Source organism: Variovorax boronicumulans (genome assembly GCF_030812215.1).
In the GTDB taxonomy this organism is placed as follows: Bacteria; Pseudomonadota; Gammaproteobacteria; order Burkholderiales; family Burkholderiaceae_C; genus Variovorax; species Variovorax boronicumulans_C.
The window spans coordinates 1-56,698 of sequence record NZ_JAUSSG010000008.1 but is presented as its reverse complement, the minus strand read 5'-3'; the positions used below and the strand labels follow the sequence as shown (position 1 = coordinate 56,698).

The window sequence follows — 56,698 nt, the reverse complement described above, 5'->3', positions numbered from 1 at the left end:
ACGCGCGCTGCCGCATGCGGGCCTGGGCGTGAAGAGCTATGCGTGGAGCACCTCGCCGCTGCGCCGCTACACCGACCTCGTGAACCAGTGGCAGATCATCGCGGCCGCGCGCCACGGCAAGACCGCCGCGCTGGCCGCGCCCTTCAAGCCGAAAGACGCCGACCTGTTTTCGATCCTCTCTGGCTTCGATGCCGCCTATGCCACGTACAACGGCTACCAGGGCGGCATGGAACGCTTCTGGACGCTCAAGTACCTGCAGCAGCAAGGCATCACCGAGCTCGAGGCCACGGTCATCAAGGACATTCCCAACGGCGCGCTGGTGCGTGCCGATGCGCTGCCGCTGGTGTTCCCGGTGGCAGGCCAGCAGGAACGCGGTGCGCGCCTGCGCGTGAAGCTCGGCGAGATCGACGAGATCGCACTCGACGTGAGCGGCACCGTGCTCGAACGCCTCGACGCGCCGAAGGCGGATGCGTCGGTGGAAGACGAGAGCGGGGAGGACGAAGAAGAAGTTGCCGGCCCGATCGCCATTGCCGTCGACCTGAGCGACAGCGAGGCCGCGCCGGAAAACACACCTGCATGAGCCGCCGGGCCGTTCCCAAGGCGAATACCGAAGCGTGCAGCGCGGAGGTTTGTTTAGTGCTCTCTGGCGAGACGTCCGGAGAAGTGCGCCCCCTGGAGGAGTTTCGAGAATGAACTTCAAGGACCTCAGCACGCTGCAGATTGCCCTGGGCGTGTCGGTCATTGCGCATGCCGCGCTGCTGGCGGTGCGCTTCGTCGATCCCGAATCATTCAACCGCGCGTTCACCGACACGCCGCTGGAAGTGATCCTGGTCAACAGCAAGACCAAGGAGCGGCCCGACGCCAACGCCAAGCTGATGGCGCAGACCTCGCTCGCGGGCGGCGGCGACCTCGACAAGGGCCGGGCGACCAGCCCGCTGCCGCCGTCCAGCTTCACCGCGGTGGGCGACTCGTTCGAGGACGCACGCAAGCAGGTCGATGCCCTGCAGGCCGAGCAGATGCAGATGATCACGCAGCTCAAGCGCGACATCGCCGCGATGCCGGTGCGCGATCCGCGCAATGCGGGCGACCCGACCGAAGCTGCCGCGCAGGAAGAAAAGCGCCGCCAGATGGTCGAGCTGCTGGCCCAGATCGAGCGCCGGGTGAACGAGGAGAACTCGCGTCCCAAGAAACGCTACATCAGCCCTTCCACGCGCGAAGCGGCCTTCGCGGTGTACGTGGACACCATGCTGCGACGCGTCGAGGCGCGCGCCGCCGAAAACTTCCCCGAGCTGGCCGGCAAGAAGCTGTACGGCGAACTCAAGATGACGATGACCGTCAACTTCGACGGCAACGTGCTCGCCACCGTGGTCGACCAGAGCTCGGGCAACATCGCGCTCGACCGCCGGGCGCAGGCGATCGTTCGCAGCACCGGCAACTTCGGCAAGTTCACGACCGCGATGCGCCAGGAGCAGGCCGACCAGATGGTGATCCAGGGCACGTTCCGTTTCGCGCGGGACGGCACGATGGAAATCTCCCAATAAGCATTGATCGAGGCCGCAGCGATGGACCTGTACTGCGTCATGGGCAATCCCGTCGAGCACAGCCGCTCGCCGCGCATCCATGCCCGCTTTGCCGAACTCTGCGGCCAGCAGATGGACTACGGCCGCCGGTTGATTCCGCTCGGCGCCTTCGCCGAGGGCATCGCCGCATTCCGCCGTGAAGCCGCCGAACGCGGCGACAGCGCGCGCGGCTGCAACATCACCGTTCCCTTCAAGTTCGAAGCCGCCGCACTGGCGCAGCACACCAGCGAGCGCGCCCTGCTCGCGCAAGCGGTCAACACGCTGCGCTTCGAGGCCGACGGCAGCATCCACGCGGACAACACCGACGGCATCGGCCTCGTCAACGACATCGCTCAGAACGCGGGCGTGCCGCTGGCGGGCAAGGAACTGCTGCTGATCGGTGCCGGCGGTGCGGCAGCCGGTGTGCTCGGTCCGCTGCTCGACGCAGGCGCCTCGCGCATCGTGGTGGCCAATCGCACCGTCGACAAGGCGGTCGCGGCGGTCCGGCGCCATGCCGCGCTCGCGCTGGGCCACGGCGCCACGCTCGAAGCCTGGGCGCTCGATGAAGTGCCCGGCAGCTTCGACGTGGTGGTGAATGCCACCGCCTCCAGCCTCGCCGGTGACGCGGTGCCGGTGAGCGCGCAGGTGCTGCGCCCCGGTGCGCTTGCGGTCGACATGATGTACGGCCCCGCGGCCGCGGGCTTCATGGCCTGGGCCGAAGCGCATGGCGCCGTGCCGCGCGACGGGCTCGGCATGCTGGTCGAGCAGGCGGCCGAATCGTTCGAAATCTGGCGCGGCGTGCGCCCGCCGTCGGCACAGGTGCTGGGCGAATTGCGCGCATCGCTCGCCGCCGGTCACTGAACCCATGAAGGCCGTGCTGCGCCTCATTGCCTGCCTCGCGGTGGCGGGCCTCGCGCTCGAACTCTTCTTCGTGGTGCGCATCGCGGCCATGGCGGTGATCGATCCGCAAAGCACCGCGTTCCAGCGCTCCGAGGCCTGGCAGGTCGCCATCCACAAGGGCAGCGAAGGCGGATGGCGGCAGGAATGGGTGCCGTATGCGCAGATCAACGACGCGCTCAAGCGCGCCGTGATCGCGAGTGAAGACGCCGGCTTCGTCGATCACAACGGCGTGGAATGGGAGGCCATCGAGCGCGCGCGCCAACGCAACGCCAAGGCCGAAGAGCTGGCCGCCAAACGCGCCGCCCGTGCCGCAGCGCGCGGCAAGCCGCTGCAGCCGGTGCGCCTGCGCGGCGGCTCCACCATCACGCAGCAGCTCGCAAAGAACCTGCTGCTGTCGGGCGAGCGCACGATGCTGCGCAAGGGCCAGGAGCTGGTGCTCGCGACGCTGCTGGAAGTGTTTCTCGACAAGCGCCGCATCCTCGAGCTCTACCTGAACAACGTCGAATGGGGCGAAGGCGTGTTCGGCGCCGAGGCCGCGTCGCAGTACTACTTCCGAAAGCCTGCCTCGCGCCTGAGCGCCAATGAAGCCGCACGGCTCGCGGTGATGCTGCCGAGCCCGAAGTTCTTCGAGCGCCGGCCCGGCTCGCCATACCTCAGCGGACGGGCGTCGACGGTCGTGGCGCGGATGTCGTCGGCCGAGCTGCCCTGACGCCCCTGGCGCGCACTGCTTCGAGCGCCAGCACGGCCGCGAAGCCGATGGTGTAGGCCACCACGTCCCACCAATCAGCGGTGCTTCCGAGCACGATGCGCAAGGCCCGGTTCGGAATGTGCAGGTGCAAGGCCGACGCAATGAACTGGCCCAACTCGACCGCATAACCAACGCCGAGTGCGGCCAGCGCCAATGGCAGCACGCGCGCGGCAACGAAGGTCTTGAAGACGAAGTACACCCACACCACGGCCAGCACGTCGCCGAAGAAACTGCGCAGCCAGCCCCAGCGCGCGCCCACGGTGGCCAGCAGTGCCAGAAGAATGAACAGGGCCACCGCCCAAGCCAGTGAAAGAGGATCGAATCGCCATCGCATGGCCCGTATCATCGCGCCCATATGCTGGCAAAGCTCACAGGTTGGTTGTTGTTGGGGATCGTCCGGTTGCTCACCGGCGCGCAGGCGCGCTGGTACGGCTGTCCACCGAAGGCCGAGCAGCGCATCTATTTCGCCAACCACCAGAGCCACGCCGACCTCGTGATGATCTGGGCGGCGCTGCCCGAGGAACTGCGCAGCATCACGCGGCCGATCGCGGCGCGCGACTACTGGGCCAACACGCCGGTCAAGCGCTGGATCACGACGGAGGTGTTCAACGCGGTGTATGTGGAGCGCGCGGCCACGGCGCCTGTTGCCGCAGCCGCAGCACCCGAACCGGTGCAGGCCGGGCCGGCGCCTGAGCCTGTCGTCGTTGCACCGCCCGCCGAGCGCATCGAGCCATCGATGGAGCCGCTGCTGCCCGCCACGCCGCCCGTTGCCGACGCCGTGAATGAACTGCAGGGTGAACTCGATCTTCCGCCGCCGCCACCGCCACCTCCACCCGTCGCACCTGCGCCGTTCGTTGCGGAACCGGCACCACCGGCCGAACCCGCGCCGCCGCCCGCCGATCCTCTTGCGCCACTCGTCGAGGCCTTGCGCAGCGGCGACTCGATCATCATCTTTCCCGAGGGCACGCGCGGCCACACGGGCGAGCCGCAGAAGTTCAAGTCGGGCCTCTACACGCTCGCAACGATGTTCCCCGACGTGGTGCTCGTGCCGGCCTGGATCGACAACGTGCAGCGCGTCATGCCCAAGGGCGAGATCGTGCCGGTGCCCATTCTTTGCTCGGTCACCTTCGGCGCGCCGATTCGTGTCGAAGCGGGCGAGGAGCGCCGTCCCTTCCTCGATCGCGCGCGTGCCGCGGTGATTGCATTGCGCGATATCTGACATGAACCAGTTCCTGCGCAGCCTCAGCCCGACCCAGCAGGTCGCGGCGCTTTTTCTCATCATCTTCGGCCTGCTGGTGATCATCAGCACCACCGCCTTCTTCCTGAGCTTCCGGGAAAAGCGCAATCCGGTGCACGACGCCACCTGGCAGGCCGAGCTCGCGCATTTCCGCGCGCTGCTGGGCACCACCTGGTTCATGGTGGTGATCTTCTGGATCGGCTGGGCGCTCGGCGAAACGGTGGCCACCGTGCTCTTCGCGCTGATCTCGTTCTTCGCGCTACGCGAGTTCATCACGCTCTCGCCCACGCGGCGCGGCGACCACCGCAGCCTGATCCTCGCGTTCTTCGTTGTGCTGCCGATCCAGTTCTGGCTGGTGGCGACGGCGCGCTTCGATCTCTTCACCGTGTTCATTCCGGTCTATGTGTTCCTCGCGATCCCGGTGGCGAGCGCGCTGGCCAACGACCCGAGCCATTTCCTCGAGCGCAACGCCAAGCTGCAGTGGGGGATCATGGTCTGCGTCTACGGCATGAGCCATGTGCCGGCGCTGTTGCTGCTGAGCTTTCCGGGCTACGAGGGCAAGAGCGCGTTCCTCGTGTTCTTCCTGGTGTTCGTGGTGCAGACCTCGGTGCTGGTGCAGCACCTCATCTCGCGCCGCACACAGCGCGCGCCGTTCGCACCCAACGTGAGCCGCAGCTTCAACTGGACCAGCTGGGGCATCGGCATCGTGGTGGCGAGCCTGGTGGGTGCGCTGTTCTCATTCATCACCCCGTTCAAGTTCGGGCAGGCGCTCGCGGTGTCCGTCATCGCATGCATCGCGGGCTCGATGGGCCACTTGGTGATGAAGGCGCTCAAGCGCGACCGCGGTATTCCGAACTGGGGCAAGAAGGGCGTGGGCGTGACCGGCGCGAACGGCCTCCTGGACCGCGTCGATGCGCTGTGCTTCGCGGCGCCGATCTTCTTCCACTCGATCCGCTGGTACTTCAACGCCTGACAGACAGACATGCGGATTCTCGGCATTGACCCCGGCCTCCTCACCACCGGCTTCGGCGTGGTGGACGCGGACGGCCATGCGCTGCGCTATGTGGCAAGCGGCACCATCAGCACGCGGCACCTGGGCAGCGGCAACCTGCCGGCGCGGCTCAAGGTGCTGTTCGACGGCATCGCCGAGATCACGGCGCGCTACCAGCCCGATGCGTCGGCGGTGGAAATCATCTTCGTCAACGTCAACCCACAGTCGACGCTGCTGCTGGGACAGGCCCGTGGCGCTTGCGTGACCTCGCTGGTGAACAGCAACCTCACGGTGGCCGAGTACACCGCGCTGCAGATGAAGAAGGCGGTCGCGGGCCACGGCCAGGCCGCCAAAGCACAGGTGCAGGAGATGGTGAAGCGCCTGCTCGACCTGCCCGGGTTGCCCGGCGCCGACGCGGCCGACGCACTGGGCATCGCGATCACGCATGCGCAGGTGGGGCGGTCGATGGCGCGGCTGGCCGAGGCGGCGGAGCTGTCGAAATCCCACGCCGGCACGTACCGGCAGGGGCGTTCGCGCTGACCCAGCGGAAGAAGAAAACCCGCTACGCGACGCGCTCCGCGATCAGCACCGCGAAGAAGCCGAAGGCCGCGAGCAGCGTCCACTTGAGCACGATCCAGCCGACACGCCGGTACTTGGCCTGCCCGGTGCCCGCATAGAACGCGAAAGACACGCCGGCCACCAGCAAGAGCAGCAGGATGGCCCAGCGAAAGAGGAGCATCGTCCGGAGCGCGGCAACCTACCAGGCCCGCGCCACTTCGCCGAAGCCGCGCGGTGCGCGCTTCTCGTCGTCGAAGGTCACGACCTCGTAGGCATCGCTGTTCGCGAGCAGTTCGCGCAGCAGCTTGTTGTTGAGCGCATGGCCCGAGCGGAACGCGGTGTAGGCCGCGAGCAGCGGCTTGCCGATGATGTACAGGTCGCCCATCGCATCGAGGATCTTGTGCTTCACGAACTCGTCGTCGTAGCGCAGGCCACCGGCATTGAGCACCTTGGTGTCGTCCATCACGATGGCGTTGTCCAGCCCGCCGCCGAGTGCGAGGCCCTTGCTGCGCATGTACTCGACCTCTTTCGTGAAACCGAAGGTACGCGCACGCGCGATGTCGCGACTGTACGAATCGGTGCCGAGGTCGAACTCCACGCGCTGGCCGGTGGAATTGACCACGCGGTGATCGAAGTCGATCTCGAAGCTCAGCTTGTAGCCGTGGTACGGCTCCAGGCTCGCCCACTTCTCGTTGGCGCCCTCGCCTTCGCGCACCTCGACCTTGCGGGTCACGCGGATGAAGCGGCGCGGCGCCTTCTGCAGCTCGATGCCCGCGCTTTGCAGCAGGAACACGAAGGACGAAGCCGAGCCGTCGAGGATCGGCACTTCGTCGGCCGTGATGTCGATGTAGAGGTTGTCGATGCCAAGGCCCGCGCAGGCCGACATCAAGTGCTCGACCGTCTGCACCTTCGCGCCGCCGGTGGAGACCGTGGAAGCGAGGCGCGTGTCGGTGACCGCCTCGGCGGTCATGCGGATCTCGGCCGGCTCCGGGAGATCGACGCGGCGAAACACGATGCCGGTGTCGGCCGGGGCCGGTCGCAGGGTCAGCTCCACGCGTTGGCCGCTGTGGAGCCCCACGCCCACGGCGCGGCTGATCGACTTGAGGGTTCGTTGTTGCAGCACGCCGGGGATTTTAGGCGCGCCACGTGCGTGGCGGCCTATTCCCCTCGCTATGGCAGCGATAGACATCGGTTCTATGCAATCCCGGCAATGGACGCAAAGGGCACGAGGTGAACGCAGCGCCTAGAGCCGGCAGAAGTCCCTTTCAGGTCTTCCCCGTACCCCTTGCGAACCCTCGTGCCCTGAGCGTCCCGTTGAGTCACCTCGCGAAACACCGCGGAACCGGCTTTGCCGGGCCGCAGGTGTTGCCCCCCAGCAGGGGGTTGGCGAAGCGACACGAAGTGCGCGCAGCCTGGGGGTGAGCCCAGATCAGTCAGCCTGACGGCGCAGGAATGCCGGAATCTCGAAGTCGTCCATGCCACCCGACGACAGCGCATCCACCTTCGCGGCAGCCATCGTGCGGTTGGTGCGCCACACGCTGGGGACCGCCATGCCGTCGTAGTTCGGCTGGCTGCCACCGCTGGTGTGGCCGACGCCGCCCATGGTGGGCACGTTGAACGGAATGTTGTCGGTGCCGGTGCGAATGACTTCCAGCGTCGGCGCCTGGCGGCGTGCGTCCGCGCGCGAGAGGCCCGTGGCCACCACGGTCACGCGCATCTCGTCGCCCAGGGCTTCGTCGTAGGCGGCGCCGTAGATCACATGCGCGTCCGGCGAGGCGTAGGCGCGGATGGTGTTCATCGCGAGCTTCGACTCGTTCAGCTTCAGCGAACCCTTCGATGCCGTCACCAGCACCAGCACGCCCTTGGCGCCCGAGAGGTCGATGCCTTCGAGCAGCGGGCAGGCCACGGCCTGCTCGGCGGCGATGCGCGCACGGTCCGGACCGGCTGCCGCTGCGGTGCCCATCATGGCCTTGCCCGGCTCGCCCATCACGGTGCGCACGTCTTCGAAGTCGACGTTCACACCGCCATACTCGTTGATGATTTCCGAGATGCCGCCCACGGCGTTCTTGAGCACGTCGTTGGCGTGCGCGAAGGCTTCGTCCTGGGTGATGTCTTCACCGAGCACATCGAGCAGCTTCTCGTTGAGCACAACGATCAGCGAATCGACATTGGCTTCGAGCTCGGCCAGGCCGTCGTCCGCATTCTTCATGCGGCGGCCGCCTTCCCAGTCGAAGGGCTTGGTCACCACGCCCACGGTGAGGATGCCCATTTCCTTGGCCACGCGCGCGATCACCGGCGCCGCACCGGTGCCCGTGCCGCCGCCCATGCCGGCGGTGATGAACAGCATGTGTGCGCCGTCGATCGCCGCGCGGATCTCGTCCACCGCGGCCTCGGCGGCTTCACGGCCCTTGTCGGGCTTGCTGCCGGCACCCAGGCCGCTGGTGCCCAGCTGGATGATCTTGTTCGCGTTGCTGCGGGTGAGCGCCTGCGCGTCGGTGTTCGCGCACACGAACTGCACGCCCTGCACACCACGCTCCATCATGTGGGCGACCGCATTGCCGCCACCGCCGCCGACACCGATCACCTTGATCTGCGTGCCTTGATTGAATTCTTCGACTTCGATCATTTCGATGGTCATTTCTAACTCCTTGAATATTGCAGTTGCCGTTATGTATCTATGAATAATTTTTTTGCTGTGACGTGTTCAACGAGAGCGCCGTCACGATGGTGGACCTGTTCGTCGCCATCGCTCGTTGAAATGCAAAGGCGGACTGCCGCGTGCGAGCCAGAGTGGGGAGTGGTTCATGGTCAGAAGTTCCCCACGATGAAGTCCTTGAAACGTCCGAACGCAGTCTTTACCGACCCGTTCTTCTGCGCGACCTTGAAGCCGCGCATGCGTGCGAAGCGCGCCTCTTCGAGCAGGCCCATGACAGTAGCCGCACGGGGCTGCGCCACCATGTCGGACAACGCGCTCGAATACTTCGGAATGCCTCGGCGCACGGGCTTCAGGAAGATGTCTTCCCCCAGCTCGACCATGCCGGGCATCACCGCGCTGCCGCCGGTGAGCACCACGCCCGAAGAGAGCACCTCTTCGTAGCCCGATTCGCGCACCACCTGCTGCACGAGCGAGAAGATCTCCTCGATGCGCGGCTCGATCACACCGGCCAGCGCCTGCTTGCTCAGCATGCGCGGGCCGCGGTCGCCCAGGCCCGGCACTTCGACCTGCTGGTCGGGATCGGCCAGCAGTTGCTTGGCATAGCCGCTCTCGACCTTGATGTCTTCCGCGTCCTTGGTGGGCGTGCGGAGAGCCATCGCGATGTCGCTGGTGATGAGGTCGCCCGCGATCGGAATCACCGCCGTGTGGCGGATCGCACCGTTGGTGAAGATCGCCACGTCGGTCGTTCCCGCGCCGATGTCCACCAGCACCACGCCGAGTTCGCGCTCGTCTTCGGTCAGCACCGCCTGGCTCGAAGCCAACGGGTTCAGCATCAGCTGGTCGACCTCCAGGCCGCAGCGGCGCACGCACTTGATGATGTTCTCGGCCGCGCTCTGCGCACCGGTCACGATGTGCACCTTGGCTTCGAGCCGCATGCCGCTCATGCCGATCGGCTCCTTCACGTCCTGGCCGTCGATCACGAACTCCTGCGGCTCCACCAGCAGCAAACGCTGGTCGCTCGAGATGTTGATCGCGCGCGCGGTCTCGACCACGCGGGCCACGTCTGCCGGCGTCACTTCCTTGTCCTTCACCGCCACCATGCCGCTCGAGTTGATGCCGCGGATGTGGCTGCCGGTGATGCCGGTGTAGACGCGGCTGATCTTGCAGTCGGCCATCAGCTCGGCCTCTTTCAGCGCCTGCTGGATGCTCTGCACCGTGGCGTCGATGTTCACCACCACGCCGCGCTTCAAGCCATTGCTCGGCGCGATGCCGAGCCCTGCGAGCTTGAGCTCGCCGCCGGGCAGCACCTCGGCCACGACCACCATCACCTTGGCGGTGCCGATGTCCAGGCCTACGACCAGGTCTTTGTATTCTTTGGGCATTGAAATATGTCCTCGATATTCGCTACTTGATTCTTCTTGGGGCCTCGGGCGAGACCGTGGTGACGCCGCGCAGCCGCAATGCATACGCGTCGTTGTGGCGCAGATCGGCGCCTTCGACGTCGGCCACCGTGCGGTGGTACTGGCCCGCGACCTGGGTCACGGTCTTCAGGAAACGCTGCAGCCTGGCCGACACCTCTTCGCTCTGCCCACGTCCCAGCTCGATCTGCGCACCGCTGTCCAGCACCACCTTCCAGCTGCCTCGGCTGGACAGCGTGAGCTCGTCGATGCCGAAGTCGTAGGGCTCGAACTGCGGCGCCAGCACGCGGTACATGCCGAGCACCTGCCCGGCCTGCTCGATCGGGCCGTCCAGGCGCGGCAGGTTCTCGTCCACCTCGGCCACGTTGGCCTCGAACACGTCGCCGAAACCGTTGATGAGCTTCGATCCCGCCTCGTCGCCCCAGCTGGCGACCGGCACCTGCTCGGTCAGCGTCACGCGCAGCTTGTTCGGGAACTCGCGCCGCACCACCGCGCTGCGCACCCATGGCACCGCTTCGAAGGCGGTGCGCGCACGCGCGAGGTCGATGGTGAAGAAGTTGCCCGAGAGCTGCGGCGCCACGTTGGCGCGCAACGTGACCGCGTTGTTGTGCGTCACTTCGCCGTCCACCTTGATCCCCGCGAGCGGGAAGAAAGGCTGGCGCAGCACCCACCACGCGCCCGCGGCCAGCAGCATGAGCGCCACCGCCACGAACGCGAGGTTCGCCACGATGTTCATGAGCTTGACGTCGAAGGGCACGGGGATGCTGTCGGCCATGGCTATTGCGCTCCTCCCTTGGCATCCAGCGAAGCGGAGGCCAGCACGCGCAGGCACAGCTCCTCGTAGGGAATGCCCGCCGCGCGCGCCGACATCGGCACCAGCGAATGGCTGGTCATGCCGGGCGAGGTGTTCATCTCGAGCAGGAAGGGCTTGCGGTCGCTGGCGCGGATCATCACGTCGGCGCGGCCCCAGCCGCGGCAGCCGAGCGTGTGGTACGCGGCCAGCGTGATGCGCTGGATCTCGTGCTCCTCGGCCGCGGGCAAGCCGCTCGGGCACTTGTACTGCACGACGTCGGTGAAATACTTGTTCTGGTAGTCGTAGGCGCCTTCGGGTGCGGCGATGCGAACCACCGGCAACGCGCGCGCGTCCAGGCCCTGGCCGAGCACGGCGCAGGTCACTTCCTCGCCTTCGATGAACTCCTCGCAGAGCACGTCGGCGTCGTACTTCGCCGAGAGCGCGACCGCATCCTGCATCTGCGAGTAGCCCTCGACCTTGGTCACGCCGATGGACGAACCTTCGCGCGGCGGCTTCACGATCAACGGCAGGCCCAGCACGTCGGGCACCACCATGATCTGCTCGCGGCTTTGCTGGTCGAAGGCCAGGCGCACGTACTTGGGCGTCGGCAGACCGTCGGCCTGCCAGATGCGCTTGGTCATGACCTTGTCCATCGCCACGCTCGAGGCCATGACGCCCGAGCCGGTGTAGGGAATGCCCAGCAGTTCGAGCGCACCTTGCACCGTGCCGTCCTCGCCATGGCGGCCATGCAATGCGACGAAGCAGCGCGCGAAGCCTTCGCGCTTGAGCTCGACCAGTTCACGCTCGGACGGATCGAAGGCATGCGCATCGACGCCGCGCGAGCGCAGCGCTTCGAGCACGCCGTTGCCCGACATCAGCGAGACCTCGCGTTCCGCGGAGCTGCCGCCGAACAGCACGGCGACCTTGCCGAAAAGTTTTGGATCCTGAAGGCTCACGACGCCCTCCCCTTGCGCGAGCCGCGCTCCGAAGTTGTTGACGATGGCGCGGCGGCCACGCCGCCGAGTTCGACCACCTTGCCGGGCACCGCGCCGATGGAACCGGCACCCATGGAAAGCACGACATCGCCCGGGCGGGCGTTGTCCAGGACGGCCTGCGGCATGTCCGCGATGTCGTCGACGAACACCGGCTCCACCTTGCCGGCCACGCGCAGCGCGCGCGCCAGCGTGCGGCCGTCGGCTGCCACGATGGGCGCCTCGCCCGCGGCGTAGACCTCGCCGAGCAGCACCGAATCGGCCGTGCCGATGACCTTCACGAAATCCTCGAAGCAGTCGCGCGTGCGGGTGTAGCGATGCGGCTGGAAAGCCAGCACCAGCCGGCGTCCCGGGAACGCGCCGCGTGCGGCCGCGATCGTGGCCGCCATCTCGACCGGGTGATGGCCGTAGTCGTCGATCACGGTGAAGCTGCCTGCGCCGCCCGGCACGCGCACCTCGCCGTAGCTCTGGAAGCGGCGGCCCACCCCCTTGAAGCCGGCGAGGCCTCGCTGCACCGCTTCGTCGGGAATGCCCAGCTCCACGGCCACGGCGATCACCGACAGCGCATTGCGCACGTTGTGTTCGCCCGGCAGGTTCAGCACGATGGGCAGGTCGGGCAGCGTCACGCCGTTGCGGCGCTGCGCGGTGAAATGCATCTGGCCGCCGACGGCGCGCACGTCGATCGCCCGCACCTGGGCGTCCTCGCCGAAGCCGTAGCTGGTGACCGGGCAGGTGACATGGGCCACGATCTCGCGCACCGCCGGATCGTCGGTGCAGAGAATCGCCACCCCGTAGAACGGCATGCGGTGCAGGAAGTCGACGAAGGCCTTCTTGAGCTTCGCGAAGTCGTGCCCGTAGGTCTCCATGTGGTCGGCGTCGATGTTCGTGACCACCGCCATCACGGGCAGCAGGTTCAGGAACGAGGCGTCCGATTCGTCGGCCTCCACCACGATGTAGTCGCCGCTGCCCAGTTGCGCATTCGCGCCGGCGCTGTTCAGGCGCCCGCCGATCACGAAGGTCGGGTCGAGCCCGGCCGCCTCGAGCACGCTCGCCACGAGGCTGGTGGTGGTGGTCTTGCCGTGCGTGCCCGCGATCGCGATGCCTTGCTTGAGGCGCATCAGCTCGGCCAGCATCAGCGCGCGCGGCACGACCGGAATGCGCTTCTCGCGCGCGGCCAGCACCTCGGGGTTGTCCGACTGCACCGCGGTGGAGGTGACGACCGCGTCCGCGCCGTCGATGTGCGCAGCCGCATGGCCCACGAAGGTGCCGATGCCCAGGCCCGCGAGCCGGCGCAGCGTGGCGCTGTCGGACAGATCGGAGCCGGTGATCTTGTAGCCCAGGTTGAGCAGCACCTCTGCGATGCCGCTCATGCCCGAGCCGCCGACGCCGACAAAGTGAATATGGCGGATCGCATGCTTCATACGCGGTCTCCATTCATCGGCGATGCGAATCGCATTGCGAGCGCAGCGAGGCCCGTTCGTGAGACACCGCGGAACCGGCTTTGCCGGGCCGCTGGTGTCGCCCCCGGCGAGGGGGTTGGCGAAGCGACACGAAGTGCGCGAAGCCTGGGGGAGTGCGTCATCTTGCAAGCTCCTCGCAGGCGCGGACGACGGCCTCGACGGCTTCGGTCTTCTGCATGGTCTTGGCCTTGGCGGCCTTCTCGATCAGCGCGGTGCGCTCGGTTTTCTGTAGCAAATCAGCCAGCAATTCAGGAGTGAGGTCGGCCTGCTGCACCAGCCAGCCGCCGCCCGCGTCCACGAGGAAGCGCGCGTTGGTGGTCTGGTGGTCGTCGACCGCCGAGGGGAAAGGCACGAACAGCGCTGCTGCGCCGACGGCCGCGATTTCTGTGACGGTGCTGGCACCGGCGCGCGCGACGATGATGTCCGCGTCCGCGTAGGCCTGCGCCGTGTCTTCGATGAACGGCGTGAGCTCGCCTTCGACGCCCGCCGCCGTGTAGTTGGCGCGCAGTTCGTCTATCTGCTTGGTGCCGCTCTGGTGCAGCACCTGCGGGCGCGTGGCCGGCTCGATGCGGGCCAGCGCCTGCGGCACCACGGTGTTGAGCCCACGTGCGCCCAGGCTGCCGCCCACCACGAGCAGCTTGAGCGGCCCGGTGCGTCCTTCGAAGCGCGAGGCCGGGTCGGGCTGCGAAGTGAACGCCGCGCGCAGCGGATTGCCGACCCACTGCGCCTTCTTCAGCACATTCGGGAAAGCGGTGAACACGCGATCGGCCACGCCCGCCAGCACCTTGTTGGCGAGACCCGCGACCGAGTTCTGTTCGTGCAGCACCAGCGGCTTGTTGAGCAGCACGCCCATCATTCCGCCCGGAAAAGTGATGTAGCCGCCCAGACCCACCAGCACATCGGGTTTGACACGGCGCACCACGCGAAAGCTCTGCCAGAAGGCGCGCAGCAGCTTCAGCGGCAGCAGGAACAACGTGAGCGGACCCTTGCCGCGCACGCCGCCGAACTGCACCGGCTCGAATGCGAAGCCGCGCGGCGGCACGAGCTTTTCTTCCATGCTGCCGGGCGCGCCCAGCCAGTGCACGCGCCAGCCGCGTTCACGCAATGCCTCGGCCACGGCAAGCCCCGGGAAGATATGGCCGCCGGTGCCGCCGGCCATGACGAGTGCGGTGCGCGTCATACGCGGCCTCCCCGCATGAGAACCCGATTCTCGTAATCGATGCGCAGCACAATGGCCAACGCAATCATGTTCATCAGGATCGCCGAGCCGCCGAAGCTCATCAGCGGCAAGGTCAGGCCCTTGGTTGGCAGCGCACCGAGGTTCACACCCATGTTGATGAAGGCCTGGAACCCGATCCACACGCCGACGCCCTGGGCCACGAGGCCCGAGAACACGCGGTCCAGCGCGATGGCCTGGCGGCCGATGTGCATGACGCGGCGGGTCAGCCAGAGGAAGAGACCGATGATCAGCAGCACGCCGACCAGACCGAACTCCTCGCCGATCACGGCGAGCAGGAAGTCGGTGTGCGCTTCGGGCAGCCAGTGCAGCTTCTCGACGCTGCCGCCCAGGCCGACGCCGAAGATCTCGCCGCGCCCGATGGCGATCAGCGAGTGCGACAGCTGGTAGCCCTTGCCGAGCGCATGCTCCTCGCTCCACGGATCGAGGTACGCAAAGATCCGCTCGCGGCGCCACGGGCTGCTCGCCACGATGGTGCCGAAGGCCACCACCACCAGCGCGGCGATCACGAAGAACATGCGCGCGTTCACGCCGCCCAGGAAGAGGATGCCCATGGCGATCACCGCGATCACCATGAACGCGCCCATGTCCGGCTCGGCCATCACCAGCATGCCGACCACCACCACCGCGATGCCCATCGGCAGCACGGCGCGGAAGAAGCGCTCCTTGATCTCCATCTTGCGCACCATGTAGCTGGCGGCGTAGAGCACCATCGCGAGCTTGGCGAGCTCCGAGGGCTGGAAGCGCATGAAACCCATCGGCAGCCAGCGGCGCGCGCCGTTCACGTTGATGCCGATGTGCGGAATGAGCACCGCCACCAGGAGCAGCAGCGAGGCCACGAAGAGCCAGGGCGCGGCGCGCTCCCAGGTCTTCATCGGGATCTGGAAGGCCAGCAGCGCCGCGATGAACGCGAAAGCCACCGAGGCGGCGTGCCGCGTCAGGAAGAACGAGGCGCCGTAGCCGGCACGCGCGAAGCGCGGGTTGTCGGGCAGCGCGATGGAAGCCGAATACACCATCACCAGGCCCCAGGTCAGGAGCGCCACGGTGACCCACACCAGCGCCTGGTCGAAGCCCAGCACGCGCATCGGCGTCGCCTTGGTCTGCGCGATGCCGGCGCCGCCCAGCCGCACCGGCAGGTGCACGGGCAGCGAATCGATGCCGCTGCGGGCGCGCCTGAACCAGCCACCGAAGCGGCTGGTGCGGGTGTTCGGCGTGGCGCCGGCAGCAGCGGAGTTCACAGCGTTTCCTCCGGGGACGAACCGTCGGTCGACATGCCGCGCGGGTTGTCTGCGAGCGCCTGGACGACCTCGCGGAACACTTCCGCACGATGTTCGTAGTCGTTGAACATGTCGAAGCTCGCACAGGCCGGTGACAGCAGCACGGCATCGCCGGGATTGGCGCGCGCGGCGGCAAGCTTCACGGCCTCGTCCATCGAGGCGGCATGCATCAGCGAGACGCCGGTGTTCGCCAGCGCGGCCTCGATCAGCGGCGCGTCGCGGCCGATCAGCACGACGGCGCGCGCATGCTGGGCCACGGGCGCGGCGAGCGGCTCGAAGTCCTGTCCCTTGCCCTCGCCGCCGAGGATGACGACCACGCGGCGGTCTTCGCCCAGGCCGTTCAGCGCCGCGACCGTCGCGCCGACGTTGGTGCCCTTGCTGTCGTCGAAGTACTCCACGTCGTCGATCAGCGCGATCGGCTCCACTCGGTGCGGCTCGCCGCGGTATTCGCGCAGGCCGTAGAGCATCGGGCCGAGCGGGCAGTCGGCGGCGGTGGCGAGCGCGAGCGCGGCCAGCGCGTTCATGGCGTTGTGGCGGCCGCGGATGCGCAGCGCGTCGGCGGGCATGAGGCGCTGGAAGAAGATTTCTTCTTCGACCACCGCGCCGCGCTTGCGCTTCTGCGTTTCGTCGGCTTCCAGCGCGCGCACCAGCCAGGCGATGCCGTTGATGCGCTCGATGCCGTAGTCGCCCGGGCGCAGCGGCATCGCGCTGCCGAAGGTGACGTGCGTGCGGATCTGCGGACGCTGCAGCTTCACCTTCACGGGCGGCGGCAGCATGGCCATCACGCCGGCATCGTCGCGGTTGAGGATCATGAGGCCCTTCGCGCCGAAGATGCGCGCCTTGGCCGCCGCGTAGGCGGGCATGTCGCCATGCCAGTCCAGGTGGTCCTGCGTGAGATTGAGCACGGTGGCGGCGGTCGGCTCGAAGCCCTGCACGCCGTCGAGCTGGAAGCTGGAGAGTTCGAGCACCCACACGTCGGGCAGCGTCTCGGCATCGATGTGCGCGGCCAGGGTGTCGAGCAGCGTCGGGCCGATGTTGCCGGCCACGGCCACGGACTTGCCCGCGCGCTCGACCAGTTGGCCGGTGAGCGCGGTGACGGTGGTCTTGCCGTTGGTGCCGGTAACCGCGAGCACCGCGGGGGTGTAGCCCTTGGGCGCCGGAGGTTCCTCGATCGGCACCAGCGGCAGTTGGGCCGTCGGCTCTTCTTCCACCGCGGCGGAGGCCGGGTTGGTGGCGGAGAGTTCGGCGATCTTGGCAACGAACTCGGCCGCTTCCCTGGCGGCCGTGGGGACGTAGGGCTTGCCGGTGGCGGGGAGCCTGGAGCCGGTGGCCGGTGCGGCTGGCGGCGCTGGCGCCGTCGGATCGGATGCAGCCTCGGTGGTCTCTGCGACCGGCGCGGCATCGTCCGCAGGCGGCGTGACCGGCACGCTCAGCGAGGGATCGCGCGGCATGGCCTCGGCCATCGCGGAGGTCGCGGGGGTTGCGGGTTCGGGTGCTGCCTCGGGTGCTTCCGTGCTTTCGGTGGCAGCAACGGGCTCGCCAGTTTGCGGAGGCACTTCCGCCGTCTCGGCGGCTTCGGGTACTTCGGTTGCCTCAACAGGCGCGGCCGCTTCGGCCGCGACCGGTTCGGCTGCTGCAGGCACGTCTTCCGCTTCCGGTGCGGCCGGCACTTCGGCGGGCGCGGCTTCTGCCGACTCGACGGTCAGCGTCAGTTCGGCTTGCGCCGCTTCAGGCACCACGGGCTCCGCGGGCACTTCGGCAACCGGTTCGGCCACGGCTTCCGGCTCGGCCTGGGCAACCTCCGTCTCCGGCACTTCGACCGTCCGCAGGTCCAGCAACGCGCGCGCGAAAAGGTCCAGTTCGCCACCGACCGTGAGGCCCACGGCCCGTGCCGCATCGACGACCGGTGCGATGGTCTCGGGCGACAGCCCGGGCGAGCGGTACACCGCACGGATCGGCGTGCCCTCGATCAGCGCGGCCGAGAACGGCCCGCCGATGAAGGTCACCTCGGGCAACTCCGCCTGCAGCGTCGCGAGCGCGGCGGGCGCCTCGCGCGTGTCCGCCACGGTCACGACCGCACCGTGGCGCGCGCACCAGCGCGCCATCGCCAGCCCGGACGCACCGAGGCCGAGGATGAGGACGGGGAGGTCTTTCAGATGGCGCATCGGTTCTTTCTCACCGCAGCTTCAACGTCGAAAGACCCACGAGGCACAACAGCATCGTGATGATCCAGAAGCGCACCACGACCTGCGTCTCGCGCCAGCCGCTCTTCTCGAAGTGGTGGTGCAGCGGCGCCATCTTGAGCACGCGCCGGCCTTCGCCGTAGCGCTTCTTCGTGTACTTGAAGTACATGACCTGCGCCATCACCGAGATCGCCTCGACCACGAAGATGCCGCCCATGATGAAGAACACGATCTCCTGGCGCACGATGACTGCGATGGTGCCCAGCGCGCCGCCGAGCGCGAGTGCGCCCACGTCGCCCATGAACACTTGTGCCGGGTGCGTGTTGAACCAGAGGAACGCGAGGCCCGCACCGGCCATGGCCGAGCAGAACACCAAGAGCTCGCCCGAGCCCGGGATGTTGGGGAACAGCAGGTACTTGGAATACACCGCGCTGCCCGTGACGTAGGCGAACACGCCCAGCGCCGAGCCCACCATCACCACCGGCATGATCGCGAGGCCGTCCAGGCCGTCGGTGAGGTTCACCGCATTGCTCGCGCCGACGATCACCAGGTACGTGAGGATCACGAAGCCGATGCCGCCCAGCGGATAGCTCACTTCCTTGAAGAACGGAACCAGCAAGTTGATCTTGGGCGGAAAGTCGAGATCGAACCCCGACTGCACCCACGCGAAGAACAACTGCAGCACGCGCCAGTTGGAGCTTTCGGAAATGCTGAAGAGCAGGTAGAAGCCCGCGAGCAGGCCGACCACCGACTGCCAGAAATACTTCTCGCGCGAGCGCATGCCTTCCGGGTCCTTGCGGACCACCTTGCGCCAGTCGTCGACCCAGCCGATGGCGCCGAAGCCCATCGTCACCCACAGCACGATCCACACGAAGCGGTTCGAAATGTCGAACCACAGGAGCGTCGCGAAGGCGATGGCGAACAGCACCAGCACGCCGCCCATGGTGGGCGTACCGCTCTTGGTCAGGTGCGTTTCCATGCCGTAGCCGCGCACCGGCTGGCCAATCTTGAGTGCGGCGAGGCGGCGGATCACGTACGGGCCGGCCACCAGGCCGACCACCAGCGCGGTCACCGCGGCCATCAGCGCGCGGAAGGTGAGGTACTGGAAAACGCGCAAGAACCCGAACTCGGGCGAGAGCGTTTGCAGCCATTGGGCCAGGCTCAGCAGCATGATGTGTCGCGCGGCTCATGCGTCATGACCGGCCTCCTTTTGTTGTTTTGGGATGTGACTGGGCGAGATCGCCGATGGCCTGCACCACGCGTTCCATCTTCATGAAGCGCGAGCCCTTGACGAGCACGCTGCCGACCAGCGGCAGGCGGGCGAGCACGGCGGCATGCAGCGCTTCGTAATCAGGAAAATGACGGCCGTTGTCCGCGTCTTCGAAGGCCGCGACGGTGTGCGCGGTCTCGGTGCCGAGCGTGTACACGGCCTCGATGCCGCGCTGCTTCGCCCAGGCGCCGACCTCGGCGTGGAACTCGGGCGCGCGGTCGCCCACCTCGCCCATGTCGCCGAGCACCAAAAGGCGCGGACCGGGCAGGTCCGCGAGCACGTCGATGGCGGCGATCACCGAATCGGGGTTGGCGTTGTAGCTGTCGTCGACCAGCGTGAGCGTGTGCTTGTTGGACAGCACGACCTCGCTGGCCTTGGAGCGGCCCTTGACCGGCTCGAACGCCGACAGGCCCTCGGCAATGCGCTCGATCGGCACGCCCGCGGCGAGCGCGCAAGCGGTGGCGGCCAGCGCGTTGCCCACGTTGTGGCGGCCGGCGATGTGCAGTTGCGCATCGAAGGCGCCCAGCGGCGTGCGGATGCGCACGGCCCAGGCGCCCTGCTTCCATTCGGCGCGCTCGAGCGAGATGTCCGCGCCTTCGTCTTCGCCGAAAGTCATGCAGCGGCGCGAGCCGCCGTCGTGCGCCATGTCGGTCCAGAGCGAGGTGAAGGTGTCGCCGTACGGGAAGACGGCCGTGCCGTCGTCGGGCAGCACCGCGAACACGGCGGCGTTCTCGATGGCGACCGCCTCGACGGTGGCCATGAATTCCTGGTGCTCGCGCTGGGCGTTGTTGACCAGCGCGATGGTCGGACGCGAAATGGCGGCCAGCCGCGCGATCTCGCCCGGGTGGTTCATGCCCAGTTCGAGCACCGCGTGCTGGTGGCGCGCCCGCAGGCGCAGCAGCGTGAGCGGCACGCCGATCTCGTTGTTGAAGTTACCGGCCGTGGCCAGCGCGCGGTCGGCGCGGAAGGCGACGAGGATCGCCGCGATCATCTGCGTGACCGTCGTCTTGCCGTTGCTGCCGGTGACTGCGATCAGCGGCAGCTCGAACTGCGCACGCCAGCCCGCGCCGAGCGCACCGAGCGCCGCCAGCGAGTCGGGCACTTCGAGGCCGGCAAGGCCCGCGGCTTCGAGGCCGTGGTGGGCGATGGCGGCGACGGCGCCGTGCTCCTTGGCCTGGGCCAGGAAATCGTTGGCATCGAAGCGCTCGCCCTTGAGCGCGACGAAGAGGTCGCCCTGCGCCAGCGTGCGGGTGTCGGTGTGCACGCGCCCGATGACCGTCGCCGGGTCGCCTACGAGGCGCGAGCCGGGAATCCATTGCTGCGCCTGGGCGAGCGTCAGGTCGAGTGGCGTCATGTCGCTCATTCGGAGACCTCCGCGCTTCGCGCTGCGGTATTCGTCTTGGGAACGGCCCGGCGACTCATGCCACACCTCGCTGGTTCAGCGCATCCAGCGCATGGGTCTTGTCGGAGAACGGAATGCGCTGGCCTGCGATCTCCTGCCAGGCCTCGTGGCCCTTGCCGGCGATCAGCACCACGTCCTGCGGCGCGGCCTGCGCGATCGCGTCAGCGATGGCTGCCGCGCGGTCGGGCTGCACCTGGGCAGCGTCGGAGCGCGAGAAGCCGCGCAGCACCTGGCTGATGATCGCGTCGGGCTTTTCGCTGCGCGGGTTGTCGCTGGTCACGATGACGTGGTCGGCCTGGCGCTCTGCGACGGCGGCCATCATCGGACGCTTGATCGGATCGCGGTCGCCGCCGCAGCCGAACAGGCACCAGAGCGCGCCGCCGCGCTGCTGCGCCAGCGGGCGCAGGCCGGCGAGCGCCTTGTCGAGCGCGTCGGGCGTGTGGGCGTAGTCGACCACGGCGAGCGGCGCATCGGCCGCAACGCTCACCCGCTCCATGCGGCCGGGCACGCTCGTGAGGTTGGCGCAGGCAGCAACGGCCTGCGACAACGTAAGGCCCAGTGCGCGCAGCGTGCCGAGCACGCCGAGCAGGTTGGCCACGTTGTACTGGCCGATGAGGCCGGTGGAGAGCCGCTCGACCGATGCAGTGCCGTGCTCGGCCACCGAGAACTGCAGGCCCTGCGCGTCGTAGCCGATGTCGCGCGCCACGAGGCGCGCCGGCTTGCCGCCGGCCGACACCGTCCAGACATCGAGCGCGCCGATGCCGGCGTCCACGAGGTTGGCGCACAGGCTCGCGCCGTGCATGTCGTCGATGTTGATCACCGCGGCGCGCAGGCCCGGCCAGCGGAAGAGCTCTGCCTTGGCTTCCCAGTAGGCATCCATGCTGCCGTGGTAGTCGAGGTGGTCCTGCGTGAAATTGGTGAACACCGCGACCGCGATCTGCGCGCCATCGAGCCGGCGTTCGGCGATGCCGATCGACGAGGCCTCGATGGCGCAGGCGCCGAAGCCGCGCTCGACCAGCGCGCGCAACTCGCCCTGCATCATCACGGGGTCGGGCGTGGTGAGGCCGGTGTAGGTGAGATCGGGCGGCACGCCGATGCCCAGCGTGCCCATCACGGCACAAGGCGACGGTGCGTCGCGCTCCATGGTGCCATCGGGCCGCATCGCGCGAACGCCGCCGGCCGCGCGCAGCGTGGAGAGCGATTCGGCCAGCCACCACGCGGTGGAGGTCTTGCCGTTGGTGCCGGTCACGGCCAGCACGTCGAGCAGCGCCGAGGGGTTATCGTGAAAGGCCGAGGCGATCGGGCCGGTGGCGGCCTTCAGGCCCGGGTAGGCCGCGATGCGGTCGCTGTGTTCACCTTGATCGAAGCCGAAGGCATCGACGCCCTCGTACTCGACCAGGCAGGCCGCGGCGCCCTGCGCCAGCGCGGCCGCCACGTGCTTGCGTCCGTCGGTCGCGGCGCCGGGCCAGGCGATGAAGCCGTCGCCCGCGCCCACCGGACGGCTGTCGGCGTGCAGCGCACCCCGCACGCGCTCCTTGAGCCAGAGCGCGGCCAGTTGGGGGGATGTGAGTGTCAGCATGCTCAGAAGCTCTCGTCGACGCCCTGCGTCATCACAAGGGGTTTGACCGCCAGATCGGGCGCAACGTTCATCATGCGCAAGGTCTGCTGCACGACTTCGCTGAACACGGGCGCCGCGGCGAGGCCGCCGAAGTACTGGCCGTCGGTGGGCTCGTCGATCATCACCGCGACGATGATGCGCGGCTTCTCGATGGGCGCCATGCCGGTGAACCAGGCGCGGTACTTGTTGCTCGCGTAGCCCTTGCCGACCTGCTTGTGGGCCGTGCCCGACTTGCCGCCGACCGAGTAGCCGACCGTCTGCGCACGCGTGCCGGTGCCGCCGGGGCCGGCTGCCATCTGCAGCATCTTGCGAACGGCCAGCGCGTTGGACGGCGAGAACACCCGCACGCCGACCGGTGGCTCGGAGTTCTTCAGGATGGTGACCGGAATGATCGAGCCGTCGTGCGCGAACGAGGTGTACGAATGCGCCATCTGGAACAGCGACGCCGACAGGCCGTAGCCGTAGGCCATGGTGGCCTGCTCGACCGGCTTCCAGGTCTTCCACGGACGCAGCCGCCCGGTGACCGCGCCGGGGAACTGGATCTGCGGCTTCTGGCCGTAGCCGAGCGCGGTGTAGGTGTCCCACATCTCGTGCGGAGTCATCTTCTGCGCGATCTTGAGCGCGCCCACGTTGCTCGACTTCTGGATCACGCCCTCGACCGTCAGCGTGCCGTAGTTGTGGGTGTCGCTGATGGTGAAGCCGCCGATCTGGTAGCGACCGGGGCCGGTTTCGATCAGCGTCGATGGCTTCACGCGACCGGCTTCCAGCGCCATGCCGACGGTGATGGGCTTCATCGTCGAGCCGGGCTCGAAGGTGTCGGTGAGCGCGCGGTTGCGCAGCTGCTCGCCGGTGAGGTTCTGGCGCTTGTCGGGCACGTAGCTCGGGTAGTTGGCCAGCGCCAGCACCTCGCCGGTGATGGAGTCGAGCACCACCACGCTGCCGGCCTTGGCCTTGCGCGCGGTCACCGCGTCGCGCAGCTTCTGGTAGGCGAAGAACTGCACCTTGCTGTCGACGCTCAGCTGGATGTCCTGGCCGTCCAGCGGCGGCACGATGTCGCCCACGCCCTCGACCACGCGGCCCAGGCGGTCCTTGATGACGCGGCGGGAGCCCGCCTTGCCGGCCAGCTCCTTGTTGAAGGCAAGCTCGATGCCTTCCTGGCCGCTGTCTTCGACGTTGGTGAAGCCCACCACGTGCGCCGCGGCCTCGCCCTCGGGGTACTGGCGCTTGTATTCCTTGCGCTGGTAGATGCCCTTGAGGTTCATCGCGGCGATCTGCTTGGCGATGGGCTCGTCGACCTGGCGCTTGATCCAGACGAAGGTCTTGTCCTCGTCCTGCAGCTTCTTGTCGAAGTCCTTCTGCGGCATCTCGAGCAGCTTGGCCACCTGCTTGAGCTTGGCGCGCACCTCGGGGTCGTCGCGCTCGATGTCTTCGGGAATGGCCCAGATGCTGGGCGCCACGACGCTGGAGGCGAGGATGAGCCCGTTGCGGTCGAGGATGCGGCCGCGGTTGGCCGGCAGCTCGAGCGTGCGCGCAAAGCGCACCTCGCCCTGCCGCTGAAAGAAGCTGTTGTTGAAGACCTGCACGTACGCGGCGCGCCCGGCCAACCCGAGAAAGCCGAAAGCGATGCCCGCGACGATGAACTTGCTGCGCCACACCGGCGTCTTGCTCGCGAGCAAGGGGCTGGTGGTGTAGCGAACGCTGCGATCGCGGCGGCTCATCGCGCAGCCCCTCTGGCGGTGGTGGCGGCCGGCTTCGGCGGCGTGACCGGCGGCAGCGGCGCAACGGCCGGAATCACCGAGCCGTCCGGGCGCACGTACTGCGTGATGGCCGGCGTGGTGGTGCGCATCTGAAGCTGCTCCTTGGCGAGCTTCTCGACGCGCAGCGGCGTGGCCTGGGCGCGCTTCTCGACCTGCAGGCGGTCGTGGTCGGTCTCCAGGCGGCGGGCTTCCTGCTGCACGCGGTCGAGCTCGGTGTAGAGCTGGCGCGAGCGGTACTGCGTATGGACGAGATAGAGCGACGTCGCGATGACGGCCATCAGCAGGAGCAGGTTCAGGCGGGCCATGACTAGAGAACCTCCCCCAGGCTGCGCCACTGCGTGGCTCCGCCAACCCCCTCGCAAGCGAGGGGGCGAGCGCCTTCGGGCGGCCGAGCGGCGCTCATTGAGCCTCCGTTCGTTCGGCCACGCGCAAGATGGCGCTGCGCGAACGCGGGTTGCCGCGCACCTCGGCTTCGGACGGCTTGATGCGCTCGAGCGCGTTGAGCTTCATCACCTTGGGCGCAGCGAAAGGCGCTCGACGGTCGTAGACCTCCTTCGAGTGCTTGGCGATGAACTGCTTGACGATGCGGTCTTCCAGCGAATGGAAGCTGATCACCGCGAGCCGGCCTCCGGGCTGCAACACGGACAGGCTCGCCTCTAGCGCCTGTTGCAGCTCTTCAAGCTCGGCGTTGATGAAAATCCGAAAAGCCTGAAATGTGCGCGTTGCAGGGTTCTGGCCCTGCTCGCGGGTTTTGACCGTGCCAGCCACGAGCTCGGCCAGTTCGGTGGTGGTTGAAATTGCGCCCCGTTCTTGTCGGCGAGCAACAATCGCCTTTGCAATCTGAACAGCAAACCGTTCTTCGCCATAGTCACGGATCACCTCTGCAATCTGCTGAAGTTCGGCCGTTGCCAGCCATTCGGCCACGCTCTCGCCGCGCGTGGTGTCCATGCGCATGTCGAGCGGGCCGTCGAATCGAAAACTGAAGCCGCGCACCGGGTTGTCGATTTGCGGCGAACTCACGCCCAGGTCCATCAGCACGCCCGCCACGCTGGCATCGGGCAATTCGCCCAGCGAACGGAATCCCTGGTGCCGGATGGAAAAACGCGCATCCGAGATGCGCGCTGCTTCGGCCACTGCTTCCGCATCCTTGTCGAATGCGATCAGCCTGCCTTCCGGTGCCAGCCTCGCGAGGATCGCCCGCGCGTGCCCTCCCCGGCCGAAGGTTGCATCGACATAGGTGCCGGTTGCCGCCGTGCTGCCGGAAAGAAGGGCTTCCACCGCTTCGTTCAGCAAGACGGTCGTATGGGTCCATGGGGTGTTCACGTGGGTCCTCAGAACGCGAAGTCCTGAAACACATCCGGCATCTCGCCCTGGGTGGCCTCGGCCTCCTTGGCCTCGTAAGTGGCCTTGTCCCAGAGTTCGAAGTGGTTGCCCATGCCCAGGAGCAGCGTGTCGCGCACGATGCCCGTGGCGGCGCGCAGCTCGGGCGAGACCAGGATGCGGCCGGTGCCGTCCATCTCGACATCCATCGCATTACCGAGGAAGACGCGCTTCCACCACTGCGCCGACATCGGCAGCGCGGCGATGCGCTCGCGGAATTTTTCCCATTCGGGACGGGGGAACACCATGAGGCATCCGTGCGGATGCTTGGTGATCGTGAGCTGGCCGCCTGCCGTCGCGCTCAGGACGTCACGGTGCCGGGTCGGCACGGAGAGCCGCCCCTTGGCATCCAGACTGAGCGATGAAGCGCCTTGAAACACGACCACAAACCCCTGTGTTGGGAGATGCTGCAATGCCCGAAAGAGGCACTATCCGCACTTTTTCCCACTTAACTGCACTTTTTTGCACTGTAGCAGGAAACACTTGGGGCGCAACTGGCCGTTGGTGGTATTTTTTGTAATGGAATCAACGACTTAGCGCCGATTCCAAAACCTCGGAATCGGCGAATTTCGTTGAAAATGAAGTACTTAGCTCACGCAGTGAAAGTAATGCGTGAAGCATTCCCCCGTTACAGGGGGAAGGAGAAGCGGCTTCAGAGGATGAAGCGCGAAAGGTCTTCGTCGTGACTTAGTGCCGCAAGGCGCTCGTCGACGTAAGCGGCATCGATGCGGATCGTCTGACCTTCGATGCGGGCCGCGTCGAAGCTTACCTCATCGAGCAGGCGCTCCATCACGGTCGACAAACGGCGTGCGCCGATGTTCTCGGTGCGCTCGTTCACCTCGAAGGCGATGCTTGCCAGGCGGGTCACGCCGTCGGGCTGGAAATCGAGCGTCACTCCCTCGGTCGCGAGCAGCGCCTGGTACTGCTTCACGAGCGACGCGCGGGTCTGCGTGAGGATGCTCTCGAAGTCCGACACCGAGAGCGACTGCAGCTCCACGCGGATCGGAAAACGCCCCTGCAGCTCGGGAATCAGGTCGCTCGGCTTGCTCAGGTGGAACGCGCCGCTCGCGATGAACAGCATGTGGTCGGTGCGCACCACGCCGTACTTGGTGGTCACGGCCGTGCCCTCGACCAGCGGCAGCAGGTCACGCTGCACGCCCTGGCGCGACACGTCGGAGCCCTGCGCTTCGCTGCGCGTCGCAACCTTGTCGATCTCGTCGATGAAGACGATGCCGTTCTGCTCGGCGTTGGTGATCGCCTGCGCGCGGATCTCGTCCTCGTTGACCAGCTTGGCGGCCTCCTCGTCGATCAGGAGGCGCAGCGCCTCGGCGATCTTGAGCTTGCGCGTCTTGCGCTTGCCGCCGCCCATCTGGCCGAACATGCCGCGCAGTTGCTCGGTCATTTCTTCCATGCCGGCGGGGCCCATGATCTCGAGCGGCGTGCGGGTCTCGGCGAGGTCGAGTTCGATTTCCTTGTCGTCGAGCTGGTGCTCCCGCAGCTTCTTGCGGAAGGCCTGGCGCGTGGGGTTGGGGCCATCGATCGCCGCGGTCGTGCCGTCGGCGCCGCGCGCCGGGGGCAGCAGCACGTCGAGGATGCGGTCTTCGGCGGCGTCTTCCGCACGCGCGCGCACCTTGGCGCTTTCGGATTCGCGGGTCTGCTTGACGGCGATCTCGGCGAGATCGCGAATGATCGAATCGACGTCCTTGCCGACATAGCCCACCTCGGTGAACTTGGTCGCCTCGACCTTGATGAACGGTGCGTCCGCCAGGCGTGCGAGGCGGCGGGCGATCTCGGTCTTGCCCACGCCCGTGGGGCCGATCATGAGGATGTTCTTGGGGGTGATCTCGCTGCGCAGTTTCTCGTCGACCTGCTGGCGGCGCCAGCGGTTGCGCAGGGCGATGGCCACCGCGCGCTTGGCGGCCGGCTGCCCGACGATGTGGTTGTCGAGCTCGGAGACGATTTCCTGGGGGGTCATGGACATGGTCAGAGCGCTTCCACCGTGTGGTTCATGTTCGTGTAAATGCAGATTTCTCCGGCGATCGCCAGCGATTTGCGCACGATCTGCTCGGCTGTGAGGTCGGTGTTGTCGATCAGCGCCTTGGCGGCCGACTGGGCATACGCACCGCCCGAGCCGATGGCGATCACGCCGTCTTCGGGCTCCAGCACGTCGCCGTTGCCGGTGATGATGAGCGAGGTGGTGGCATCCGCCACGGCCAGCATGGCCTCGAGCTTGCGCAGCACGCGGTCGGTGCGCCAGTCCTTGGTGAGCTCGACCGCCGCGCGAGTGAGGTGCCCCTGGTGCTTTTCGAGCTTGGCCTCGAAGCGCTCGAAGAGCGTGAAGGCGTCGGCGGTGGCGCCGGCAAAGCCGGCCAGCACCTTGCCGTGATAGAGGCGCCGCACTTTGCGCGCGGTGCCCTTGATGACGATATTGCCGAGAGTGACCTGCCCGTCCCCGCCAATGGCGACCTGGTCGCCTTGGGGGGTCTTGCGGCGCACGCTCACGATGGTGGTGCCGTGAAACTGTTCCATCGCAGCCATCTGGGGATGGCCGAGGGCAATGCAACCCCGAAACAGGATGGTTTCAGTTCTTTCGAACGGCTACGGTGGCGTGGTCGGCAATGCCCACGAGCCCGAAAAGCGCGGCGATCAGCCGGTGCGCGTCAACGAACTGCACCCGCTCCCCATTGGCGTCGCGCGCCCGCACCCAGCTCAGCAGGGTGCCGGCGGCGGCAAGGTCCATGCGCAGCAGCGCCGCACACGAAATGACGGGCGCCGTGGTGTGGCGCAGGTCGGTGTCCAGCCGCTGCCAGGACGACAGCGATTCCCCCCGCAGATCGCCCGCCAGCGCGGCAAAGCCGGTGTCGTGCGTTGGAAAGCTCTCCGATTCGGCACTCGACAGCAGCGACCACACCGAGCTGCTGCGGCTTGGCGGCGGCGGCGCGGCGAGCGCGGTGCATTCGCCGATCGGGTCCTGCCAGGACGGCGGCGACACCTCGTAGGTAATGCAGTAGTTGAGCGCCACCAGTTCGAAATCGTCGGGCAGGTGCATCACCCGCAGCGCAGCCAGGTGCAGTTGCCACCAGACGTCGTCGGTGCCACGTTCGTTGTTGGGCGCCGCCTCGGCCAGCACCGCCAACAGTTGCGCGGTGCCGATGAAGCGCAGCTTGACCGGCGAATCGGCCCAATGCGTCAGCAGCACGCGCAGCGGCGCGGCCGCTTCGGGCTCGATGGCGGTCAGGGAGCGCCAATCGAGCGTCCAGACCGAGCCGGCCTGCGACAGCGCGCGCGTGAGGCTCATCAGCCCTTCGCGGGCCAGGCGCGCGGGGCTGCTCCAGTCGGCCTGGGCACCACCGCCCTCGCCGTCCTGCTCTGCAGCCTCTTCGCTGGCGGTCACCGCCTTCACGCTGCGGGCCAGCTCTTCGAGCGATACCCAATCGGGGCCCATGCGCTTCATGCGCTGCGCGTAGCGCATGCGGGCGGCCGCGAACTTGGCGGCGTCGCCGGTGGCGCGGTACAGGTCGAACAGGGTGCGCCAGCGGCTGTCGTCGCGCTCGGCCGCGGCGTCGTTCTCGCCGTCGGCCACCGGGGCGCTCTCGGAGGCCAGCGCCTGCAGCAGGATCGCCTCGGCGCCGGCGTCGTCGCCATGCGCAAAGCGGATCACCGCTTCTTCGAGCGCACCATCGTGCGCAAGCCGGGAAGACAAGAGCGGCGGCGCGCCGCCCTCGGCAGCCGCACCCGCAACCTCGACGGGCGCCACGGCCGCCACGGCGCGGTGCACCGGAGGCGGCTGGAGCAGGTCGTCGACATGCACCGGCGGCAGCGTCTCGGCGCCGGCATCGGGCGGCGGGTTGACCAGCGTCTCGCCGTTCGGGCCGCGGCCCTTCCACCACTGCTGCGACATCTGCTCTTCGATCTCGTCGATTTTCTTGAGCGTGAGCGCGCGGCCCTCGGACTTTTCCGAAGAGCTGTTGATGTTGAACGACGACGGCGTGACCGTCGCATCGAATGCATGGGCGGCCGCCTCGCGCTGGCGAAGCTTGCGCAGCATGTCGAACTCGCGCCGGCGCACAAAGTCGTTGCGCTGGCGCCGCTCGATCATCTCCTTGAGCATCTCCCGGCTGTAGGTCTGCTCGGGGAGCGAGGAGTCCGATGTCGTGGAGGAAGGCGCATCCAGCTCCGACCAATCCTTGAGCGGATTGCGGACAAACTTGGCCACCTTCGAGAAAAGGCGGCCCGATTCTTCCTTTGGCATTCGGTGAAGACTATCGAACGGGCTGGGTCTTATCTACCGCGAACCTGTTCAATCCCCGAACATTTTCTGCTTGAGTTCGCGGCGCTGTTGCGCCTCGAGCGACAGCGTGGCGGTCGGGCGGGCCAAGAGGCGGCCGACGCCGATGGGCTCGCCGGTCTCGTCGCAGTAGCCGTAGTCGCCGGCGTCGATGCGCTGGATCGACTGCTCGATCTTCTTGAGCAGCTTGCGTTCGCGGTCACGGGTGCGCAGTTCGAGGGCGTGTTCTTCCTCGATGGTGGCGCGGTCGGCCGGATCGGGCACGACCACCGTGTCTTCACGCAGGTGCTCGGTGGTCTCGCCGGCGTTTTCCAGGATGCCGCGCTTGAGTTCCTCGAGCTTCAGGCGGAAGAACGCCATCTGCTTTTCGTTCATGTACTCGGTGTCGGGCATCGCGATGACTTCGGCATCGGTCAGCTCGGCGGGCGACTTGGTCTTCCAGTTGTTCGCGAGCTTGGGGTCTTTCTTGACGGCCAGCGGCGGCGGCGGCACCAGCGCGGTGGACGGCGCCTGCGAGAAGCTGGACTTGGCGGCGGTCGACGCCACGGACTGCGGCATCGAAGGAACGGTCAGTTGCGACAGCCGGGACACGCGGCCCCCACGCGCGGCGGGTGCGGGCGTGGCGGTTTGAGCGGGCATCGAGGGTGTCGCCGGGGCGGAAGAGGAGGCGGCAGCCGTTTTTTTCATGGGGATCGGGGGAGCAGAAGGAACGGCAGCAGGGCGGCCGACGGGTTTGGATGACGATGGACCCGTGCCTGCGGTCTTGGTTGCTGTTGCAGGCTTGGCGGGCTTGACGGACTTCTTTGTCGCAGCGGTGGCGGCCTTGACCGGTGGTGCTGCGGGCTTTTTGGACGCGCTTTTCTCCTTCGTTGCAGGCGCTTTCGCGGTGGCGGAAACCTTTTTCGCCGCGGGTACAGCCTTCGCAGCCGGCGCCTTCTTTGCGGCGGGCTTGGATGCTGGCGTGGCCTTGGCGGCGGGTTTCTTCACGGTGACTGGCTCCTTGGACGAACTGGAACGCGCTTTCACTGGGTGTCTCCTCCCATGGGAACCACTCGCGGCTTTCGTGCCGCGCGGGCTCCACGTTGTCGGGGTGCTCGCGAGTTGCGAACCCCGGGGTTATACCCCCGAAAGCCCTGCAGAAACGTGCGGCGCCCCGTGCCGGAAGTCACATCTTGTCCAACAGGACTGGGCGTGGCTCCCGGAACAGGCGCGCGATTGTATAGAGAACTCGAAACCGCTGGCGATGTGTCTGCATGCCGGTCGCCTCCGGTAGCATCGGCCGGCGTTGCCGGAGGGGGCGACGCGAGGCTCGCCGTGCCCCCGGGCGATGCGGGCCCATCCAATCATTCGATAAAAGAAAGCAAGTCTTGAGCAAGAAAGCAGTTCTGGGAGCCGTGGCCGCGGCCATCGTCGTCGCCTACGGAGGAAGCACCTGGTGGACCGGTTCGAAGGTCCGCTCGATCTACGACACCGCACTCGACGAGATGCCCAGGCAGACCGCGCTGTTGCGCGTGACCGAGCGCAAGTACGAGCGCGGCTTCTTCGGCGCCGTCAGCACCGTGACGCTGGAAATCGGCTGCGCGGCCGATGCCTCCACGGCCCCGGCCGTGGCGCAGGCGCCCGCCGCCAAGCCCGCGGAAGGCGAGGAGCCGCAGGAGGAAGAAGAAGACGGCGACGAAGCGGACGCCAAGCCGCCCAAGCCCCTGCGCATCACCATCCGCGACACCATCCACCACGGCCCGATCGCCGGCGGCAAGTTCGCGGCGGCCACCATCGACAGCGAGCTGGTGCTCGACATCAAGGGCCAGGCCGAGGCCGAAAAGCTGTTCGGCAAGGCCAAGCCGCTGACGGCATTCACCAAGGTCGGTTTCGACGGCAGCTACGCCATCGACATGGCGGTCGCGCCCGTCAAGCTGGCCGAAGAAGGCAAGGGCGAGTTCGCATGGCAGGGCGCGCAGGCCCACATCGAAGTGAACGCCGCGCGCACCAAGGCGCGCTACGACCTGACGATGCCCGGCCTGGACTTCAACGATGCGCCCAAGGGCCTGCAAATGAAGATGGGCAAGCTCACCGCCAAGGCCGACATGGACAACAGCGCGGGCTGGATCCTGGCCACCGGCAAGAGCGAAGGCCGCCTCGAGTCCTTCGAGTTCTCCGCCACCAAGGGCCTCGGGGGCAGTGCCGATGCCGACGAGCCGGCCGGCACGCGCAAGCCCGTGAAGGTGCTGCTGCAGAACGTCGACCTGACCGGCGAAGCCACCATCAAGGACGGCCTCTACGCCTCCGACGCCACCCTCAAGGGCCAGGGCAAGATCGGCGAGACGAGCATCGACAAGTTCGAGATGTCCAGCGGTGGCCGCCGCATTCACGCCGCCGGCTACAAGAAGCTGGCCGACGCGTACCTGCAATCCAGCGCGGCTGCCGGCTGCGGCAAGAGCAGCAAGGCCACGCAGGCCGCGATGAAGGCGCTGGCCGACCAGCTCGCCCCCGATCTGAAGGCCATGGCCAAGTACAGCCCCGAATTCGGGCTGGACAAGATGGTGGTCGAGATCGGCGGCAAGCGCGGCGAAGTCAGCTACACGGCCGGCATGGTCGGCGTGACCGACGAAGACCTGCAGGCCCCGGGCATGGCGCTGCTGCTCAAGCGCGGCGTGCTCAAGGCCAACGCGCGGCTGCCGGTGCAATGGCTCGAGCAGATCGCCGCCACCGGCGCCGAGAGCGGCCAGACGCCGCCGCCCGAAATGGTGGCGGGACTGGTCGAGCAAGGCGAGGAAAAGGGCTTCGTCAAGCGCGATGGCGAGCACGTCACCGGGCAGGTCGAATTCAGCGACGGCAGCCTGAAGGTCAACGGCAAGCCGCTGAGCGAACTGGGCAAGTAAGCAGCTTCGACGCCATTGAAAAAGGCGCTGTCCCTTCCGGGGCAGCGCCTTTTTCCTTGGGTGAGTCAGCAGCAGGCTGTCGTCACACCAGGCACTGCTCGAGCCCCTGCTCGAGAATTTCGCGCGGCAGTTCGATGCCGATGAACACCATGCGGCTCTGGCGGTTTTCGTCCTTGCCCCACTCCGGGCCCAGGTCGCTGCCCATCAACTGGTGCACGCCCTGGAAGATCACCTTGCGCTCGGTGCCCTTCATGTTCAGCACGCCCTTGTAGCGCAGCATGCGCGGGCCGTAGATGTTGACGATGGCGCCCAGGAAGTCTTCGAGCTTGGCCGGATCGAACGCGCGGTCGGCCTTGTACACGAAGCTCTTCACGTCGTCGTCCGTGTGGTGATGGTGGCCGTGGCCTTCGTGCTTGTGCGAGGGATGGTCGCAATGCTCGCCATGCGCGTGGTCATGGTCGTGGTGGTCGTGATCGTCTTCCTTGAGGAAGTCGGGGTCGATGTCGAGCTTGGCGTTCAGGTTGAAGCCGCGCAGGTCGAAGATGTCCTTGAGCGGCACATCGCCGAAGTGCGCCTTCTGCTGCGGCGCGCGCGGGTTCATGTGCTTGAGGCGATGGATCAGCGCCTCGGTTTCCTCGGCCGACACCAGCTCGCTCTTGCTGATGAAGATCTGGTCGGCAAAGCCCACCTGGCGGCGCGCTTCCTGGCGGTCGTTCAGCTGCTGCGGCGCGTGCTTGGCATCGACCAGCGTGAGGATCGAGTCGAGCAGGTAGCTCTCGGCGATCTCGTCGTCCATGAAGAAGGTCTGGGCCACCGGGCCGGGGTCTGCCAGGCCGGTGGTCTCGATCACCACGCGATCGAAATCCAGGAGGCCCTGGCGCTTCTTGGCGGCCAGCAGCTGCAGCGCTTCGCGCAGGTCTTCGCGGATGGTGCAGCAGACGCAGCCGTTGCTCATCTGCACGATCTGCTCTTTCGACTCGGTCACGAGGATGTCGCTGTCGATGTTCTCTTCGCCGAACTCGTTCTCGATGACCGCGATCTTCTGGCCATGGGCCTCGGTCAGGATGCGCTTGAGCAGCGTGGTTTTGCCCGAGCCTAGAAAGCCGGTGAGGATGGTCGCGGGAATGAGGGCCATGAGGGATGCTCCGGAAGCGGAAAACTAAAAACGGGGGGTGGCGGGCAGTTTAGCCAATGCCACTGAGTTGCGTTGGCGAAGGGGTCAAGCGGGATTTTCAGGCGGGCTTGCGCACCACCACCAGGCCCTTCAGATACTCCCCTTCGGGGAATTCGATCGTCATTGGATGGTCAGGCGCCGCGCCCAGGCGTTCGCTGATGTAACCGTCCACGTTCGCGTCCAGTCCGGCCGAGGCCACGATCTTGTGGAACAGGTCGGCGCTGATGCCGCCCGAGCACGAAAAAGTCAGCAGCACGCCACCCGGCTCCAGGATCTTGAGCGCGAGGCGGTTGATGTCCTTGTAGGCGCGTGCCGCGCGCTCGGCGTGCGCCACCGTGGGCGCGAACTTCGGCGGGTCGAGCACGATGGCGTCGAAGGTGCGGCCCTGGTCGATGAATTCGCGCAGCACCGTGTTGACGTTGGCGTCGAGAAACTCGGTCTTCACGCCCGAGCCCTCGCCGCCGAAGCCGTTGAGCGCGATGTTGGCGCGCGCGAAGTTCAGTGCCGGCTGCGACGAATCGACCGACACCAGCTCGGCCCCGTCGAGTGCGCCCGCCGCCTTGAGCCCCGCCAGCGCGGCGACGGTGAACCCGCCCGTGTAGCAAAAGCAGTTCAGCACGCGCCTGAAGCGCCGGTGCTTCGCGAGTTCGGCAAAGCGCTGGCGGCTGTCGCGCTGGTCGAGATAGAAGCCGGTCTTGTGGCCGGTCGCGATATCGAGCGACAGTTTCCAGTCGTGCTCGCGGATCGTCATCTCGGTCGTGCCCTCCCCGCGCAGCCAGCCGGTGACCGGCTTCAGGCCTTCGCGCTCGCGGCCGCTGGCATCGGAGCGCTCGTAGAGCTTCGTGAGGCCCGTGGCCTTGAGCAGCGCATCGGCCAGCGCGTCTTTCCAGCGCTCCACGCCGGCCGAGAGGAATTGCGCGACCAGCGTGTCGCCGTAGCGGTCGACGATCAGCCCCGGCAGGCCATCGGCTTCGCCATGGACCAATCGCACACCGTCGCTCTGCAGGTCGAACAGGCCGCGCGCCCGCACGGCGCGCTCGCACACCGACGCGAGGAACGCCGCGTCGATGCGCTGCGTTTCGACAAAGCTCCAGGCCCGCGCGCGGATCTTCGAGGTCGGGCTGAACGCCGCCCAGGCGAGGAACGCGCCGTCGTGGGATTCCACCCGCACCGTCTCGCCCGAGTCGGCACCGCCGCGCGCAATGGCGGATTCGAAGACCCACGGGTGGCGGCGCTGCATCGAGCGCTCTTTGCCGGGCTTGAGGCGAAGGGTTTTCATTTTTTTACTTGCTTGCTTGTTTATTTGTCTTTGTCGGTCCGGGCCTTGGCGCGTGGATGCGCCGCGTCATAGACCTTCGCCAGATGCTGGAAATCCAGCCGCGTATAGACCTGTGTCGTCGCGATGTTCGCGTGCCCCAGCAGCTCCTGCACCGCGCGCAGATCGCTGCTCGACTGCAGCACGTGGCTCGCGAACGAGTGCCGCAGCATGTGCGGATGCACGGGCGCCGCGAGCCCGGCCTTCAGGCTGCGTTCGCGCAGCAGCTTCCACACCGCCTGCGACGACATCCGTGCACCCCTGCTGCTGACGAAAAGCGCGGGCACCGAGCGGTCGCCCCGCACGTCGAGCCATTCCTGCAGCGCCTCGGCGGCCTTGCCGCCCACCGGCACGATGCGGCGCTTGCTGCCCTTGCCAAGCACATTGGCTTCCCTGGCGTCGAGATCGACCCAGCCGAGCGCCGTGTTGCTCGCCTGCGCATCGAGCCCCGTGAGCTCGCTCACGCGCAGGCCGCAGCCATACAGCAGCTCGACGATGGCGCGGTCGCGCGCCTCGATCCATGGGTCGGCGTCTTCGTCGTGCAGCTCGGCCAGTTGCACCGCGTCGTCCACGCCCAGCGCCTTGGGCAGCGGCCGGCCGGCCTTGGGCGCATGCACGTCCTGCACCGGGTTGAAGCCGATCAGCCCTTCATGCCCGAGCCAGCGGTAGAAGCTGCGCCAGCACGACAGCACCAGCGCGATGCCGCGCGGCTCGCGCCCGGCGCCGTGCAGCTTGGCCATCCAGCGGCGGATGTGGGCGGTCTGCACCCGGTCCAGCGGCAGATTGGCCTCGGCCGCGTTTTCCCTCAGCGCCTGCAGATGAAAGGCGTAGAGCTCGACCGTTCGCGCCGCGAGCCGGCGCTCCACGCGCACATGCTCCAGGTACTTTGCGATCCAGTCCGGCGGAGCGGATGCGGTTGGCTCAGAAGAGATAGCCATGGCCGGCATTGTTGATGATGGCTGCCGGCTCGCGCAATGCGCCCTTGAACAGCATGCCCCAGCGGCGCCAGCACGAGGTCGGCGCGGCGGCGTACTGCACGTCGAAGGTTTGGTCGAAACCGCTCATGCGCACCAGCCGCTCCACGCGCCACAGGTGGTAGGGCTCCGACACGATCACCACGCTGCGCACCCCGGCCGCCTGCAGCAGCGGGCGCGAGAGCGAGAGATTCAGCCGCGTGGAAGTCGATGCGGGCTCCTGCAGCATCGGCCCCGCAAAGCCCAGGCCTTGCGCGTGCTGCTGCATCACGTCGGCCTCGATGCGCCCGTCTTCCTTGTCGACGCCGCCCGTGAACACCAGTTGCTTCACCCGGCCCGCTTGCGCGAGCGCAATGCCCGTATCGACGCGCCCCGTGAGGCAGGGATTCGGCTTGCCGTCCAGGTACGCCCGGCTGCCCAGGATCAGCGCCGCGTCGGCGGCCCGTTGCGGCGGGTTGTCCAGCACCTCGTCGGCGCGCTGCCAGATGACGACGCCGATCGCCGCATAGGCCAGCGCCAGGACACCGAGCGCGCCGAGCAGCGCGACCTGCCACGGCCGGCGCAGCCAGCGCGGCCGGTTCAAGGACGCAGCCGCGAGAGGCCGCCCGAGGCCAGCTCGGCGATGCGCTCGAGAAAGTCGGTGCCCATCTCGGCGTTGAAGCGCTGCGCGTCGGGCGACGCGAGCACCAGCAGGCCGAAGGCCGGCGATTCGGCATCGGCGCGCAGCGGAATCAGCGCGATCGACATCGCCGCCTGCGGCTCCGGCAGCCAGTTGGCCGCCTCGAAGCCCGAGTTCAGGCCGCAGTACGGCGAGGTCAGCGAGGTGGCCAGCGCCTTCACGTCGTCGCTCACCCACTGGGCATAGGCTTCGTTGAGGTATTCGCTGCTGCAGTCCCACACCTTGATGGCCGTCTGCGGCACCAGGAACAGCGACTGCAGGTCGACCGCGATGCGGTAGGGCAGGCTGCGCGGGTCGCGCGTGGTGAGGAGCCCGCTGGTCCAGCGCTGCAGCCGGTCGGCGATGACGACGTTCTCGGTGCCGTGGCGCACCATGTCCATCAGGCGGTGCTCCAGCGCCTTGATCTTCTCGCGCAGCATCTCGGCCTGCCGCTCCTGCAGGCTCACGGCGCGGTTGCCGTGGGGGCTGGTGAGTTGCACCTGCGCCAGCAACTGGGCATGGCGCTCGAAGAAGTCGGGCGTGTTCGCCAGGTAATTGGCGATGTCGTCTTCGGTGATCGGGTTCATGGCGTCGTTGTCTTGAGTGAATTGGGTCATGGCTGCTCCGCGAGGTCGGGCACTTCGATGTCGCCCTCGAACACCGTCGTGGCCGGGCCCGTCATGAGCACCGGCTGGCCCTCGCCCTGCCATTCGATCGTGAGAATGCCGCCGTGCGTCTGCACGTCGACGCGTCGGTCCAGCAGCCCGAGCCGGATGCCCGCCACCACCGCCGCGCAGGCGCCCGTGCCGCAGGCCAGCGTTTCGCCGGCGCCGCGCTCGAACACCCGCAGCCTGATGTGGGAGCGGTCGACCACCTGCATGAAGCCCGCATTCACCCGCTGCGGAAAGCGCGGATGGTGCTCGATCTGCGGGCCCTGCTCGGCCACCGGGGCGGTGTCGACGTTGTCGACCACCTGCACCGCGTGCGGATTGCCCATCGAGAGCACCGCGACCGACACGATGGCGCTGCCGGCCCGTGTGCCCAGCGCGAGGTGCCACTTTTCCCAGGCGCCATCGGGCTGCGCATCGAGCCCGGCGGTGTCGAAGGGCACGCGCGCGGCCTCGAAGATGGGGGCGCCCATGTCGACCGTCACCCGGCCGTCGTCGCCCATGCGCGGCTCGATCACGCCGGCCAGCGTCTGCACGCGCACCTGGGTCTTGTCGGTGAGCTTGTGCTCCTTCACGAAGCGCATGAAGCAGCGCGCGCCGTTGCCGCACTGCTCGACCTCGCCGCCGTCGGCGTTGTGGATCACGTACTGGAAGTCGATGCCCTCGGCCGGCGATGGCCGCACCGTGAGGATCTGGTCGGCGCCGACGCCGAAATGGCGGTCGGCCAAAAAGCGGTACTGCGCGGCGGTGAGGCCCAGCGTGCCGCGGGTTTCGTCCAGCACGACGAAATCGTTGCCGGCTCCCTGCATCTTGGTAAAGCGGATTCGCATCCGGGGATTATCGCCACCGGCACCGCGCCTGACGACCCGGTGCCGATAAACCCGCTACACCCGCTACAGCGCCAGGAAGTGATGCACCTCGGGCTTCCCCGGCCCGATGTGGAAGCGCAGCGCCTCGGCCTGCAGGTCGGCATCGGCATGCGACACGCGATGGTGCTGGCGCAGGTGCTCGGCCCACGACTCCACGAGGAACCATTCCATCACCCGTTCCGCGTCGTTCGTGTGCTCGTGCACGCCCCAGGCGTAGGCGCCGTCGCGGCGGCGCTCCAGCGACAGCCGCTTCATCGCCGCCATGAAGGCCGGCCGGTCGTCCTTGCGGATGCGGTACTCGACCTGGATCATCACCGGGCCGCGGTCGTGCGCCACGGGCTCGGCCAGGAGCGGCTCGGGCCAGTGGTTCGAGGCCTGCAGGTCGGCCTCGCCGGCGGGCAGCCGCACGCGGTGGAACGCGAGCCCCATCACCACCAGCCCCACCGCGCCCGCCACCAGCGTGGCCGGCACGCCGATCTGCTGCGCGACCAGGCCCCAGCCCAGGCTGCCCGCGGCCATCGCGCCGTTGAACACCGTGAGGTACACGGCCAGCCCGCGCCCGCGCACCCAGTTCGGCAGGATCGACTGCGCCACGCCGTTGAGCGTGGTCAGCGCAATGATCCAGCCCAGCCCCAGGACGCCCAGCATCGGCACCGCGAGCCATTGCGGCGGCGCGAACACCAGGCCGCCCATCACCGCGGCCGTGAGCAGCGAGGCGAGCAGCAGCATGCCGTCGGCATCGAGCCGGGCGCGCAGCCGCGGCATCACCAGCGCGCCGCCGATGGCACCCGCGCCCACCGCGCCGAGCAGGATGCCGTAGAAGCTCGCCGTGCCCCCGAGCATCTGGCGCGCCACCAGCGGCAGCAGCGCCCACACCGAGCTCGCGAACAGGAAGAACACCGCCGCGCGCAGCAGCACCACATGCAGTTCCTTGCTGGCCCGCGTATAGCGGATGCCTGCGCGGAAGGCGCCGAAGAAGTTCTCCGACAACCCGCTGTCCACCGCCGCCGGCCGCTTCCACCACAAGAGCGCCGCGATCACGAACACATAGCTCAGCACGTCCAGCCCGTAGGTGGCCGCCGCGCCGAAGCTCGCAAGAATCAGCCCGCCCGCCGCCGGCCCGATGGAGCGCGCGATGTTGATGCCCAGCGAGTTGAGCGCCACCGCGCTCTTCAGGTCGCTGCGCGGCACCAGCTCCGGCACGATCGACTGCCAGGTCGGCCCCATCAGCGCCGCGCCGATGCCGCCCACGAAAGTCAGCGCGATCAGGTATTCGACGGTGAGCGAGCCGGTGTGCGAGAGCACCAGCAGCGTGCCGCTCACCGCGCCCAGCAACACCTGCACGAAGATCAGAAAGCGCCGCCGGTCGAGGATGTCCGAGAGCACGCCCGCCGGAATCGCCAGCAGGAAGATCGGCAGCGTGGCCGCCGTCTGGATCAGCGCCACCGCCGTCGGGCTCGCCGACAGGTCGGTCACCAGCCAGGAGCTGGCCACGTCGCGCATGAAGCTGCCGATGTTGCCCAGCACGGTGGCGGCCCACAGCACCGCGAAGACCGGCTGGCGCAGCGGCGCGAAGGCGCCGGCGGATTTTTGCGGCTCAGTCATCCTGGCGCTCCTTGAGATCGAGCCAGGCGACGAGCAGGAAGCCGCCGACCAGGCCCAGGTGTTCGAAGAAAGAGTTGGCGGCCATGAAGCGCTCGTGCCCCAGCGGCATTTCCCAGAAGCGCAGCGCGACGAAGGTTGCCATCAGCGTGAAGGCGCCGAGCGCCAGCGCGCCGAGCCAGCGCCAGAAACCGATGAGGATGAGCGCCGCAGCGCCCAGCTCCAGCACGATCACCGCCGCGGCCAGCGGGCCGGCCGGCGACAGGCCGAAGTGGTTCATCTCGGCGATGGCGGCGTCGAAGTCCATCGCCTTGTTCAGGCCGCCCTGCAGGTAGGCCGCGCACAACAGCAGCAAGGCGATCCAGCGCACGGCGGGCGAAAGGGTCCGGAGCATCGCCTTCATCACACCGCCCAGCAGGCGCAGCCGAGCGCGCCCCAGAAGCTCTTCAGGTCGGCAATGGGCAGCTTGCTGCTCCATGCCGTCGCGTGGCTGTGGCCGTGCACGTTGCAGTCGTTGGCGCAGGCGCAGGCGGCTGCGGCATTGCGCAGCACCTTCTGCATCGGCGCGCCCTCGGCCGTGTCGGCCCAGCCCGCATAGCCGCCGAAGGTGCGCGCGGGCGACCAGTCGGGCATGGCCGGCGGCAGCGTGCCTTCGTCATGCGCGGCGAACGGGCCGGCGCCGTAGACCACCTTGCCGCCCACCATGGTGAGCAGTGCGGTCGTGTCGGCGATTTCCGATTCGGCGCAGGCGAAGAAATCGCGGTCGGGCACCACCAGGTCGGCCAGCTGGCCGGCCTCGATGCGGCCTTTCTTACCTTGCTCGTTCGAGAACCAGGTGACGTTCTCGGTCCACATGCGCAGCGCGCCTTCGCGGTCCAGGCAGTTGCGCTGCGGGTACAGCTGCATGCCGCCCACCGTCTTGCCCGTGACCAGCCACGACAGCGACACCCACGGGTTGTACGAGGCTACGCGCGTTGCGTCGGTGCCGGCCGACACCTTCAGGCCGCGCTCCAGCATCTTCTTGACCGGCGGCGTGGCCTCGGCCGCGCCGGGGCCGTAGCGCTCCACGAAATACTCGCCCTGGTAGGCCATGCGGTGCTGCACCGCCACGCCGCCGCCCAGCGCGGCGATGCGGTCCATCGACTTCTCGGAGATCGTCTCGGCGTGGTCGAAGAACCAGTTCAGGCCCGCGAGCGGCGTGTCCTTGTTGACCTTCTCGAACACGTCGAGCGAGCGGCTGATGGTCTCGTCGTAGGTCGCATGCATGCGCCACGGCCAGCGGTTCTGCGCCAGGATGCGCACCACGCCTTCGAGCTCGCCTTCCATCTCGGGCGCCATCTCGGGACGCGGCTGGCGAAAGTCTTCGAAGTCGGCCGCCGAAAACACCAGCATCTCGCCCGCGCCGTTGTGGCGGAAGTAGTCGTCGCCCTGCTTGTACGTCGAGTTCGCCGTCCAGTTCAGGAAGTCTTCCTTCTCGGCCTTGGGCTTCTGTGTGAAGAGGTTGTAGGCCAGGCGAATGGTGAGCTGCCCGTCGTCGTGCAGCTTGCGGATGACTTCGTAGTCGTCGGGGAAGTTCTGGTTGCCGCCGCCCGCGTCGATGGCGCCGGTCACGCCCAGGCGGTTGAGCTCGCGCATGAAGTGGCGCGTGGAATTGAGCTGGTAGTCGAACGGCAGCTTGGGCCCCTTGGCCAGCGTCGCGTAGAGGATGGCCGCGTTCGGCTTGGCCAGCAGCAGGCCGGTCGGGTTGCCGGCGCCGTCGCGCACGATCTCGCCGCCGGGCGGCGCGGGCGTGTCCTTGGTGTAGCCCACGGCGCGCAGCGCGGCGCCATTGAGCAGCGCGCGGTCGTACAGGTGCAGGATGAACACGGGCGTATCGGGCGCCACCGCGTTCAGCTCGGCGATGGTCGGCAGGCGCTTCTCGGCGAACTGGTGCTCGGTGAAGCCGCCCACCACGCGCACCCACTGCGGTGCGGGCGTGATAGCCACCTGCCGCCGCAGCATCGACATCGCATCGGCCAGGCTGCGCACGCCGTCCCAGCGCAGCTCCATGTTGTAGTTCAGGCCGCCGCGAATGATGTGCAGGTGGTTGTCGATGAGACCCGGCAGCACGCGCTTGCCCTGCAGGTCGATCACGCGGGTGTGGCTGCCGGCCAGCGGCAGCACGTCTTCGGCGCGGCCCACGCGGGTGAAGCGGCCGTCCTTGATCGCCACCGCGTCGGCGGTGGGGTTGGCGCGGTCCAGCGTGGTGAAGCGGCCGTTGCGCAGGATGAGGTCGGGGGTGGAGTTCGGGGTGTTGGCCATGGTCGATGCGGGTGCGAGGGAGGTTGCGGCGAGCGCGCCGAGGGCGCCCAGGAAGTGGCGGCGTTGCGGGTCCGCGGCGCTCATGCGTCGCTCCGGTCCGACGGACGCGTGGCAGCGGTCTTCACCGCCTCGGGCTGCACGCACTTGGGCAGCTCGCCGAACACATGGGGCTTGACCTGGTGATGCAGCCACGAGGTGGCGGCCGGCCGGTCGAGCACGTGCCGCACCAGCGGTGGAATCTGCTCGCCGAGCAGGATGCCCAGGAGCCCCACCAGGGCGATCACCGGCGGCGCCGGCGAGCGCACCTGGAAGAGCGCGTAGATCACGCCGACCAGAAGGCCGAGTGCGAGGGAAACGACGTAGGTCTTCATGGCGGGCGCCTCTTTCTTTTCTTCCGCTCAGCCTTCGTGCGCGCCGAACATCGTCTTGGCGTACGTCACGCCCAGGCCATAAGCGCCGCCCACCTTCTTCGCGATGCCCGTGGTCAGCTCGTACGTCTCGCCGCGGGCCCAGTCGCGTTGCAGCTCCAGCAGGTATTGCAGCGAGGTCATCGGCCGTGCGCCGGCCTGCACCATGCGGTCCATCGCGCGGTTGTGCGCCTCGGTGGAGACATCGCCGCAGGCATCGGCGATCACGTACACCTCGAAGCCTTGGTCGAGCGCCGACAGCGCCGGGCCCACGATGCACACGCTGGTCCACAGGCCCGCCAGCACGATGCGCGGCTTGCCGATTTCGTTCACGCGGTCGATCACGGCGGCGTCTTCCCAGGTATTCATCGAGGTGCGGTCGAGCATCTTCTGGCCCGGGAACGCGTCGGTGATCTCGCTGAACATCGGGCCCGAGAAGCTTTTTTCAGCCACCGTCGTGAGGATGGTCGGCACCTTGAAGCCGGCCGCCGCCTGCGCCACCAGCGCGGCGTTGTTGCGCAGGTTCACCGCGTCGATCGAGTGCGTGGCAAAGGCCATCTGCGACTGGAAGTCGATCATCACCAGCGTATGGTCGGCGGGGGTCAGCAGCTTGGAACCGGCGGTAGGGGTGGCTTGGATGGACATGAAAAAGACTCCTGGGTGGTTGAACGGATAATCGATTGAATTCACAATTGCTTTCGGAGGGAATCTCCTTGGCATGGGCTCAATCATCGGGTCCGAATCAACCGCCATTGACGAAACTTTTCAGCCCCAATGATCGAAGTTTTCGATCATTCCTTTTTCCACCCGCCCCCCAAGGAGCCGCCGCGTGCTCAAGCTCAGCCTGGAAGCCATCGAGGTCGTCGACGCCATTGCGCGCCACGGCTCCTTCGCCGCCGCCGCCACCCACCTGAACAAGGTGCCCTCCACCATCTCGTATGCGGTCGGCAAGCTCGAGGAACAGTTGGGCATGCTGCTCTTCGAGCGCAACGGCCCGCGCGTGAGCCTCACCGCCGCCGGCGACGAAATGCTGAAGGAAGGCCGCTGGCTGCTCGGCGCCGCGAGCGACCTCGAATCGCGCATGCGGCAGATCGCCACCGGCTACGAGTCGGAGCTGCGGCTGGTGCACGACTCCCTCATTCCCACCGAGGCGCTCATCGGCGACATCCGCGCCTTCGAAGACCTGCGCTGCGGCACGCGATTGCGCGTCGGCTGCGAGGCGCTCACCGGCAGCTGGGAGGCGCTGCGCGAGGGCCGCGCCGACATCGTCATCGCCGCGGGCGAAGGCCCGGCCGGCGGCGGCTACCAGGCGGCGAACGTGGGCAGCATCGAGTTCGCGTTCTGCGTCGCGCCCACCCATCCGCTCACCCGGCTCGGTCGTCCGCTGGAGCGCGGCGACTTGCTCGACTGCAACGCCATCGTCGTCGGCGACACCGCGCGCACGCTCTCGGACCGCACCGTCGGCCTGCTCGCGGGGCAGCCGCGCATCACCGTGCCGTCGATGGCCGCGAAGGTCGCCTGCCAGGTGGCCGGCCTCGGCCACGGCTTTCTGCCGCGCGCCTGCATCGCGAACGAGCTCGAACGCGGCACGCTGGTCGAACTTCCGACCGAGGAGCCGCGCGCGCCCGAGGTGTTCTGGCTCGCGTGGAAGACCGGCGCGAAGGGGCAGGCGCTGCGCTGGTGGCGCGAACGGTTGAACCGGGCGCTGGTGCCGGCGCTGCTGCCGCGCTCGTTCGTGCGGTAACGATGCAGACGCGGCCGGGCGTTCAGCCCGCCGCGCGCAGCTTGTCCAGCGCCCGATCGAGAAACGCCAGCCGGTCCTGACCCCAGAACCGCTCGCCGTTCAGGATGAACGTCGGCGCGCCGAACACGCCCGCTTCCACCGCCTCCGCGCTGTTCGCGCGGTACACGGCCAGCGTCTCGGCCGCCTGCTCCAGCGCCTGCAGCGAAGCGCCGTCGTAGCCGTTTTCGTTGGCGACGGCGATGCGCACATCGGCCTGCGAGGTGTCGCGCTCTTCGGCCCACAGCGCGCGCAGCAGCGCGTGCGAGAGCGGCTGCGCATCGAGCCCCTTCAACTGCGCGGCGATCACCATCCAGCCCGGGTACTTGTTCCAGTTCGGATCGGTGGGCGCGCCCTTCGGGTAGTGCGCGGGCGCCAGGTTCATCGGCATGCCGAGGTAGTCGCTCCAGCGCGCGAGTTCGAGCGCGTGGTAGGTGCGGCGCGGCTCGGGGCGGGTCTTGAGCGGAATGCCGCCGGTTTGCGGCACCACCGCCTGGAAGTCGTAGGGCTTGAGCGTGAGCCGCACATGGTGGCGGCGCACGATGTCCTGCAGTTGCGGGCCGCCGAGGTAGGCCCAGGGGGAAGAGAGGCTGTAGTAGCAGTCGAGCGCGATCATGTTTCGATTATCTTCAGCGCATGCCCGCCCACGCCGCGCCCCTCACCCTTTCGCCTTCGGGGTCGGCGCCGGCACGATGAAATTCCCCGCCTTCCTCTTCTCGCTCTTTCTCTCCCGGCTGGCCGACCAGATGCTGCTGTTCCTGGTGCCGCTCGTGGTGTTCCAGGTGACGCAGGACGTGGCGTGGTCCGGCTACGCCTTCGCGGCCGAGACCTTTCCGCGCTTCCTGTCCTTTCCGATCTGCGGCGCGCTGTGCGATCGCATCTCGCCGCTCAAGCTCCTGCGCGGCAGCCAGGTCCTTCGCGCGCTGGTGTGCCTGCTCGGCGTGCTGGGCAGCACGGCGATGGGCGGCATCGGCTGGCTCGTGGGTCTGTCGGCCGTGTGCGGCGTGCTCACCACGCAGGGGATGATGGCCCGCGAGGTGCTGCTGCCGCAAATGGCGGACGGCAGCAGCGGCAGCCACGGCCGCACCTTCGACAAGGTGCTGGCCTATGCCCAGACCGCCGACCAGACCGGCATGGTGCTCGGCCCGCTGCTCGCGGCCGGGCTCATCGCGCTGTGGCCCTGGCAGGCAGCAGTGGGTGCGGCGGCGGCGCTCTTCGTGCTGGCCGACCTGGCCATCGCGTACTGGCGGCGCGGCAATCCGTTGAAGCTGCGCGAACCCGAGCCCGCGCGGGAGCGGCAGCACCTGCTGCGGCCGATCGCCATCGCGCTCGGCCATGTGCTGCGCCTGCCCGGGCTGCTGCGGCTCACCGTGCTCACGGCCGGCGTGAACCTGATGCTCGGCACCACGCTCGCCTCGTCCGCCGCGATGGTCACCGGCCTGCACCAGCGCTCGGCCACCTACTACGCGGGGCTGCAGACGCTCGGGGCCGTGGCCACCATCGCGATATTGCTCGCCATCATCCGCGGCTCGTTCGCGCTCAGGCCCATGGGCGTGGCCTCGTACGCGCTGATCTTTGCGGGCGGCCTTCTCACCGCCCTGAGCCCCAGCCATTGGGGCTACGCACTCGGCTTCCTGCTGGTGATCGGGTTCGACAAGATGTTCAGCATCTACATCCGCATCCACCGCCAGCGAATCATTCCGCCAGAGGACTACGGCAAGACCACCGGCGTGATCGTGCTGCTCAACAACCTCACGCAGCCGGTGGCGGGCCTGCTCGTGGGCGCGCTCGCCGATGCGGCGCAGACCGGCCGGTTGATCCTGGCGCTGTGCCTGATGGTCGGCGCCATCGGCATCGCCGTCGCGCTCGCTGCCCACCGGTCGGCCGCGGCCGCGCGCGGTACGACTACATCACCTTGACCGCACGCCCGATGAACTGGATCGGCCCCGTCGGCCGGTCGAGCGGCGAGCCGTTCTCGGGCTCCAGCGTCAGCTCGAACAGCTGATTCGGCTCCAGCGGCGGCAGCTTGTCGATGGGAATGCGCAGCGTCTGGCCCTGTTGCTTGACGAGGCCCAGCGACACCGGCCCGCGCCACTGGTCGGCCTTGGTCCAGAACTGCAGCGTCTTCTGCGGCGGCACCTCGAACGTGCCCAGCGGCACGAGGCTGAGCTGGCGCGACGACGAATTGGCCTGGATCACCCAGCCCGGCGATTTGTTCTCGGGTGCGACGAGCACCACCATGTACTGCGTGGCCGGCGGCGTCGCATCGCGCGTGACCACCACAGCCAGCAGCAGCGCCGCCGTGGCGAAGCCGCCCGCGGCCAGCCCGCGCCAGAGCTTGAGGTTGTTCCACCAGCCGACGACGCCGGCAGCCTGCGCCTTCGATGCTTTGCCCAGCCCGTCGACGCTGCGCTCGATGCGCCTCCAGAGCCAAGGCGACGGCTCCGACGGCTCGGCCAATGCCGTGAGCGGCTGCAGCCGCGCCTCCCACGCGCGCACCGCTTCGCGCAGCGCCGGCTCGCTGCGCATGCGCAGCTCGACCGCCGCGCGCGACGTGGCCGAGAGCGTGCCCAGCACGTACTCGCCCGCCAGCCCGTCGATGTCGTTGATGTCGTTGATGTCTTTGTCTTGGTCTTCAGCGGTGCTCATCCCATGCACTCCCGCAGCGCGCGCATGCCGCGCTGGATCCACGCCTTCACCGTGCCCAGCGGCGTCTGCAGCCGCTCGGCGATTTCGCCATGCGAGCAGCCGTCGACATACGCATAGAGGATGCAATCGCGCCGCGCCGGCTCCAGCCCCGAGAGGCAGCCGTGCAGCCGACCGAGATCGGCGCGCAGCTCGAGGGGATCGGCCGCCTCCGCATACGCCGCGAGCGAGGCGCGGTCATCGACCGCTTCGGCCGCGTCTTCGTCCAGGCTCACCTGCCGCGCGCCGCTGCGCACCATGTTCAGCGCCGCATGGCGCACCACGCTGTACACCCAGCCCCGACCTTCGCCGAGCGCGGGGTTGAAGCTCTCTGCGCGCTGCCAGATGCTGATGAAGGCATCGTGCAGCACGTCTTCGGCCTGCTGGCGCTGGCGCACGATGCGCAGCGCCACGCCCATCAGGTAGCGGCTCTCGCGCTGGTAGAGCTGCTGCAACGCCGTACGGTCGCCGCGGGCGCAGGCCATGAGCGCGGCGTCGTAGTCGAAGGGGGCGGTGGAGAGAGGGGGTGACAAGAAGTTCTGCGGCGGGTGGTGGGCGGCCCATCGTAGTGGAGCCGGCCCGTACCGCAACAGATTCACCCCCGAATCATCAGGACGCCTTCCAGAAGATGTAGTCGGCCTGGTACTTCACGACCTGCTTCTGGCCCTTGGTGGCGGGCGTGCACGGCACGGCGGCCGGTGCCACGCCGCCTTGCAGCGCCACGCGCTGGATGTAGGTCACGCCCGTCATCGCGCCCGAGCCCATGGCCGGGTTGGCCTTCACGAGCTGGAACGGCAGGCTGGTCGGACCCGAAGGCGCCACGGCCAGTTGCGTGGCGGTGAGCTTGGAGCCGTCGTTCGACTCCCAGGTGGCCGGCGGGCCGTAGTACTTGCCGACCTGCTTGCCGCTGCGGTCGTTGAGCTTCGCATCGGGGCCGACGAACACCCACTCGGTCTGGCCGGGGGCGTTGGCCTTGTCGCGGCATTCGTAGGTGATGTCGCCCACGCCGACGGTTTCCATGGCGACCTTGTTGCCTGCGGGCACCTGGATGGTGGGCGGCAGGCTGGACTGGTTGAACGTGGGGGCCATCGACATCGAGCCGCAGGCGGTGAGCACGGCGGCAGCGGCGGCGACGGTGCCAAGGACGGCGATCGAACGGGAGGTGGTGTGCATGGACATGGAATTGCTCCTGGATTCCTGGGTTGTAGAAGGACAGCAGCTCCTCGCTGCTGAAAGTAACTACCCGCCAGATGCGCGTTTGGATGCAGGGAAAGCAAAAAATATTTCTGCGAAGCCCCCGGGGGTTCATCCCCAACCCCGCCCAAAGCGCGCCAGCCCCCCTCAGGCCGCCAGATTCTTCGGGAACAGCGCCTTCTTGATCACCGCGTGCACGCCCCAGTTGCCGTCCACCACCTGCGTCACCGCGAAATCGACCGCCACCGAGATCAGCGACACCGCTTCGTCTTCGTCCAGCGAATGGGCTTGCATCAGGTAGCGCCGCGTCTTGTTGAATGCATCGCGCATGGCGCCTTCGAGCGACGATTTCTTGTAGATCTGCGCTTGCGCGTCGGCCCCCAGCTCGCTCAGGTGGTTGGCAAAGCTGAAGCCCTGCACCACCCATTCGGTCTCGGTTTCGAGAAAGGGGTAGTTCAGCTCCGCCAGGAACCCACCCTCGATCTGCGCGCGCTTGTGCAGCACCAGCTGGAACACCCCCGTCAGCGAGCATTCGATGGCCGTGCCGCACAGTTCCGAATCGCCCTGCGACGCATGCGGGTCGCCCGCCGAGAACAGGGCGCCGGGCACCGACACCGGCAGGAACAGCTTCGCGCCCTTGCCCGCGCGCCAGTTGTCGAGGTTGCCGCCGAAGTAGCCCGGTGGAATCGAATCGACCATGCCGGCCTCGCGCGGCGCCACCGCGAGCATGCCGAAGTGCGGCCGCAGCGGCACGCGCGCCTTTTCCAATACGCCGAAGCGCTTGACGATGGTCTCGGGGTCGACCGGCACCCCCGGGTAGTCGATGGTCTCGTGCCGCACGCCGAAGGGGTCTGTCTGCGGCGTCCAGCGGAAGTTGTAGACGGCGCGCGCCACCGGCTCCTGCGGCACGGCGTTGTCGATCTCGTAGATGGTGACCACCTCGCGCTTCTTCGGCTCGGTGATCTGGTCGCGGTAGTGAAAGCCCCACCACGCCGCCGCGTTGCTGCCGAAGATGCGCCCGTGAAACGCCGCGCTGCAACTGGGCCTCGGCTGCACGTCGAGGATGCGGATCTCCAGCACGTCGCCCGGCTCCGCGTCGTGCACATAGACCGGCCCGGTGCAGATGTGCACGCCGAAGCCCTCGCCCGCGCCGCGCCCGAAGATCGACGCGTCCATCGGCCCGGCGCCGCGGCGGTCGACGGCTTTCTTGTCGGCGGTCCAGTGAAAGACGCTCTCCGCCCCCGGGTCGCCGTCGATCATGCGTTCGCGGTCGTCCGAGGCGTGCTGCGTCAGCGTCTCGATGGTCACCACGTCGCCCGAGCGCACCGAGATCACCGGCTTCAGCGAGCGGCTGAGGTAGCCCCAGTGCACCGTCTTGTCGGACACGGGCAGGTAGTAGTGGCAGTGGCTGGGCGCGGCACCGTTGGCTGCCGAAGTGGCCGAAGTGGCCGAGCGCTTGGGGATCAAGGCCAGCGCCACCGCGTAGCGGGCGTGGTCGCCCAGCAGCGCCTGGAACGGACTGTGCGGCGTGCGCGCCGGCGCCGCATCGGCGGCGGCCGGTTTTGTCTCGCTCCCCTTCAGCGGTCGCCCGCGCTGGTCGTGCAGCGTCTGCGCATGCGATGCCGGCTGCGCGCGGTAGGCCTTCGGCGATACGCCATAGCGCGCCGTGAAGGCCCGGCTGAAATTCGCCGCATCGCCGAAGCCCCAGCGAAAGCACAACTCCGAAATCGTGAAGTGGTTCAGCGCCCGGTTCGCCAGGTCGAGCCTGCAACGCTCCAGCCGACGTTCGCGCAGGTACTCGCTGAAACTCGTTGCGCCCACTTTGAAGAGCTTCTGCAGGTAGCGCGCGGAGAGCCCCTCGATGCGCGCGACGCTCTCCACGGACAACTCCGCGTCGCCCAGCCGCGCCTCGACGGTCCGGCAGATGCGCCGCAGGTGGCTCAACTGCACCGAGGTCGGCTGGTCCGAAGGCTCCGCCAGCTCGGTCGACGTTTCTGCCTCGCGCGACAGGCAGGTGACCAGGAGGTCGGTGAGCGTGGCCTCGACCGACAGCAGGTCGTCACGCCCCAGGTGATCGATCTGCTCGGCCAGCGATTCCGCCATGGCCAGGCACATCGCGCCGACGCCATGCGCCGGCGTGATGCGCTTGGCCTCGGGGTTGCAGGTACGCACCAGCCGCAACAGGAAGCTCGCCGATTCCAGCTTGACCACCAGCGCGCGGCAATCGGTGTGCAGCGCCAGCCGCCACGCCTGTGCCGGGTCGAGCAGCACGGCGGCATTGGCGGCGAGCGCGACCGACGCGCCCTGCTCCTGCAGCACGCCGCTGCCCTTGAGCAGCACGAACAGCAACACCGCACGCCCCGAATGCCGCGCGTTGCCGCCGTCGGGCACCAGCACCTGCGGCGAGAACGCGAGCCGCACGAACACCGAGTCGAGCGTCGAGCTGCGCGAGGACACATGCCCTTCGAGCGACGGCAGCCCCTCCCCCACGCCCGCCTCGGTGCGCATCAGCGCGCGGGCCAGCACCTCGTCCAGCGCGGACTGCCGCAGCGCCTCGGGAAAGGCATCGGTCGAAAAGCGTCGGAGGTCGTCGAGCATCAGGGTCGAACTATGAGGGGACGCGGCGGACGGGTACAGGGCAATCGGCCCCGAACGAGGCCGCGACAAGTTTTTGTGCGCCTGCCGACAAGGCCGAGACGCCACCGTCCTTCGAGACTTGGGTTGCACATCATCAACAGCCCACTCGCAAGGAGCGTTCCAATGACCACCCCCTACAACCACATCTGCAGCCCGGCCTGCACCCACGGCGCCTCGCCCGCCGAAGAAAAACTCATCAAGGAAGAGTTCCAGGTCGCCCGCCGCTCGTTCCTGCGCGATGCCATGGTTGTCGGCGGCGGCGCCGTCTCGGTGGGCGCGTTGACTGGTGCGATGGCGCCGGCCAGCGCCTTCGCCCAGGGCGCATCGAGCACCGGCAAGCCGGGAAGCGGCATGGCCAGCCACTACTACATTCCGGCCGCAGCCAACACCGTGCTCTGGGGCTACTTCAGCAAGAGCGCCAAGCCCGTCGTCGAGGTCGAGTCCGGCGACTACGTGACCATCGAGACCCTGACCCACCACGCCAACGACGACGCCGAACGCATGGTGCAGGGCGATGCCGGCGCCGAGAGCGTGTTCTTCTGGGACAAGCAGCGCAAGGGCGTCAACCGGCGCGGCGCCGGCCCCATGGACGCGAAGAACGGCGCGGGCGGCGGCCAGGGCGTGCACATCTGCACCGGCCCCGTGCGCGTGAAGGATGCCGAGCCCGGCGACATCCTCGAGGTGCGCATCATCGACGTCGTGCCCCGCCCTTCGGGCAACCCCAAGTACAAGGGCCGCGCCTTCGGCAGCAACGCCGCCGCCAACTGGGGCTTTCACTACGGCGACACCCTCACCGAGCCGAAGAAGCGCGAGGTCGTCACCATCTACGAGGTCGACGTGACCGGCGAGCGCAACTGGGCGCGCGCCGTCTACAACTTCCGCTGGACCCCGCAGACCGACCCCTTCGGCGTGGTGCACCCCACCATCGACTATCCCGGCGTGCCCGTGGACCACCGCACCGTCAGCAAGAACGAGAACGTGCTCAAGAACATCCGCGTGCCCGTGCGTCCGCACTTCGGCACCATCGGCGTGGCGCCGGCGGAGGCCGACATGGTCAGCTCCATTCCGCCCAGCTACACCGGCGGCAACATCGACAACTGGCGCATCGGCAAGGGCGCGACCATGTACTTTCCCGTGGCCGCCCCCGGCGCCATGTTCACCGTGGGCGATCCGCATGCGTCGCAAGGCGATTCGGAGCTGTGCGGCACCGCCATCGAATGCTCGCTGACCGGCACCTTCCAGCTCATCCTGCACAAGAAGGCCAGCCTGCCCGGCACCCCGCTGGCCGAGCTGCGCTACCCCCTGCTGGAGACGCAGGACGAATGGCTGCTGCACGGCTTCAGCTACGCGAACTACCTGGCCGAACTCGGGCCCGATGCGCAGAACCAGATCTTCAAGAAGTCATCGGTCGACCTGGCGCTCAGGGACGCGTATCACAAGATGCGCCACTTCCTCATGACCACGCAGGGGCTGGGCGAGGACGAGGCGATCTCGCTGATGTCGATTGCGGTGGACTTCGGCATCACGCAGGTGGTGGATGGGAACTGGGGCGTGCATGCGCTGGTGAAGAAGAGCATTTTTCCGGCGCGTGGGGGATAGGCAGCGTCCATCGGGAAAACTTGAATCGCGGCCGGCGTGACAAAGTTCTAGCCGGTTGACCTTGGGCCACAGTGTCATCGGCTGCATCGGCCTACAACCTCCCAGACCACAACTGGGAGGTTCCAAGATGATGCGAAGAATTCTCGTGGTCGGCGATCCGCCGGCCCCTGGCGGTCGCGTGCTGCCCTACGGCGGCCCGACGAGCGAACTGCATGGCCATCGGGTGGCATTGATCGGTGGCAGGGCTTACTGCGAGGGATGCAACAGCGTCGGCATCATCGCGAAGGCAGGAGGACCGCGCAGGCCGCAGTTCATATCAGAGGCGGCGCTGGAGGGAGATGTGGTTGTTTGCCAGTGCCCGGTGCCGCAGCCGCTGGTCTCTGTGCTGCAGCAATCTGCGACGTATGACGATGAAGACTCGCGGGCGGTTGGAGTCGCACCGAGCGCATCGGTGCTGGCCACGACCGCAGCAGCCACCGCCAAAGCGGAAATGGCCGCCTTCAAGAAGACAGTGGATGCCGCTGTCACGCATCCGCCAGAGGCCGAGCAGACCGAGAACATCTGCCCGAACATGACCAACAAGGATTTCGCCATCCGGATGATGGCAATTCGAGACAGGGCGGTAGAGCTCATCGCAAACAAGCGCCTGCCTGAACTTCGGCGCTGGAACGGTGCCGATCAGGCGCGCGTTGCCCAATGGTTCGGCAAGGCGGACTCATCCTTGCGGGAGTACCTGCACGCGGGCCTCTCGGCCTGCGACCGGGTGTTGCGTGGCCTGCAGGAGAAAAACTTCGTGCGCTATTCGCTCACGGCCCTGAAGCACGTGAACTGCATCATCGAGCCTCCATCGGGGGTTATGGCGGCGGTCTGCAAACCCGACATTCGAACGCACACCATCGCCATTCACATCGACTTCTGCCATCTGCGAACGACATCTGCAACCGTCGATTCGCAGCTGTCAACGCTTGTGCACGAAGTCACGCATTTCGACGACACCTTTGGCAGTTTCGACACGATCAACCACCTCGGCGATTCTCTGAGGGCAGCAAAGGCAACTCCCGACAAGGTGAGGAACAACGCCGACAGCATTGCTGGCTATGTCGTTTGGGGAGAGTCTTATGGGAGCTAGATTCTTCGCCGTGCTGTCTCTGGTGCTGGCTACCGGGCAGGCCCCGGCATGCAGCTACATCGTGCAGGCCCAAGTGACTTTCGAACCCGGCTCGGCAGAGCTGGATCGATCGCAGGTCATCAAGCTCTCGGAATGGATCGGCCGTTCTTACGCGGCCTACCCTCTGTACACGAGCGCTGCGGTGGAGGCCGGCGCTTCCGGCGAGGCTCCTCGTGAGACCAGAAATCTGGCCCGGCTGCGCGCGGCCAACACGGCAAGAGCACTGCGCATGTTGCTGCGCACCGAGCTCCCGATCGCATCGGCTTCCCAGGCTTATCGCTTCCCGAAGAACCGCTTCGAAGAGAGCAATGATTTCGCAGTCGTTCAGCTCTACCCCGATGTCGGGAGACTGAAACTGCCGGGCTGCAATCCTGGCCTCCCGGACGAGTTGGAGCGCTGATGCGAACTCACTGATTCCTTGCCCTTGCCCGCGCCTTCATTCCCGCATGGAGCCTCGCATGCTCGTTCGGCGGTCCCCTCAATACAAATAAACCGCCCCCGCCGAAGGCACAGAGTTGTCCGCCTGATTCCCCCCGATCCCCGTCGCGTTGCTCGCCTCGCCGTACGCCCCCACCGCGAGCGTCTTGCCATCCGCGGAAAGCGTCAGCCCGTAGCCGAACGCATCGCCGCTGCCCGGGTTCGGCGCCTTCACGAAGCTCTTGAGCGCCCAGCCCGATGCGCGCTTCTCATACAGCATGACCGCGCCCGAGCTGGTGCCTGCCGGCGTCATGTCGCCGTTCACGCCGGCGGATGCCGCGCCGTCGCGGAAGCTCGCGACGGCGATCAGCGAGCCGTCGCCGGAAACGCTGGTGCCGTAGCCACCGAAGCGCGCCTCCACCTGAGGCAGGGGCGCGGAGATTCGCTGCTCCAGCTGATAGCCCGCCCCGACGCGCCGGTACACGTACAGCGCGCCCGCCACCGTGTAGCCCGCGTCGTCTTCGCGGCTCGCGCCGACGATCACCACCTCGCCGTTGCCCGACATCGCGATCGAGCCGCCGAACCACGCGTTGGCCGACTGCACCGGCTGCTCGAAGCGGGTGTTCAGCGTCCAGCCGCCCGCACCGGCGGCCTTGGTGTACACGTACGCCGCACCGGCGTCGGCCAGGCCGCCAGCGGAGTTTTCGTACTGCGCCCCCACCGCGATCGTCGCGCCGTCTTGCGAGATCGTGGCGAACGCGCCGAAGAGCGAGCCCGGCTCGCCGCTCGGCGCGTCGATGCGCTGCTCCAGGACCCACTGGCCCGACGCCTTGCGGTACACATAGAAGTCGCCCGCCCCCGTGATGCCGTACTCCGACACCACGGCCACCGTGCCGTCGCGCGACACGCTCACCGACGAGCCGAAGTCGCCGAGGTTACGCGGCAGCGGCGACCTCCACGTCTCGCTGTGCGCCCACCCCTGCGGCCCGCGCACATACACCTCCACCTGGCCGCCCTGGATCGTGCCGCTCTGAAAGCGCCCCGCGAGCAAGGTGCCGTCGTCCGAAAGACTCACGCTCGCCGGCGCCGATTCCGGCCACACCAGCGTCTGCACCCAACGCCAGTTGCCCGCGTCGTTGCCGTACAGATGGACCGCGTTCGCCCGCGGGTCGGCAATTGCCATGAGCAGGCCGTCGGGCGAGAACGCGATGGCGCTTCTGCCCAGGCCCATGCTGGAGACGCCGGCAAGATCGGCCGGCCGCTTGAAATAACCGATGGCCCGCGTCGCGTCGGGCAGCACCGGGGCCGACCACGCGCTGCAGCCGTTGGCGTTGCAGGCCTGCAGCGCGTAGCGGTAGGCGGCGGGCGGCGCGGCCAGCGAGAGGTTCTGCAGCGCATAGGTGGTGCCGGTCAGGTTGTCGGCCAGCACGCCGAAGGTGCCGCTGTTCGCCGGGTCTTCGCCGAGCCGGTAGTACGTGGCGCGCGCCTCGGCCGTCCAGCTGAAGAGAAACGCCTTGGGCGCATAGCCCACCGAAGGCACCGCGGGCACCGACGGCGGCAGGCTCGCCGGATCGGCCACGCAGGTCGCGACGATGTCGGTGACCGGCGCGGTGGCGATGCCGCTCGCGTTGGCAAGCGTGCAGAGCTGGCCGACCGGCTGGGTGCGCACCGTCACGTCGAAGGCCGCGCCGTGCGGTAGCGCCTGTGCAAAGCTGAAGCTGCCGTTGGCCGTCACGCTCAGTTCGTCGGCGCCGTTGTTGTTGTTGCGCAGGACCAGCGTGCCCGAGGCGGCCAGGCCGCTCACCGTGCCGCCGATGGCGTAGGTGCGCGCGGCGCAGACCACGCGCACGTCGCCCACGTCGCCCGTGCTCGCGCTCACCGTGCCTTGGCCCGCGCTCACCGCGCAGGTCTGGCCCACGGGTTGCTGCGCCACGGTGACGGCATACGGGTTGCCCGCGACCACGCGGGTGGCGAAGACAAATGCGCCATCGGCCGTGAGCGTGAGGTCGTCCTTGTCGTTGTTGCGCAGGACCACCGTGCCCGCAAGGCCGCTGGCCGTGCCGCCGATGGCGAAGCTGCTGACGCTGGGAGGTGAAGGCGGGGGTGACGACGGCGGCTGTGCCGGCGGCACGATCGGCAAGAAGCCGCCGAAGCCCGCGCTGCCGCCACCACCGCCTCCTCCACCACCGCACCCCGCAAGAACGAGGGCCGACAGCGCGGCACCGATGCAGAGAAGAAGAAAACGCTTCCCCGGGCCATGCCGAAGCACCGAATGCTGCCGTTCCATTTTTGCAACCTATTTGTCAGATTTTGTCGGCGGCGATGGTAGGTCGGCGGGCGTGCGAAGCCCATACCCGAGAACAGGTAGATGGGTGGATGCGAGCGGGTGTGGATGGGCGCGTGCGTGTTGTCGACGTGCGGGTCTCAAAGCCCCAGCAGCAATAGCGACTGACGGGCGCCCACGGGATGCGCAGGGCAGCCGGTCGGCGCGCGCCCGTTGGCGGGGCGCGCTGCCTACCTGCTCACTTACTTGCTTGATTGCTTGTTTGTTTGTAAGCGCGCGGTGATCCCGTCTTGAGTTGCGGGCTCGGGTCTATGACGATGGTGTCCACCAAGGATTTAGGTGGACACCTATGGAAGACTCCAA

Annotated in this window: 52 protein-coding genes (1 of these 52 cut by a window edge); 13 read left to right on the top strand and 39 right to left on the bottom strand. The window is 67.8% G+C overall.

Annotation, left to right across the window (positions count from 1 at the left end; genetic code table 11):
• The 4 genes from J2W23_RS20970 to mtgA form a co-directional block, all read left to right on the top strand.
• Positions 1-580: the 3' portion of a ribonuclease catalytic domain-containing protein gene (locus J2W23_RS20970; RefSeq protein WP_307650106.1), read on the top strand. Its footprint begins 1,481 nt before the window's first position; the window shows 580 of its 2,061 coding nt (coding positions 1,482-2,061); its start codon lies beyond the left edge, outside the window; the stop codon is at positions 578-580.
• A 109-nt stretch (positions 581-689) separates the two neighbouring features.
• Entirely contained in the window at positions 690-1,541 is an 852-nt protein-coding gene (locus J2W23_RS20965) for an energy transducer TonB (RefSeq protein WP_176660179.1), read from the top strand.
• Positions 1,542-1,562: 21 nt separating this feature from the next.
• Positions 1,563-2,420 (top strand): shikimate dehydrogenase, encoded by an 858-nt coding sequence (gene aroE, locus J2W23_RS20960; RefSeq protein WP_307650105.1) that lies wholly within the window; start codon positions 1,563-1,565, stop codon positions 2,418-2,420.
• Positions 2,421-2,424: 4 nt separating this feature from the next.
• The gene (mtgA, locus tag J2W23_RS20955) at positions 2,425-3,168 is read left to right on the top strand and encodes a monofunctional biosynthetic peptidoglycan transglycosylase (protein WP_307650104.1); all 744 of its coding nucleotides are present in this window, start codon (positions 2,425-2,427) and stop codon (positions 3,166-3,168) included.
• Here mtgA and J2W23_RS20950 read toward each other — a convergent pair.
• Positions 3,113-3,553 (bottom strand): ribosomal maturation YjgA family protein, encoded by a 441-nt coding sequence (locus J2W23_RS20950; protein ID WP_307650103.1) that lies wholly within the window; start codon positions 3,551-3,553, stop codon positions 3,113-3,115. The two genes, mtgA and J2W23_RS20950, sit on opposite strands and share 56 nt — an antisense overlap.
• Before the next feature lie 9 nt (positions 3,554-3,562).
• Between J2W23_RS20950 and J2W23_RS20945 the strand changes: the two genes are divergently transcribed.
• From J2W23_RS20945 to ruvC, 3 genes are read left to right on the top strand one after another with little or no spacing between them, the layout of a single operon-like run.
• Positions 3,563-4,426 (top strand): lysophospholipid acyltransferase family protein, encoded by an 864-nt coding sequence (locus J2W23_RS20945; RefSeq protein ID WP_307650102.1) that lies wholly within the window; start codon positions 3,563-3,565, stop codon positions 4,424-4,426.
• Position 4,427: 1 nt separating this feature from the next.
• On the top strand, positions 4,428-5,417 hold the full coding sequence (locus J2W23_RS20940) for a phosphatidate cytidylyltransferase (RefSeq protein ID WP_307650101.1): 990 nt from the start codon (positions 4,428-4,430) through the stop codon (positions 5,415-5,417).
• Positions 5,418-5,426: 9 nt separating this feature from the next.
• Complete coding sequence (gene ruvC / locus J2W23_RS20935) at positions 5,427-5,975, top strand: crossover junction endodeoxyribonuclease RuvC (protein ID WP_176660174.1); 549 nt, start codon at positions 5,427-5,429, stop codon at positions 5,973-5,975.
• 22 nt (positions 5,976-5,997) lie between these two features.
• Here the strand turns inward: ruvC and J2W23_RS20930 are convergent, their stop codons facing one another.
• The 21 genes from J2W23_RS20930 to dksA all read right to left on the bottom strand — a co-directional run bounded on the left by J2W23_RS20930 (position 5,998) and on the right by dksA (position 30,711).
• A complete protein-coding gene (locus J2W23_RS20930) occupies positions 5,998-6,174 on the bottom strand; it encodes a hypothetical protein (protein WP_172672175.1) in 177 nt (58 codons plus the stop codon).
• A gap of 18 nt (positions 6,175-6,192) precedes the next feature.
• Positions 6,193-7,116: a UDP-3-O-acyl-N-acetylglucosamine deacetylase gene (lpxC, locus tag J2W23_RS20925; protein ID WP_041942778.1), complete on the bottom strand. Its 924-nt coding sequence runs from the start codon at positions 7,114-7,116 to the stop codon at positions 6,193-6,195.
• Positions 7,117-7,422: 306 nt separating this feature from the next.
• On the bottom strand, positions 7,423-8,631 hold the full coding sequence (gene ftsZ, locus J2W23_RS20920) for a cell division protein FtsZ (RefSeq protein WP_013539447.1): 1,209 nt from the start codon (positions 8,629-8,631) through the stop codon (positions 7,423-7,425).
• A 170-nt stretch (positions 8,632-8,801) separates the two neighbouring features.
• A complete protein-coding gene (ftsA, locus tag J2W23_RS20915; RefSeq protein WP_013539446.1) occupies positions 8,802-10,031 on the bottom strand; it encodes a cell division protein FtsA in 1,230 nt (409 codons plus the stop codon).
• Positions 10,032-10,053: 22 nt separating this feature from the next.
• Entirely contained in the window at positions 10,054-10,842 is a 789-nt protein-coding gene (locus J2W23_RS20910; RefSeq protein WP_176660172.1) for a cell division protein FtsQ/DivIB, read from the bottom strand.
• A gap of 2 nt (positions 10,843-10,844) precedes the next feature.
• Entirely contained in the window at positions 10,845-11,816 is a 972-nt protein-coding gene (locus J2W23_RS20905) for a D-alanine--D-alanine ligase (protein WP_176660171.1), read from the bottom strand.
• A complete protein-coding gene (gene murC, locus J2W23_RS20900; RefSeq protein ID WP_176660170.1) occupies positions 11,813-13,273 on the bottom strand; it encodes a UDP-N-acetylmuramate--L-alanine ligase in 1,461 nt (486 codons plus the stop codon). The genes J2W23_RS20905 and murC overlap by 4 nt, the downstream gene beginning before the upstream one ends.
• Positions 13,274-13,430: 157 nt before the next feature.
• A complete protein-coding gene (gene murG / locus J2W23_RS20895) occupies positions 13,431-14,492 on the bottom strand; it encodes an undecaprenyldiphospho-muramoylpentapeptide beta-N-acetylglucosaminyltransferase (RefSeq protein ID WP_307650100.1) in 1,062 nt (353 codons plus the stop codon).
• On the bottom strand, positions 14,489-15,787 hold the full coding sequence (gene ftsW, locus J2W23_RS20890) for a putative lipid II flippase FtsW (protein ID WP_176660168.1): 1,299 nt from the start codon (positions 15,785-15,787) through the stop codon (positions 14,489-14,491). Before ftsW ends, murG begins: the two co-directional genes overlap by 4 nt.
• On the bottom strand, positions 15,784-17,991 hold the full coding sequence (gene murD / locus J2W23_RS20885; RefSeq protein ID WP_307650099.1) for a UDP-N-acetylmuramoyl-L-alanine--D-glutamate ligase: 2,208 nt from the start codon (positions 17,989-17,991) through the stop codon (positions 15,784-15,786). Before murD ends, ftsW begins: the two co-directional genes overlap by 4 nt.
• A gap of 10 nt (positions 17,992-18,001) precedes the next feature.
• The gene (mraY, locus tag J2W23_RS20880; protein WP_176660166.1) at positions 18,002-19,180 is read right to left on the bottom strand and encodes a phospho-N-acetylmuramoyl-pentapeptide-transferase; all 1,179 of its coding nucleotides are present in this window, start codon (positions 19,178-19,180) and stop codon (positions 18,002-18,004) included.
• Between the two features lie 22 nt (positions 19,181-19,202).
• A complete protein-coding gene (locus tag J2W23_RS20875; RefSeq protein ID WP_307650098.1) occupies positions 19,203-20,642 on the bottom strand; it encodes a UDP-N-acetylmuramoyl-tripeptide--D-alanyl-D-alanine ligase in 1,440 nt (479 codons plus the stop codon).
• A 55-nt stretch (positions 20,643-20,697) separates the two neighbouring features.
• Positions 20,698-22,260 carry a UDP-N-acetylmuramoyl-L-alanyl-D-glutamate--2,6-diaminopimelate ligase gene (locus J2W23_RS20870; protein WP_307650097.1) on the bottom strand — a complete coding sequence of 521 codons (1,563 nt, stop codon included), beginning with the start codon at positions 22,258-22,260 and terminating at the stop codon, positions 20,698-20,700.
• A gap of 2 nt (positions 22,261-22,262) precedes the next feature.
• A complete protein-coding gene (locus J2W23_RS20865; protein WP_176660163.1) occupies positions 22,263-24,017 on the bottom strand; it encodes a peptidoglycan D,D-transpeptidase FtsI family protein in 1,755 nt (584 codons plus the stop codon).
• Positions 24,014-24,361 carry a cell division protein FtsL gene (ftsL, locus tag J2W23_RS20860; protein ID WP_093441368.1) on the bottom strand — a complete coding sequence of 116 codons (348 nt, stop codon included), beginning with the start codon at positions 24,359-24,361 and terminating at the stop codon, positions 24,014-24,016. Before ftsL ends, J2W23_RS20865 begins: the two co-directional genes overlap by 4 nt.
• A 94-nt stretch (positions 24,362-24,455) precedes the next feature.
• On the bottom strand, positions 24,456-25,379 hold the full coding sequence (rsmH, locus tag J2W23_RS20855) for a 16S rRNA (cytosine(1402)-N(4))-methyltransferase RsmH (protein WP_307650096.1): 924 nt from the start codon (positions 25,377-25,379) through the stop codon (positions 24,456-24,458).
• An 8-nt stretch (positions 25,380-25,387) separates the two neighbouring features.
• Entirely contained in the window at positions 25,388-25,816 is a 429-nt protein-coding gene (gene mraZ, locus J2W23_RS20850) for a division/cell wall cluster transcriptional repressor MraZ (RefSeq protein WP_012746060.1), read from the bottom strand.
• Between the two features lie 272 nt (positions 25,817-26,088).
• Positions 26,089-27,417, bottom strand: a complete 1,329-nt coding sequence (gene hslU / locus J2W23_RS20845; RefSeq protein ID WP_176660160.1) for an ATP-dependent protease ATPase subunit HslU — start codon at positions 27,415-27,417, stop codon at positions 26,089-26,091.
• A 2-nt stretch (positions 27,418-27,419) separates the two neighbouring features.
• Positions 27,420-27,965, bottom strand: coding sequence for an ATP-dependent protease subunit HslV (gene hslV, locus J2W23_RS20840; RefSeq protein WP_026283873.1), 546 nt, complete (start codon positions 27,963-27,965; stop codon positions 27,420-27,422).
• A 52-nt stretch (positions 27,966-28,017) separates the two neighbouring features.
• Entirely contained in the window at positions 28,018-29,688 is a 1,671-nt protein-coding gene (locus J2W23_RS20835) for an STAS domain-containing protein (protein WP_307650095.1), read from the bottom strand.
• A 48-nt stretch (positions 29,689-29,736) separates the two neighbouring features.
• Positions 29,737-30,711 (bottom strand): RNA polymerase-binding protein DksA, encoded by a 975-nt coding sequence (dksA, locus tag J2W23_RS20830; RefSeq protein ID WP_307650328.1) that lies wholly within the window; start codon positions 30,709-30,711, stop codon positions 29,737-29,739.
• Between the two features lie 380 nt (positions 30,712-31,091).
• Here dksA and J2W23_RS20825 point away from each other — a divergent pair, with 380 nt between their 5' ends.
• The gene (locus J2W23_RS20825) at positions 31,092-32,603 is read left to right on the top strand and encodes a YdgA family protein (protein ID WP_307650094.1); all 1,512 of its coding nucleotides are present in this window, start codon (positions 31,092-31,094) and stop codon (positions 32,601-32,603) included.
• Positions 32,604-32,685: 82 nt separating this feature from the next.
• Here J2W23_RS20825 and J2W23_RS20820 read toward each other — a convergent pair whose 3' ends face one another.
• The 11 genes from J2W23_RS20820 to J2W23_RS20770 form a co-directional block, all read right to left on the bottom strand.
• The gene (locus J2W23_RS20820; protein WP_176660157.1) at positions 32,686-33,738 is read right to left on the bottom strand and encodes a CobW family GTP-binding protein; all 1,053 of its coding nucleotides are present in this window, start codon (positions 33,736-33,738) and stop codon (positions 32,686-32,688) included.
• Between the two features lie 97 nt (positions 33,739-33,835).
• A complete protein-coding gene (locus J2W23_RS20815; RefSeq protein ID WP_307650093.1) occupies positions 33,836-35,056 on the bottom strand; it encodes a class I SAM-dependent rRNA methyltransferase in 1,221 nt (406 codons plus the stop codon).
• Between the two features lie 20 nt (positions 35,057-35,076).
• Positions 35,077-36,030: a tyrosine recombinase XerC gene (locus J2W23_RS20810; RefSeq protein ID WP_307650092.1), complete on the bottom strand. Its 954-nt coding sequence runs from the start codon at positions 36,028-36,030 to the stop codon at positions 35,077-35,079.
• Positions 36,014-36,649 carry a YdcF family protein gene (locus J2W23_RS20805; protein WP_307650091.1) on the bottom strand — a complete coding sequence of 212 codons (636 nt, stop codon included), beginning with the start codon at positions 36,647-36,649 and terminating at the stop codon, positions 36,014-36,016. The genes J2W23_RS20810 and J2W23_RS20805 overlap by 17 nt, the downstream gene beginning before the upstream one ends.
• Positions 36,646-37,341: a DUF484 family protein gene (locus J2W23_RS20800; protein WP_176660153.1), complete on the bottom strand. Its 696-nt coding sequence runs from the start codon at positions 37,339-37,341 to the stop codon at positions 36,646-36,648. Before J2W23_RS20800 ends, J2W23_RS20805 begins: the two co-directional genes overlap by 4 nt.
• On the bottom strand, positions 37,338-38,222 hold the full coding sequence (gene dapF, locus J2W23_RS20795; RefSeq protein ID WP_307650090.1) for a diaminopimelate epimerase: 885 nt from the start codon (positions 38,220-38,222) through the stop codon (positions 37,338-37,340). Before dapF ends, J2W23_RS20800 begins: the two co-directional genes overlap by 4 nt.
• 63 nt (positions 38,223-38,285) lie before the next feature.
• Positions 38,286-39,866: an MFS transporter gene (locus J2W23_RS20790; protein WP_176660151.1), complete on the bottom strand. Its 1,581-nt coding sequence runs from the start codon at positions 39,864-39,866 to the stop codon at positions 38,286-38,288.
• A complete protein-coding gene (locus J2W23_RS20785; protein WP_373423967.1) occupies positions 39,859-40,266 on the bottom strand; it encodes a DoxX family protein in 408 nt (135 codons plus the stop codon). Before J2W23_RS20785 ends, J2W23_RS20790 begins: the two co-directional genes overlap by 8 nt.
• Entirely contained in the window at positions 40,266-42,164 is a 1,899-nt protein-coding gene (locus tag J2W23_RS20780) for an amidohydrolase (RefSeq protein ID WP_218104719.1), read from the bottom strand. The genes J2W23_RS20785 and J2W23_RS20780 overlap by 1 nt, the downstream gene beginning before the upstream one ends.
• 80 nt (positions 42,165-42,244) lie before the next feature.
• Positions 42,245-42,535 carry a DUF1427 family protein gene (locus J2W23_RS20775; protein WP_307650088.1) on the bottom strand — a complete coding sequence of 97 codons (291 nt, stop codon included), beginning with the start codon at positions 42,533-42,535 and terminating at the stop codon, positions 42,245-42,247.
• Positions 42,536-42,562: 27 nt separating this feature from the next.
• Positions 42,563-43,216 carry a hydrolase gene (locus J2W23_RS20770; protein WP_307650087.1) on the bottom strand — a complete coding sequence of 218 codons (654 nt, stop codon included), beginning with the start codon at positions 43,214-43,216 and terminating at the stop codon, positions 42,563-42,565.
• Between the two features lie 184 nt (positions 43,217-43,400).
• Here J2W23_RS20770 and J2W23_RS20765 point away from each other — a divergent pair, with 184 nt between their 5' ends.
• Entirely contained in the window at positions 43,401-44,315 is a 915-nt protein-coding gene (locus J2W23_RS20765; protein WP_307650086.1) for a LysR family transcriptional regulator, read from the top strand.
• A 22-nt stretch (positions 44,316-44,337) separates the two neighbouring features.
• Here J2W23_RS20765 and J2W23_RS20760 read toward each other — a convergent pair whose 3' ends face one another.
• Positions 44,338-44,967: a 2-hydroxychromene-2-carboxylate isomerase gene (locus J2W23_RS20760; protein WP_307650085.1), complete on the bottom strand. Its 630-nt coding sequence runs from the start codon at positions 44,965-44,967 to the stop codon at positions 44,338-44,340.
• A 76-nt stretch (positions 44,968-45,043) separates the two neighbouring features.
• Here J2W23_RS20760 and J2W23_RS20755 point away from each other — a divergent pair, with 76 nt between their 5' ends.
• The gene (locus J2W23_RS20755; RefSeq protein WP_307650084.1) at positions 45,044-46,270 is read left to right on the top strand and encodes an MFS transporter; all 1,227 of its coding nucleotides are present in this window, start codon (positions 45,044-45,046) and stop codon (positions 46,268-46,270) included.
• On the opposite strand, the gene J2W23_RS20750 is transcribed toward J2W23_RS20755, so the two are convergent.
• From J2W23_RS20750 to J2W23_RS20735, 4 genes are all read right to left on the bottom strand, one after another.
• Positions 46,257-47,000 carry an anti-sigma factor gene (locus tag J2W23_RS20750; RefSeq protein WP_307650083.1) on the bottom strand — a complete coding sequence of 248 codons (744 nt, stop codon included), beginning with the start codon at positions 46,998-47,000 and terminating at the stop codon, positions 46,257-46,259. The two genes, J2W23_RS20755 and J2W23_RS20750, sit on opposite strands and share 14 nt — an antisense overlap.
• Positions 46,997-47,521 (bottom strand): sigma-70 family RNA polymerase sigma factor, encoded by a 525-nt coding sequence (locus J2W23_RS20745; protein ID WP_307650327.1) that lies wholly within the window; start codon positions 47,519-47,521, stop codon positions 46,997-46,999. Before J2W23_RS20745 ends, J2W23_RS20750 begins: the two co-directional genes overlap by 4 nt.
• A 124-nt stretch (positions 47,522-47,645) precedes the next feature.
• Positions 47,646-48,215: a DUF3455 domain-containing protein gene (locus J2W23_RS20740; protein WP_176660142.1), complete on the bottom strand. Its 570-nt coding sequence runs from the start codon at positions 48,213-48,215 to the stop codon at positions 47,646-47,648.
• A 162-nt stretch (positions 48,216-48,377) separates the two neighbouring features.
• On the bottom strand, positions 48,378-50,828 hold the full coding sequence (locus J2W23_RS20735; protein ID WP_307650082.1) for an acetamidase/formamidase family protein: 2,451 nt from the start codon (positions 50,826-50,828) through the stop codon (positions 48,378-48,380).
• Between the two features lie 162 nt (positions 50,829-50,990).
• On the opposite strand from J2W23_RS20735, the gene J2W23_RS20730 reads away from it, so the two are divergent.
• The 3 genes from J2W23_RS20730 to J2W23_RS20720 all read left to right on the top strand — a co-directional run bounded on the left by J2W23_RS20730 (position 50,991) and on the right by J2W23_RS20720 (position 54,034).
• A complete protein-coding gene (locus tag J2W23_RS20730) occupies positions 50,991-52,466 on the top strand; it encodes an acetamidase/formamidase family protein (protein WP_307650081.1) in 1,476 nt (491 codons plus the stop codon).
• A gap of 127 nt (positions 52,467-52,593) precedes the next feature.
• Complete coding sequence (locus J2W23_RS20725) at positions 52,594-53,595, top strand: M35 family metallo-endopeptidase (RefSeq protein ID WP_307650080.1); 1,002 nt, start codon at positions 52,594-52,596, stop codon at positions 53,593-53,595.
• Between the two features lie 10 nt (positions 53,596-53,605).
• Positions 53,606-54,034 carry a hypothetical protein gene (locus tag J2W23_RS20720; protein ID WP_176660138.1) on the top strand — a complete coding sequence of 143 codons (429 nt, stop codon included), beginning with the start codon at positions 53,606-53,608 and terminating at the stop codon, positions 54,032-54,034.
• A gap of 78 nt (positions 54,035-54,112) precedes the next feature.
• Here the strand turns inward: J2W23_RS20720 and J2W23_RS20715 are convergent, their stop codons facing one another.
• The gene (locus tag J2W23_RS20715; protein WP_307650079.1) at positions 54,113-56,338 is read right to left on the bottom strand and encodes a hypothetical protein; all 2,226 of its coding nucleotides are present in this window, start codon (positions 56,336-56,338) and stop codon (positions 54,113-54,115) included.
• Positions 56,339-56,698 lie beyond the last annotated feature (360 nt).

Bases quoted from the DNA above. Each gene is read 5' to 3' on its own strand.
- hslV (WP_026283873.1), bottom strand. From the start codon at position 27,965: ATGGAACAGTTTCACGGCACCACCATCGTGAGCGTGCGCCGCAAGACC.
- J2W23_RS20725 (WP_307650080.1), top strand. From the start codon at position 52,594: ATGATGCGAAGAATTCTCGTGGTCGGCGATCCGCCGGCCCCTGGCGGT.
- J2W23_RS20940 (WP_307650101.1), top strand. From the start codon at position 4,428: ATGAACCAGTTCCTGCGCAGCCTCAGCCCGACCCAGCAGGTCGCGGCG.
- ruvC (WP_176660174.1), top strand. From the start codon at position 5,427: ATGCGGATTCTCGGCATTGACCCCGGCCTCCTCACCACCGGCTTCGGC.
- J2W23_RS20910 (WP_176660172.1), bottom strand. From the start codon at position 10,842: ATGGCCGACAGCATCCCCGTGCCCTTCGACGTCAAGCTCATGAACATC.
- murD (WP_307650099.1), bottom strand. From the start codon at position 17,991: ATGCGCCATCTGAAAGACCTCCCCGTCCTCATCCTCGGCCTCGGTGCG.
- J2W23_RS20945 (WP_307650102.1), top strand. From the start codon at position 3,563: ATGCTGGCAAAGCTCACAGGTTGGTTGTTGTTGGGGATCGTCCGGTTG.
- ftsL (WP_093441368.1), bottom strand. From the start codon at position 24,361: ATGGCCCGCCTGAACCTGCTCCTGCTGATGGCCGTCATCGCGACGTCG.
- mtgA (WP_307650104.1), top strand. From the start codon at position 2,425: ATGAAGGCCGTGCTGCGCCTCATTGCCTGCCTCGCGGTGGCGGGCCTC.
- J2W23_RS20785 (WP_373423967.1), bottom strand. From the start codon at position 40,266: ATGAAGGCGATGCTCCGGACCCTTTCGCCCGCCGTGCGCTGGATCGCC.
- J2W23_RS20740 (WP_176660142.1), bottom strand. From the start codon at position 48,215: ATGTCCATGCACACCACCTCCCGTTCGATCGCCGTCCTTGGCACCGTC.
- ftsZ (WP_013539447.1), bottom strand. From the start codon at position 8,631: ATGACCATCGAAATGATCGAAGTCGAAGAATTCAATCAAGGCACGCAG.
- J2W23_RS20835 (WP_307650095.1), bottom strand. From the start codon at position 29,688: ATGCCAAAGGAAGAATCGGGCCGCCTTTTCTCGAAGGTGGCCAAGTTT.
- J2W23_RS20790 (WP_176660151.1), bottom strand. From the start codon at position 39,866: ATGACTGAGCCGCAAAAATCCGCCGGCGCCTTCGCGCCGCTGCGCCAG.
- J2W23_RS20870 (WP_307650097.1), bottom strand. From the start codon at position 22,260: ATGCTGACACTCACATCCCCCCAACTGGCCGCGCTCTGGCTCAAGGAG.
- J2W23_RS20715 (WP_307650079.1), bottom strand. From the start codon at position 56,338: ATGGAACGGCAGCATTCGGTGCTTCGGCATGGCCCGGGGAAGCGTTTT.
- J2W23_RS20750 (WP_307650083.1), bottom strand. From the start codon at position 47,000: ATGAGCACCGCTGAAGACCAAGACAAAGACATCAACGACATCAACGAC.
- ftsA (WP_013539446.1), bottom strand. From the start codon at position 10,031: ATGCCCAAAGAATACAAAGACCTGGTCGTAGGCCTGGACATCGGCACC.
- J2W23_RS20760 (WP_307650085.1), bottom strand. From the start codon at position 44,967: ATGATCGCGCTCGACTGCTACTACAGCCTCTCTTCCCCCTGGGCCTAC.
- J2W23_RS20875 (WP_307650098.1), bottom strand. From the start codon at position 20,642: ATGAGCGACATGACGCCACTCGACCTGACGCTCGCCCAGGCGCAGCAA.
- J2W23_RS20930 (WP_172672175.1), bottom strand. From the start codon at position 6,174: ATGCTCCTCTTTCGCTGGGCCATCCTGCTGCTCTTGCTGGTGGCCGGC.
- mraY (WP_176660166.1), bottom strand. From the start codon at position 19,180: ATGCTGCTGAGCCTGGCCCAATGGCTGCAAACGCTCTCGCCCGAGTTC.
- murG (WP_307650100.1), bottom strand. From the start codon at position 14,492: ATGACGCGCACCGCACTCGTCATGGCCGGCGGCACCGGCGGCCATATC.
- J2W23_RS20815 (WP_307650093.1), bottom strand. From the start codon at position 35,056: ATGAAAACCCTTCGCCTCAAGCCCGGCAAAGAGCGCTCGATGCAGCGC.
- dapF (WP_307650090.1), bottom strand. From the start codon at position 38,222: ATGCGAATCCGCTTTACCAAGATGCAGGGAGCCGGCAACGATTTCGTC.
- murC (WP_176660170.1), bottom strand. From the start codon at position 13,273: ATGAAGCATGCGATCCGCCATATTCACTTTGTCGGCGTCGGCGGCTCG.
- J2W23_RS20780 (WP_218104719.1), bottom strand. From the start codon at position 42,164: ATGGCCAACACCCCGAACTCCACCCCCGACCTCATCCTGCGCAACGGC.
- J2W23_RS20775 (WP_307650088.1), bottom strand. From the start codon at position 42,535: ATGAAGACCTACGTCGTTTCCCTCGCACTCGGCCTTCTGGTCGGCGTG.
- J2W23_RS20865 (WP_176660163.1), bottom strand. From the start codon at position 24,017: ATGAGCCGCCGCGATCGCAGCGTTCGCTACACCACCAGCCCCTTGCTC.
- J2W23_RS20950 (WP_307650103.1), bottom strand. From the start codon at position 3,553: ATGATACGGGCCATGCGATGGCGATTCGATCCTCTTTCACTGGCTTGG.
- J2W23_RS20730 (WP_307650081.1), top strand. From the start codon at position 50,991: ATGACCACCCCCTACAACCACATCTGCAGCCCGGCCTGCACCCACGGC.
- J2W23_RS20810 (WP_307650092.1), bottom strand. From the start codon at position 36,030: ATGGCTATCTCTTCTGAGCCAACCGCATCCGCTCCGCCGGACTGGATC.
- hslU (WP_176660160.1), bottom strand. From the start codon at position 27,417: ATGTCCATGACCCCCCAGGAAATCGTCTCCGAGCTCGACAACCACATC.
- J2W23_RS20745 (WP_307650327.1), bottom strand. From the start codon at position 47,521: ATGGCCTGCGCCCGCGGCGACCGTACGGCGTTGCAGCAGCTCTACCAG.
- J2W23_RS20755 (WP_307650084.1), top strand. From the start codon at position 45,044: ATGAAATTCCCCGCCTTCCTCTTCTCGCTCTTTCTCTCCCGGCTGGCC.
- J2W23_RS20770 (WP_307650087.1), bottom strand. From the start codon at position 43,216: ATGTCCATCCAAGCCACCCCTACCGCCGGTTCCAAGCTGCTGACCCCC.
- J2W23_RS20820 (WP_176660157.1), bottom strand. From the start codon at position 33,738: ATGGCCCTCATTCCCGCGACCATCCTCACCGGCTTTCTAGGCTCGGGC.
- J2W23_RS20800 (WP_176660153.1), bottom strand. From the start codon at position 37,341: ATGACCCAATTCACTCAAGACAACGACGCCATGAACCCGATCACCGAA.
- aroE (WP_307650105.1), top strand. From the start codon at position 1,563: ATGGACCTGTACTGCGTCATGGGCAATCCCGTCGAGCACAGCCGCTCG.
- J2W23_RS20965 (WP_176660179.1), top strand. From the start codon at position 690: ATGAACTTCAAGGACCTCAGCACGCTGCAGATTGCCCTGGGCGTGTCG.
- J2W23_RS20735 (WP_307650082.1), bottom strand. From the start codon at position 50,828: ATGCTCGACGACCTCCGACGCTTTTCGACCGATGCCTTTCCCGAGGCG.